Here is a 57029-nt window from a genome sequence, read left to right as displayed (position 1 = left end):
CGATATCACTCCTGGGCTCTGGGAGCTCCTCATCAAGGGACTGTGGGTCACGGTCCAGCTGACGGTCTACAGCGCGGCGCTCGGCGGCGTGGTGGCCCTCGTCATCGGTCTGGCCCGCACCCACCGGCTGTGGATCGTGCGCTTCCTCTCGGGCGCGTACTTCGAGATCTTCCGCGGCACGTCCGCGCTCGTCTTCATGTTCCTGGTGTTCTTCGCGCTGCCGATCGGCTTCGGCTGGCAGCTCGTCCCCATGTGGGCCGCGGTGCTCGCGATGGGCCTCACCTACGGGGCGTACGGCTCCGAGATCGTCCGCGGTGCCGTGGCCGCGGTGTCGCCCGCTCAGCGCGAGGCGGGGATCGCACTGAGCTTCACGCCCGCGCAGTCGCTGCGGAAGATCATCCTTCCGCAGGCCTGGCCCGAGATGATCCCGCCGCTGAACAACCTGCTGATCGAGCTGCTCAAGGGCACCGCCCTGGTCTCGATCCTGGGTGTCGGCGACATCAGCTTCGGCGCGCAGCTCGTACGTAACGCCACCGGCCAGAGCGCTCCGGTCTACACCGTCGTCCTGGTGATGTACTTCGTGCTCGCCTTCGTCCTGACCCGCGGCATGCGGGTCCTCGAACGGCAGGCGAAGGCGGGGATCGGGCAGGCCCCGCCCAAGCGGCGCAAGTTCTCCCTCCGACAGACGAACGACGTGGCGGCCAGCGGGGCCAGTGCCGGATCGGGTGGTGCCTGATGCAGTGGGATTGGTCCGCAGTAAGTGAGTTCATGCCGTTCTTCTGGGACGGCGTCATCGTCACGCTCCAGGCGTTGGCGCTCAGTGTGATCGTCGCGTTCGCCCTGGGTCTGGTCTGGGCGATGGCCCAGCGCTCGCCGCTCAAGGTGGTGAGCTGGCCGGTGACCGCGATCACCGAGTTCATCCGCAACACCCCGCTGCTCGTGCAGCTGTTCTTCCTGTACTACGTGCTGCCCGAGTGGGGCATCACCTTCTCGGCGCTCACCACCGGTGTCATCGGCCTCGGCCTGCACTACTCGACGTACACCGCCGAGGTGTACCGCGCCGGCATAGACGGTGTTCCGGTGGGCCAGTGGGAGGCCGCCACCGCGCTCAGCCTGCCGCGCTCGCGCACCTGGATCGCGGTGATCCTGCCGCAGGCCATCCGCCGCGTCGTCCCGGCACTCGGCAACTACGTCGTCGCGATGCTGAAGGACTCGCCGCTGATCGCCACGATCGGCGTACTGGAAATGCTCGGCGAGGCACGGCAGTTCGGCTCGATCACCTTCCAGATGGTCGAACCGCTGGTCGTCGTCGGTATCGCCTTCATCGTCATCGCCTACCCGGCCTCCCTTCTTCTCCGAGCCCTGGAGCGTCGCCTTGTCCGCTGACAGCACCCCCACCAACCCGACCGAGAGCACGAGCAAGGAGACCGCCAACCCGGCGGTCGACGGCAGCGAGCTGATCCGCTTCGACAAGGTCACCAAGCGGTTCGGCAGCAACACCGTGCTCGACGAGCTGGACTTCAAGGTCGACTCCGGCAAGCACGTCACCCTGATCGGCCCGTCCGGCTCCGGCAAGACCACGATCCTGCGGCTCCTGATGACCCTGATGAAGCCCGACGAGGGCACCATCAAGGTCGGCGGCGACTACCTCACGCACGAGGAGCGGGGCGGCAAGCTCGTCCCGGCCGGCGAGCGGCACATCCGGGAGGTCCGCAAGAACATCGGCATGGTGTTCCAGCAGTTCAACCTCTTCCCGAACATGAAGGTGCTGCGCAACATCACCGAGGCCCCGGTGCACGTCCTCGGCATGTCCAAGGACGAGGCGGAGCAGCGGGCCCGCGAACTCCTCGACCTGGTCGGCCTGGGCGACCGCGGCGACGCCTACCCGACGCAGCTCTCCGGCGGTCAGCAGCAGCGCGTCGCGATCGCCCGCGCCCTCGCCATGCGCCCGCAGGTCCTCCTTCTCGACGAGGTCACCTCGGCGCTCGACCCGGAGCTGGTCGCGGGTGTCCTGGACGTGCTGCGGGATCTCGCGCACACCACGGACATCACCATGCTCTGCGTCACGCACGAGATGAACTTCGCCCGGGACATCTCGGACCAGGTCCTGATGTTCGACTCGGGCCGCATCATCGAGTCCGGCTCCCCGGAGAAGATGTTCGGCGACCCGGACCACGAGCGCACCCGGGAATTCCTGAGCGCGGTGCTCTAGTACCCGCGTATCCCCTGCCGAAGGGCCCCGCCGACCGTGCGTCCGGCGGGGCCCTTCGGCGCTTTTGGATCACGGCATTGACCTTGGCATATGCCATTGTGGCGCGTTCCTGCTTGTGGCGCCGTACAGGGGCTGGATCACGCCATGAAAGTTGCCAACAGCCCCTCCGCAGACGGCCCTTGGCGGCTATCGTGGTACGGAGCCCAGCTGTCCGGAACCGGTCCATGCAGGGGGATACCGTGGCGCTGAAGCCAGAGTCGACCGCGCCGTACCACTCGGTGCAGCACGCCCTGCGTGTGCTCGAAACCGTGTCCCGGCACCCCGCCGGCGTCACCGACGTGGAGATCGCACGCCTGACGGGCCTCCCGCCCAGGGCGCTCTCCGCACTGCTCCTGATGCTGCGCCGCGAGGGGTACGTCCGCCAGGTCAGCGACGGCGCGTACACCACGGGCGACGCGTTCACGAAGCTCGGCTCCACGGTCGCGCACGACGACGCGATCAAGAACCAGCTCCAGACCACCCTGGACCGCCTGCGCGACACGGTCGGCGCCGCCGTCTACATCAGCCGGTACATCGACGGCGAAGTGAAGATCACGCAGTACGCCGCGGGCCCCGACGCCCCCGCGGTCAACGAGTGGGTGGACTTCCGCTCCGCCGCGCACGCCAGCGCCGTCGGCAAGAGCCTGCTCACCCAGCTGGACATCAACGGCCGCCGGGACCACCTCTCCCGCCACAAGCCGGCCCGCCTCACCTCGAAGACGATCACCAACGAGCGGCTGCTCTTCAGCAGACTGGACTCCCAGCCGCCCACGGTCCCGATCGTCGACCTCCAGGAGTACGCGGTGGGCACGGTCTGCGCGGCCGTCCCGATCACCGCGGGCGCCTCGGTCGGCTGTCTGGCCCTGTCCATGCCGATCGAGAGCGCCCACCGCCTGCGCGCCGCGGCCGAGTCCCTGAACCGCAGCGCGGCGCCGGTGCTGCTCTCGCTCGCCATCTGACCGCCCCGGCGGGTGGTCCGAAGCACCCTTCGGCGCCGGGTATTATTTACGAGTCAGCAGGCGCCGCTAGCTCAGTTGGTTAGAGCAGCTGACTCTTAATCAGCGGGTCCGGGGTTCGAGTCCCTGGCGGCGCACCGACAGACGAGGCCCTTCGCTCCGGCGGAGGGCCTTCGTCATACCCCGGGATCTCGCGGCACCCGGCGGACGGCTGGGGGTCCGGGGGTTACCCCCCGGATGAACGCAGCATCAGCGGGTCCGGGGTTCGAGTCCCTGGCGGCGCACGTTGTCGTTGGCGGGGGCATCGCCACCCACACCCCCTCAAGCGCCAGGTGTGACCGCCCTCACGAAAGGTCGAGGAGCCCCTCCCGCCCCTGCTCCCGGTAGCGCTCCAGGAGGGCGGACTCGGCCGCCGGCGTCAGCGGCTCGTACGACACCTCCGTGTCCGGGCGCCACCACACCGGGTCCGGGCAGCGGAAGCCCGCGCGGCGCAGCGCCACCCGGTGCACCTTGTTCGTCGCCGTCACCGGCATGCGCCGCACCGTGCGGACGAAGCGGGGCAGCATCTTCGGGCCCAGGTCGGCCTGGGCCGCAAGGAACCCGGCGAAGTCGTCCGGGTCGAAGGGGCCGCCGTCGAGGGCGAGCGTCGCCATCACCTGGTCGCCGGCCACCGGATCGGGCACCGCGTAGACCGCGACCGCCGCAGCCCGTTCGTACCGGGCGAGGATGTTCTCGATCATGGCGGCGGCGAGGTTCTCGCTGTCGACGCGCAGCCGGTCGTCCTGCCGCCCCGCGAAGTACAGGAAGCCCTCGACGTCCCGGAAGAACAGGTCCCCGGTCCAGTACCAGCCCCCGCGCACCCGGTCCGCGTAGGCCGCCGGATTGCGCCAGTACCCCTCGAACGGGCTGCGGCCCCGGTTGACCAACTCCCCTATCGCAGCGGCCCCGTTGAGCAGCCGTCCCGCCCCGTCGAAGCGCGCCGCCGGGCACTCCTCGCCGGACCGCGGGTCGACCACCGCCAGGTCGTCGCCCTCAGCCGCGCGGCCGATCGCGCCCGGCGGGGTGCCCGGGGCGCGCTGGATCGCGGCCCCGCCCTCGGAGGAGCCGTAGCCCTCCACCAGGCGCACCCCGAACCGCTCGGCGAACCGGGCCGCGTCCACCGCGCCCGCCTCCGTGCCGAACCCGAGGCGCAGCGGATTGTCCCGGTCGTCCGGCCGCTCGGGGGTGGCCAGGAGGTACTGCACGGCCCGGCCGACATACGTGAAGTACGTGGCCCCGTATGCCCGTACGTCGTCCAGGAAGGCGGAGGCCGAGAACCTGCGGCGCAGGGCGACCGAGGCGCCCGCCGCGAGGGCCGGGGACCAGTCGGCGATCACCGCGTTGCCGTGGAACATCGGCATGCAGATGTAGTGCACGTCGTCCCGGCCCACGTCGAACTGCCCGGCCAGGGAACGCCCGGCGGCGGCGAGCCGGCCCTGGGTGCAGATCGCGGCCTTGGGTGCGCCGGTGGAGCCGGACGTGAAGTAGAGCAGCATGCGGCGCGCGGGGTCCGGCGGGGCGAGCACGGCGTCGCCGGGGGCGGCGTCGGCATAGGGCGCGAGCAGCTGCTCGTACTCCTCGGAATCCGTCACGAGGACGCGTACGCCGGGCAGTTCGAGGCCGTCGAGGAGGGGCAGATGGGTCCGCTCGGTGAGCAGGACGCGGCACTCGGTGTGCAGGATGTCGCGGGCGAGTTCGGCGCCGCGCCGCGTCGGGTTGATCCCGGCGACGGCCGCGCCCGATAGCGCGGCGGCGCTCAACCACAGCGGGTACTCGGGGGTGTTGTCGAGCAGTACACCCACATGCGGCTCGGCCTCGGGCGGCAGCAGGTCCACGAGCAGCGCGGCCCGCGCGGCCGCCCCGGCGGCGAGCTGGTGGTGTGTGAGTACGCGGTCCTCGCAGCGGAGCCCGGGACGGTGGTCGTCCCACTGCGCCCGCACGAGCTCGGAAACGGTCCTGGCACCGGTCATCCCCATGGCGCCGCACCATAATTGACTGACCGTCAGAAGAGGAGAGGCATTACGGTCCCGCCTGCGCGCGCCGCGTCATGGGGGTGCGGCGCGCGCAGGGTACGGACATCCGGGCCGAGGGGGAGACACCCCAGGGGAAGGGCCCGGCGCGGTAAGGCGTCAGAACGTGACGTCCGAGCAGGCGTAGAAGGCGTTGCCCGTGTCGGCGATCGTCCAGACGGACAGGATGATGTGGTGCCCCGACTTACCGCCGGGGAGCTGCCCGGTGTGTTCGAGCGTGGCGGGCGGCTGCTGGTTGTTGTACGGGACCGTGAAGAACGGCGCCGATTCCAGAGCGGCCCTGGTCAGCGGCTTGCTGTCGTCCCAGCCGTTCTTGGTGATGTAGTACTTGAAGTCGGTCGTGGAGTGCCGGGCGGTGAACTGCCAGCGGAAGCTCTGGCTGCCCCCGCTCGTCACCTTGGTGGTCGGCCAGGCGCCACCGCCGGGCTTGGTCGGCGAGTTGAGCGAGTCGAACTGCCCGAGCCCCGCCGAGCAGATCTTGCCGTCGGCGGGCCCCGCGGCCGGGAATCCCTTGGGACCCTCGACGCTCTGCGGCTCGTACTGGATGGGACCGCAGCCGGTGACGGTCCCGTTGGCGCAGACCTTCTGCCGGCTGATCGGGGAGTCGGTGTAGCCGTGGCCGCTGGCGCCACCTGTGGAGAAGGTGAAGGCGCCCACGGTGGCGATGCCCACCGCTGCCGCGTACATCCGTTTTCGCATGCTGCTGCTCCTGTGCTCCTGGAGAACGAGGGGAAGTTCTACGAGCCGTGCGCAGTGCTGCGGTCTAGACCAAGTCACAGATTATGGTCGGCAGTTGAACATGTCCATACCAATGAGGGGCGGATTCCGGACAACGGAACGGAGGCACCTGCCCCGGAGGGCTCACCCCCCGGTCTGGCCCGCACCCGCCCCTGCACCAGCCCCTACCCCTGCCTGGGTGCAGAACGCCATCGTCAGATCCTTCACGAGCGCCTTGCGTTCGCCGTCGTCCAGCTCGACCAGGCCGCGCACGGTGAGCCGGGTGACCGTGTCCTCCACCGAGTCGACGAGCTGCGTCAGCGCCGTGTCCCGGTCCCGGGCCTCCAGGGCGGCGAGCCGGCGGCGGCGTACCGACTCGGCCACCTCGGGCGCGTAGTCGATCCGCGTCGGCCGGACCGCGAACACCTCGATGCCGGCCGCCTCCGCGTCCGCGGCCACCCGCCGGGTGAGCGCGTCGCCGACGGCCTCCGCGTTGCGCAGCGTCGCCCCGCCCATACCGCTCGCGGGCGCGTCCACCGGCAGCTGCGAGAGGACCCCGGCGAGCGCGGCCTCCACGCACTCGCGCAGATGGGTCACGTGATCGTCGACGCCGAGCGCCGCCCGCGCCGTGTCCTTGATCCGCCAGCCGACGAGCAGTTCCACGCGCAGCGCCACCCCGTGCGCGTCCACGCCGGGCAGCGGCTCGCTGCGCCAGTGCCGCAGCCGTACGTCGACCCGGCGCCGCTTCAACAGCGGGTTGATCCACACCAGGCCGGTACGCCGCACACTCCCCCGGTAGCGCCCGAACAGCGACAGCACCCACGCCCGGCCGACCCGCCCCCGCCCAAGCCCGCCGAACGCGAACAGCGACAGCGCGCCCGACCCGGCGAGCACCGCCCACTGCGCGGGCCCGAGCCCCGCGCCGAGCTGCTCCGGCAGCCGGGCGAGCCGCACCGCGAACGCCGGCAGCACCCCCGCCCACCAGCCGCGCGCCACACATCCGGCGAGACCGGTGAACCCGGCGGCAACCGCGGCGGCGCCCGCCCACGACCGCCCGCGCCACTCGGTGACCTCGACCGGCACCACCACCCGCGTCGGCACCGCAGCCCGCGCGGGCGAGGGCCCGAACACCGGCCGCCCCGCACCCGCGCCCGCACCCGCGCCCGCCCGCGGCTGCTCGCCGGTACCCCGCCTGCGGCCGACGACGGTGGGCGGCAGGGGCACGGAGGGCGAGGGCGAGTCGTCGCGGAAGAGGAGGTGGAGGGGGATCTCGGTGGTCGCCTCGGTCTGGATCAGGCGGGGAGTGCGGGTGGGCCCCGCGGTGGGCCCGGGGCTCCCGCCCGCCCGGTGCGGCCGCGGGGGCTGGTCGCGAACAGGCTGGTCGCGGACAGGCTCGGCGGGGGTGGGCCTCGCGGGGGTGGGCCTGGCGGGGGTGGGCCTGGCGGGGGTGGGCCTGGCTGGGATCGGCTCGGCAGCGGTCGGCTCGGCGGGGGTGGGCCTCGCGTGGGCAGGCTTGGCAGGGGTCGGCTCGGCAAGGGCCAGCTTGGCAGCCGTCGGCTCGGCGGGGGTGGGGCTGGCAGGGATCGGCTCGGCGGGGGTGGGCCTGGCGTGGGCAGGCTTGGCAGGGGTCGGCTCGGCAGCAGTCGGCTCGGCAAGGGCCAGCTTGGCAGGGGTCGGCTCGGCAAGGGCCAGCTTGGCAGCCGTCGGCTCGGCAAGGGCCAGCTCGGCAGCGGTCGGCTCGGCAGCAGTCGGCTCGGCAGGGGCGGTCGCTGCGGGGGCCGCCCCTGCGGGGACCGCCCCTGCGGGGGGCTCGGAGGGGCCCGTCCCGTCCGTGGGGCCGGTCGTATCGGCGTTGTCGCTCATGCCGGTCGTGGATCCCATCGGTACCTCCGCACCTCCGCCGTGCCGCCTACCGCTGTCCTGCCGTACTGCTGTCCTACGCCGTGCTGCCGTCCCACCTGCACCGTGCTGCGTACTGCCGACCTGCTGCCCTGCCGACCCGCGTCATCCGTCCGTCGTCCGTGCCGCCCTGCCCTCCCCGTCCGCCACCCGCCGCCCGGCGCCCGCCACCCGCTTCCCCAGGTCAGGGAAGGAACAGACGCCGCCACGTCTCCGGCCCCGGGTAGCCGTCCGCCGCGCCGCCGCGCCAGCCCTGGGCGCGCTGGAAGTCCTCGACGCCGCGGCGGTCGCTCTCGCCCCAGTCGGGTCCCGGGCCCCGGCGGTAGTGCCTGCCGAACCCTTTCTGTACGAGCTGTCGGCCGAGCCGCTCCACATGCGCGTTCGACCGGCCGGGCCGGAACGCGCCCCTGCCGGGATAGGCGGGTACGTTCCCGGCCGCCGCCCCCGCCTCCGTACCCCCGCCCCCCGAGCCGCCACCCGGCCCCGGGATGTCCCGGCCCTTCCCCAGGACCAGGTACTCCCAGGTCAGCGGCCCCGGCAGCCCGTCCGCCCCGCCCTCGTCCGACGTCCAGCCCTGGGCCCGCTGAAAGGCCTGGGTCGCCCTGCGGTCCGCCTCACCCCAGACCGGCGAGGGCCCGGAGCGGTAGAAGGGGCCGCCGCCGCGCTGGACGAGGAGCCGGCCGAGCTGGGCGACGTACGGGCTGCGGGCGCCAGGGCCGAATGCCGCAGCGCCGGGATAGCGCAGAGCCGTGCCGGGGGCCGGGGTCTGCGCCGCCGCCCTGAGGTTCTTGTACCGATAGGCCGCATCAGGCGTGCGGGGCGCACGGGACGCACGGATCGCGATGCGATTCGCCTCACATCCCGGCTGCGTTCCCGGCTCATACCCCGGCCCTGAATGTCCGCATTGCTGCACGACGGTCAGTTTCTCAACTGTCCATCCGAATCGCATGCTGACGGTCCGAATGCTGTACGCCGCCCAGGGCGGGCCACCCACGGCCCCGTCGGCCGGTCGACCCGATGATCACCGGATGGTCACCGGGTGGTCAGGGGCACCCTCCGGAATCCGGTACAGTTCTCCAGGTCAGCAGGCGCCGCTAGCTCAGTTGGTTAGAGCAGCTGACTCTTAATCAGCGGGTCCGGGGTTCGAGTCCCTGGCGGCGCACAGACAGACAAGGCCCTTCGCTCCAGCGGAGGGCCTTCGTCATACACCGGGATCTTGCGGCACCCCACTGGCGGCTGGGGGTCCGGGGGTTACCCCCCGGATGAACGCAGCATCAGCGGGTCCGGGGTTCGAGTCCCTGGCGGCGCACCGACAGCCGAAGGCCCCTCGCGAAAGCGAGGGGCCTTCGTCGTGCACGCGCACCCCCACGCCCCCCACGCACCCCCCACGCCCCCCTCCGAAACCCCCTGAGCACCCCCCAGACACCTCACCGCCCCCGCCCCGCCACGCGCCGGATACCTTTGGCCCATGGCGCGCGACATACAGGAGCGGATCAAGAAGCTCATCATCGACCAGCGGCTGCCCTCCGGCGCCCCGCTGCCCACCGAGCCCGAACTGATGGAGCTGCTCGGCGTCAGTCGCAACTCCGTGCGGGAGGCGCTCAAGGCGCTGGTGGCGATGGGCATCGTCGAGATCCGGCACGGCTTCGGCACGTACGTGGGAGCGATGTCGATGGCGCCGATGATCGAGGGCCTCGCGTTCCGTACCGTCGCGGGGCACTACCGGGGCGAGGACAGCCTGCTCCAACTGCTCGAACTGCGCGAGGCCGTGGAGACCGGGCTGCTCGCGCGGCTCGCCGGCCAGGTCCCGGCGAGCGACCTCGCCGAACTCGACGCGCTCGTGGACCGGATGGAGAGCGAGGCCGCCGTCGGCACGGTGGCCGCCGAGACCGACCGCGCCTTCCACGCGACCCTCTACCGCTGCCTGCGCAACCCGCTGCTCGGCGAGGTCCTGGAGGCGTTCTGGGACGCGTTCCACCGCGTACGCACCGACCTCGTGGACATTCCGCACGACCCGAAGGTGACCTTCCGCCAGCACCGGGAGATCCTCGACGCGGTCCGCTCCGGCGACACGTTCCGGGCCGAGCAGGCCGTACGCGAGCACTTCGGAAACCTCCGCACGCGGCTCGCCTCGGCGGGGGCGCGCGGGCAAGCGGAAGCTTCAACTCCTCACGCAAAGCGCGCAAATGATCGCTAACCGGCAGGTTCCCATCTTGCGATCATGATGCGGACGTAGAACGCTTGCGTAATTCGTGAACACCATGTGATGGACGGTGTGCGGGAGTTGAGTTCGGGCGGGCATCATGCTGACCGGGCGAACCGCGGGCGGGCTTTCGACGTCTCAACGACCGGTGGCCCGCCACTGATGCGACCGCGGGGTTCAGGGGGGACCGAGCGGTGACCAGGACCGACGACCACGCGGGGACCGACCCGCGTGCGGGGGGATGACTCATGACGTCGACGCCTACGGGCGCCGGACCCGACTCCGACGCGTCCCGGACGACCCAGTTGCGGGTGCTCTCGCACCGGACGGGCGGCTTCCGGCGCCTCAAGAAATCGCTGCCGCGCTACGACTACGAGCACTACAGCCGGCTCGCCGGTCCCCTCACGCAGCCCGACCCCGGCAAGCCGTACAAGGTGCGCTACCGCTCGCTGCTCTCCCAGGAGCCGCACCGCATACGCGCGGCCCTCATGCTGGGCGCCGCACCACTGCTCTCCCTCGTCCTGCTCGCCTGGCTCCTTCAGCCCGAGCACTGGACGAAGCGGGACTACGTACCGAACGCGTATCTGGAGCACCTCGACGTCGTCATGCTCGTCTCGATCGGTCTGATCGAGTTCTTCCGCTGCATGAACGTGCTGTCCAACGCGCACGCCACGCTCGTCGCCCGCGACCCGGTCCCCGTGGTGCCCGAGACCGGCACGCGCGTCGCGTTCCTCACCTCGTTCGTGCCCGGCAAGGAGCCGATCGAGATGGTGACCAAGACCCTGGAGGCCGCGGTCAAGATCCGGCACCGCGGGCTCCTGCACGTCTGGCTGCTCGACGAGGGCGACGACCCGGAGGTGAAGGCGGTCTGCGCGCGCCTGGGCGTGCACCACTTCTCCCGCAAGGGCGTCGAGAAGTGGAACCAGAAGAAGGGCCCGCACCGCGCCAAGACCAAGCACGGCAACTACAACGCCTGGCTGGACGCGCACGGCGACGCCTACGACTACTTCGCCTCCGTCGACACCGACCACGTCCCGATGGCCAACTACCTGGAGCGGATGCTCGGCTTCTTCCGCGACCCGGACGTCGGCTTCGTCATCGGCCCGCAGGTCTACGGCAACTACGACACGTTCGTCACCAAGGCCGCCGAGTCCCAGCAGTTCCTCTTCCACGCCCTGATCCAGCGCGCGGGCAACCGCTACGGCGGGCCGATGTTCGTCGGCACCTCCAACGCCGTACGCATCCGGGCGCTCAAGCAGATCGGCGGCCTGTACGACTCGATCACCGAGGACATGGCGACCGGCTTCGAGATCCACCGGCACCGGAACCCGGCCACCGGCAAGAAGTGGAAGTCGGTCTACACCCCCGACGTCCTCGCGGTCGGCGAGGGCCCGAACGCCTGGACGGACTTCTTCACGCAGCAGCTGCGCTGGTCGCGCGGGACGTACGAGACGATCCTCAAGCAGTACTGGAAGGGCTGGTACTCCCTGCCTCCGGGAAAGCTCTTCAACTACACGATGATGATCATCTTCTACCCGATGTCGGCCCTCAACTGGATCCTCGCGGCGCTGAGTTGCGCCCTGTTCCTGGGCCTCGGCGCCTCGGGTGTGAACATCGACCCGACGATCTGGCTGATGCTGTACGGCAACGCCTCGGCGCTGCAGATCGGCCTGTACGTCTGGAACCGGCGGCACAACGTCTCCCCGCACGAACCCGAGGGCTCCGGCGGTGTGGCGGGCATGGTGATGTCCGCGCTGTCCGCGCCGATCTACGCCCGCTCCCTGATGGACGCGGTGCTGCGCCGCAAGTCCAAGTTCGTGGTGACCCCGAAGGGCGAGTCGGCCAGCCCGGACACGCTGTTCGGGACCTTCCGGATCCACTTGTTCTTCATCCTGGTCTTCGCCGGTTCGATCGCGGCCGCATTCGTGTACGACCACGCCCACCCGGCGATGATCACCTGGGCCTCGTTCGCGCTGCTGATCACAGCGGCGCCGATCTTCGCGTGGCGGTACATGTGGCGGCAGGAGAAGAAGCGCCGCAAGTCGGCGGCGGCAGGCCGCAGTTCGGCCGCTCCCGAGCCGCAGCCCGGGGACACGCTCCGGCAACCCGTCGTCGTACCGCAGGAACCTGCGCAGCCCGTACCGCCCGACCCGCGGCTTCCGGGTGTGCATGCGCCGCACCACAAGCCGAGTTGGGCCGCTGCCGACGAGACCATACAGATCGCTCTTGGGGGACGTAAGAAATGAACGACCGCTCCACCGGCCGCCGCCGCGCCCGCCGCTTCGCGATAGGCACGGCGGTGGTCGTGGCCCTCGCCGGCATGAACGGCCCGTGGCTCTGGCGGTTCGGCTCCGAGCAGTACCACCAGTACAAGATCAACAGGCCCGAGTACAAAGCCGAGAACGGGCACTGGGACCTCGTCGACATCCCCGAGAAGTACCGGCTCAACACCATCCACGCGGCCGTCCTGCACACCGGCAAGATCCTGCTCGTCGCGGGCTCGGGGAACAACGAGAAGAACTTCGACGCGAAGAAGTTCGACACGATCCTGTGGGACCCGGTCAAGCAGACCTTCAAGAAGATCCCCACGCCCAACGACCTGTTCTGCACCGGCCACACCCAGCTCCCGGACGGCAAGCTCCTGGTGGCGGGCGGCACGAAGCGGTACGAGAAGCTCGAAGGCGACGTCACCAAGGCCGGCGGCCTGATGATCGTGCACAACGAGAACCCGGACGAGCCGATCACGCTGCCCGCCGGCACCCGCTTCACCGGCAAGGAAAACGGCAAGACCTTCGTCTCCAAGGACCCGGTGGTCGTGGAGCGCGCGAAGAAGGTCTTCGACAAGGCCACGGGCGCGTTCGTGCGCAACGACCCGGGCCTTGGCCGGGTGTACGTCGAGGCGCAGAAGAGCGGCAGGAAGTACGAGACCGGCACCGAGGACAACTACCGGGTGCAGGGCCTCAAGGGCGCCGACGCCCGCAACACGTACGGCATCGCCCAGAAGCTCGCCCTGGACAAGAAGGACTTCCAGGGGATCAAGGACGCCTACGAGTTCGACCCGGTCGCCGAGAAGTACATCAAGGTCGACCCGATGAACGAGGCGCGCTGGTACCCGACGCTCACCACGCTCTCCGACGGAAGGATCCTCGCCCTGTCCGGCCTGGACGACATCGGCCAGATCGTGCCGGGCGACCGCAACGAGGTGTACGACCCGGACACCAAGGAGTGGGAGTACGTCCCGCAGGAGCGGCAGTTCCCGACGTACCCGGCGGTGTTCATCCTGCCGAACGGCAAGCTCTTCTACTCGGGCGCCAACGCCGGGTACGGGCCGGACGACGTGGGCCGCGACCCCGGCATCTGGGACTTCGACACCAACGAGTTCACCAAGGTCAAGGGGCTCAGCGACCCGAAGCTGATGGAGACAGCGGGCACCGTGATGCTGCCGCCCGCGCAGGACGAGCGGTTCATGGTGATCGGCGGCGGTGGCGTCGGCGAGTCCGAGAAGTCCAGCGAGAAGACCCGGATCATCGACCTCAAGGCCGACACCCCGGTCTTCAAGGACGGCCCGTCGCTCGACAAGGGCACCCGCTACCCGCAGTCCTCGATCCTCCCCGACGACAGCGTCCTGATCACCGGCGGCTCCGAGGACTACCGGGGCCGCGGCGGCTCCAACATCCTTCAGGCCCGGATGCTTGCACCGGGCGGCGAGGAACTCCGGCGCGTGGCCGACCCGTTGGTGGGCCGCAACTACCACTCGGGCTCGCTGCTGCTGCCCGACGGCCGGGTCGTGGTGTTCGGCTCGGACTCGCTGTTCTCGGACGATGCCGACACCAAGCCGGGCAAGTTCGAGCAGCGCATCGAGATCTACACGCCGCCGTACCTCTACAACGGCACCAGGCCGGTCCTCACGGGCGGCGAGGAGACCATCGAGCGCGGCTCCTCCGCGACGTTCGAGTCCCGGCAGGCGAAGAGCCTGAAGAAGGCCCGCCTGATCAAGCCGAGCGCGTCCACGCACGTCACCGACATCGACCAGCGCTCCATCGAGCTGGGCCTGAAGACCTCGGGCGACAAGGTGACGGTCACGGTCCCGAAGAACAAGAACCTGGTGCAGCCCGGCTGGTACATGCTGTTCGTGACGGACGAGAAGGGCCGCCCGAGCGAGGCGGTGTGGGTGGAGGTTCCCGAGTAGTACGCGTACGACGAGGGCGCCCCCGGGCCGTTCGGTCCAGGGGCGCCCTCAACTCACGTACGAACAGGACTACTTGGCACCCTTCGCGAGCCCCAGCGCGTACTCCGGCCACCACTGCCCGGCCGGCGGGCCGCCCTTGCACTCGCCGTCGGACTCACCCGGGCGCTTGATCCAGAGGTACGCGTCCACGGCCGCGTCGGCGGTCTTCGTGGTCGGGGCCTCGCCGAGGGCGCGGCCGGGCGGGTTGCACCAGCGCTCGTCCGGATCGCCCTCGGTGTAGGGGCCGTTGCCGTTGCGGCTGGTGTCGATGACGAACGGCTTGTTGCCGAACTTCATCGAGAGTTCCTTGCCGAAGGCCGTGGACTCGGCGGTGCCGTAGTAGTTGGACACGTTCACCGCGAAGCCGTCGGCCTGGTCGATGCCCGCCGACTTCAGTGGCTGGTAGAGGTCGTCCGGCTTCGGGCCGCCGGGGTTGCCGCCGTCCAGGTAGACCTTGGTGTTCTTCAGCGACTTCAGCTTCTCGATGGCGCCCTTGAGCAGGTCGAACCGCTCGCCGTGGAACTCGCCCGGCGTGCAGCCGTCGACGACGTGCAGGAGCGCGTCCGGCTCCAGGATGACCGTGGCGTTCCGGTCCCCGATGCCCTTGGCCACGCTGTCGATCCACGTCCGGTACGCGTTGCCGTCGGCGGCGCCGCCCTTGGAGTACTGGCCGCAGTCGCGGTGCGGGATGTTGTAGAGGGCGATCAGTGCGTCCCGGTCGGCCTTGGTCGCGGCCTCGGTGTGCTCGCGGGCCTGGGTCTCGGCCGCCGCGTTGTCGGGGTCCGTGATCCACTCGGCGACGGGCTGGCTCGCGATCTTCTCGATCTGCCGCGCGTCGACGTCGTTGCCGTCCTGGCGGTACTCGGCGACCTGCTGGGCCGCGTTCCCCTGCGGGTCGACCCAGTACGGGTCGCTGGCCTTGGGTTGCTGCTGCACCTGCGAGCCGCTGGGATCCGGTTCTGCCTCGCCGCCGTCCGACGAACATCCCACGATCAGCAGCGCCGCCCCCACGGCCGCCGCCGATGCCTTCCACCCCCGCCCGGCAGACCTGCTGGTGCGGTGGTCCTCGCTGCCGTACATCCACTCCCCCTCGGGCTGTTCGGGCTCCCAATCCTGGCATACGGCACGGGTCAGGGCCCGGTCCCCGTCAGGTAGGCGGAGACCACCACATTGGACGAATAGCTGGCGGTGACCCGGTCGAAAGTGCCGCCGCAGGTGATCAGGCGCAGCTCGGCGCGGCCCTCGCGACGCTCCCCGTACGCCTGCACGGCGTCGAAGTCGTCGCGCTGGAGGACCTGGACGTCCTCGACGGTGAACTCGGCGAGCGAGCCGTCGGCGCGGGACACCCGCACCTTCTGGCCGGGCTTCAGCGTGCTCAGGTCGTAGAAGACAGCGGCGTCCGAGGTGGTGTCGACATGGCCGACGAACAGGGCGGTGCCCGCGGCGCCGGGCCGGGTGCCGCCCGCGTACCAGCCGACGACGCCCGGCCGGTCGTACGGCGGTGGGGCGATGGCCAGGTCCTGGTCGAGGCCGCGTTCGACGACGGGGGCGCGCACGCCTATCGCCGGTATGTCGACGCGGTGCGGGCGGACGGCGGGCAACGGGTCGTGCGCGGGCGGGAGTCGGACTCCGGCGGCGGACACGTCACCGGTGCCGGGCAGACCCGGCAGGATGCTCAGCTCGCGCCCCCACAGCCACAGGCCGACGAGGAGCAGCAGCCAGGCCGCGGCGGTGACCAGCCGGGCGGAACGTGGGCGCGCCTCGGACACGGCGTCCAGGCCCTAATGGTGGCGGCGTCGTCGGCGCAGGATCCGCCCGGTCACGGCGAGCAGGGCCGCGGTGGCGAGGACTCCGCCGATCACGGCGTGCCTCAGGCCGGGCCCGTCGTCGGAGTCGGCGGCCATGGCAGCGGTGCCGCCGCCCCCGGCGCGGCTCGGCGCGGTCGGTGAGGCGTGGGGGGACGTGGCGGGCTTGGACTTGGGCTTGGGCTGGGACTTGGGCTGGGACTTGGGCTTGGGCTGTTCCCGTACGACGGTGAAGCTGCCCTTGGCCTTGCCTTCCTGGCCGTCGCAGGTCACGGAGATCTGGTACGTGCCGACGGTGACCGTCGACCGGATCATCACCTCGCCGGCCAGGACGTTGCCCTCCCTGTCGCGGGCGCTGCCGCCGACGGTGAGGGAGCCGTCGGCGACGAACGCCTCGGACTTGGCCGCGGCCGTCTTGCCGTCACAGCCGGTGGCGGTGAGCCGCAGCTCGCCGCCCGGGACGGCACTCGACGGGTCGGTCGTCACGCCCGGGTCCGCGGCGGCGGGGCCCGCGGGGGTGAGGGTGAGGAGGGCCGTGAGGCAGAGGGTGGGGGCGAGTCGGCGCATAGTTCGAGGCTCTGCCGGGGCTCGGGGGGCGGCCTGCTGGGGTGGGCCAGTCGGGTGTTACTTCCCCAGCCCGCCCCTTCCCGAAATCCTGCGGAGCTTCGGGGGCTCCGCCCCCGGACCCCCGCTCCTCAATCGCCGGAGGGGCTCAATTTTGAGCCCCTCCGGCGATTGAGGAGGCTCAGACCCGCTCGACCAGGTCAGCGATCGAGTCGACGATCTTCGACGGGCGGAACGGGTAGCGGTCGACCTCGGACTGCTTGGTCAGGCCCGTCAGGACCAGGAAGGTCTGCATACCCGCCTCCAGTCCGGCCAGGACATCCGTGTCCATCCGGTCCCCGATCATCGCGCTGGTCTCGGAGTGCGCTCCGATCGCGTTCAGGCCCGTGCGCATCATCAGCGGGTTCGGCTTGCCCGCGAAGTACGGGTCCTTGCCCGTCGCCTTGGTGATCAGCGCGGCCACCGCGCCGGTCGCGGGCAGCGGGCCCTGAAGGCTGGGGCCGGTCTCGTCGGGGTTGGTGCAGATGAAGCGGGCGCCGTTGTTGATCAGCCGGACGGCCTTGGTCATCGCCTCGAAGCTGTACGTCCGGGTCTCGCCGAGGACGACGTAATCGGGGTCGGAGTCGGTGAGGACGTAGCCGATGTCGTGCAGGGCCGTGGTCAGACCGGCCTCGCCGATGACGTAGGCGGTGCCGCCGGGACGCTGGTCGTCGAGGAACTTCGCGGTGGCGAGCGCGGAGGTCCAGATGTTCTCGACCGGCACTTCGAGGCCCATGCGCCGCAGCCGGGCGTGCAGGTCGCGGGCGGTGTAGATGGAGTTGTTGGTGAGCACCAGGAAGGGCTTGCCGGACTCCTGCAAGCGCTTGATGAAGGCGTCCGCACCGGGGATCGGCACGCCCTCGTGGATGAGGACTCCGTCCATGTCGGTGAGCCAGGATTCGATCGGCTTGCGCTCTGCCACGGGACTGTTCTCCGCTCTGCACCGGGTGGGCCGTACGTGCCGTACATGGCCGGAAGGGACTGTCCGGACCCCGTCAGCGTAACGGGGCGGGCCCGGCGCGGGCCCGCCCCGTTCGACCTGCGGACACTCCCCCGTACGCACGGTCAGCTGCCCGTCGCCGCCTTCCAGTCGTCCACGTACGACGGCAGGTTCTTCTCGATGTCCGCCCAGTCCGGCCGGAAGACCTCGACGCCGTCCATCAGCTTGGTCAGGGCGATCGCGTTGGCGTCGGTGGCCTTCACGTCCTTGCGGGCGGAGAAGCCGCCGCCGACCGAGCTGACCTGCTTCTGGGCCTCCTCGCTCAGCATGAAGTCGAGGAGCTTCTTGGCGTTCTCGGTGTGCGGGGCGCCCTTCACCAGGCCCGCAGCGTAGGGCAGGGCGAAGGTGGTGGGCTTGCTGCCGGGCTTCGCGGACTTCGGGAACCAGATGCCGAGGTTGGGCATGGACTTGGACTGCGCGAAGTTCATCTGCACGTCGCCGTTGGCCACGAGCAGCTCGCCCTTGTCGGTCTTGGGCGCGAGCTTGGACGTGGAGGAGGACGGGCCGACGTTGTTGGCCTGCAGCTTCTTCAGGTAGGCCATGGCCTTGTCCTTGGAGCCGAAGTCGTGCATGGCCTTGATGAGGACGGCGGTGCCGTCGCCCGCGACGCCCGGGGTGGAGTACTGGAGCTTGTTCTTGTACTTGGCGTCGAGCAGGTCCTCCCAGGTGGCCGGGGGCTGCTTCAGCTCCTTCTTGTTGTGGATGAAGGAGAAGTAGTTGTTGACGACGGCGGTCCAGCTGCCGTCGGCCGCCTTGTCGGCGCCGCTGACCTGCTCCGCGCCCGCGGGCTTGTACGGCGCCAACAGGCCCTTGCTGTCGGCCTGTTGGATGAACGGCGGCAGGGTGACCATGACATCGGCCTGGGTGTTGGACTTCTCGCGCAGCGCCCGCTGCACCATCTCGCCCGAGCCGCCCTCGACGTACTCGACCTTGATGCCGGTCTTCTTCTCGAAGTCCTTGAAGACCTTGTCGTACCAGCCGTCGCCCTTCTCGCCCTTGAGGCCGTCGGCGCTGTAGACGGTGACGACCTTCTCGTCGGCGGAGGCGGCGCCGCCGCAGGCGGTGAGGGAACCGGCGAGTACGAGACTGCCGGTGACGGCGGCTATGGCTTTGATGCGCATGACGTTTCGACTCTCTCTACGGGGTTCAGCAGTACGGGCTACGGGGATTCAGCACGGGGATTCAGCGGTACGAGGCACGGGTGCGGACGCGGGAGACCGCGAGCAGGACGAGCAGCGTCGCGCCCATGAGGACCACGGCGACGGCGGAGCCGGTGAAGAGGGAGCCGCGGTCGGTGGCGGTGAAGATGCGGACGGGCAGCGGCATCCAGTCCGGCGGGTAGAGCATCATCGTGGCGCTCAACTCGCCCATGGACAGGGCGAAGCAGAGCCCGGCGGCCGCGTTCAGGGACGGCAGGAGCAGCGGCAGCTTCACCCGCCACAGGACGTACGAGGGCCGGGCGCCGAGGGACGCGGCGGCCTGCTCGTAGGCCGGGTCGAGGCGGACGATCGCGGCCGAGACCGACTGGTACGCGAAGGCCGTGACGAGGATGGCGTGGGCGAGGATCACGATCCAGCGGGTGCCGTTGAGCAGGAACGGCGGCTGCGAGAACGCGACGAGCACGGCGAGGCCGACGACCACCGAGGGCACGGCGACGGGCAGCATGAACAGGGTGTCAAGGAGCCGTTTGCCCTTCTTCGACAAGGCGTGCGCGGCGAGCGCGGCCCAGCTGCCGACGAGGAGCGCGAGCAGGCTGGCGACCAGGGCCGTGACGAGGCTGGTGGTGAGCGCCCGCAGGGACTCGCCGCGGGTGGCCGAGGCGTAGTTCTCGAAGGTCGGGCCCGAGGGGAAGGCGCCGGACCAGTTGGTGGCGAACGAGGCGGCGACGATCACGAGCAGCGGCAGCGCGAACAGCGGCACGAAGAGCACCAGGAACAGCGTCCAGAGCGTCCACTTGCCCTTGCGGCTATGCACCAACACGACGGCTCACCACCCGGTACAGGCCGTAGAGACTCACGGAGATCACCACGTTGACGACGGCGACGACACAGGCGGCGGTCCAGTCCGACTCCAGGATCGCCTTGCTGTAGACGAGCATCGGCAGCGTGGTGACGCCCTTCGCCCCGGTGAACAGGACGATCCCGAACTCGTTGAGACACATGATCAGTACGAGGCTGCCGCCCGCGGCGAGCGCGGGCAGCGCCTCGGGCAGGATGATCTGCCGCACGATCCGCGGGGCTTTGGCGCCGAGCGAGGAGGCGGCCTCGATCTGCGCGGTGTCGATCTGCGAGAACGCGGCGAGCAGCGGCCGCATCACGAACGGCGTGAAGTACGTGATCTCAGCGAGGAGTACGCCCCAGGGGGTGGTCAGGAACTGGAAGGGCCCGCTCGCCGCGCCCGTGACGTCCGTCCACATCCCGTTGGCCATGCCGACGGTGCCGTACACGAAGAGCAGCGCGAGCGTGATCAGGAACGACGGGAAGGACAGGAAGACGTCCACGAACCGGGCGACGGCCTTCGCCCCGGGGAACGGCACGAACGCGATGACGAGCGCGAGCACGAAGCCGAGCACCAGACACCCGACCGTCGCCCCGACGGCCAGCCACACGGTGGTCCCGAGCGCCTCCCGGAACGCGGGATCGGCGAACACGTCCACGTAGGGCTGGACGGAGGTCCCGCCTTCGAGCGGCGTGAACGACTGCTGGACGAGCAGCACGAGCGGATAGAGAAAGACGAGCGCGAGCCCGAGCACGGGCGGCAACGCCCACCATCCTGTGCCTTTCCTGCCTTTCCACCTCTGTGGGCGGTTGTTCCGCGGGGCGGAACGGGCGGGCACAGCCCCACGTGCCGGGCGCGATTCGGTCAGGGGTCCAGCCGGACTACTCATCGCTCACCCCCGCGGACAGCAACACCGCATCCTCGGGCGCAAAGTGCAGCACCACCTGCTCCCCCAGGGCAGGCGGGACCCGCAACTCCCGCACATCCGCCTTCACCCGCTGCCCGGCGACATCCACGTACAGCCGATGCGTGGCCCCCCGCCACTGCACCTCGGCAACGGTCCCGCGCAACGCGTTGGCCCCCTCGCCGAGCCCCACAAGGTGCGGCCGTACACAGAGAGTGGCCGTCGCCCCGGCCACGACACCCGCCGTGTCGACCGTCAACTCGGCCTCACCCAGGCGCACTTGGCCGGACCCGACCCGCACCGGCAGCAGGTTCGCGTTGCCGACGAACGAAGCCGTGAACTCCGTACGCGGAGACCGGTACAGCTCCTGTGGCGTACCGCAGTCCCGCAACCGCGCCTTGTCCATGACGGCGATCCGGTCGGCCAGGGTGAGCGCCTCGACCTGGTCGTGGGTGACGTACAGGATGGAGACGTCGGGCAACTCGCGGTGCAGGCTGGCGAGTTCGGCGAGCATGCCGGACCTGAGCTGAGCGTCGAGCGCGGACAGCGGCTCGTCGAGGAGCAGCACGCCGGGCCGGATGGCGAGCGCGCGGGCGATGGCGACGCGCTGCTGCTGGCCGCCGGAGAGCTCGCGCGGGTACCGCTTGGCGTACGCGGCCATGCCGGTCATCTCCAGGGCTTCCGCCACCCGCCCGGGTATCGCCGTTTTCTCGGCCTTCTGGGCCTTGAGGCCGAAGGCGACGTTGTCCTCGACGCGCATGTGCGGGAAGAGCGCGTAGCTCTGCACGACCATGCCGACGCCGCGGCGGTGCGGCGGCAGGTCGGTGACGTCCCGGTCGCCGATGAGGACGCGCCCCCGGACCGGCGTCACGAACCCGGCGACGGCCCGCAGCGCGGTGGTCTTGCCGGAGCCGGACGGGCCGAGCAGCGCCATGACCTCGCCGCGCTCGACGGTCAGGTCGAGGGAGTCGAGGACGGTGTGCGAGCCGTACGCGACACTCACCCCGTCGAAGCGGATGCCGACCCCGCCGCCGACGTCGCCGCCGCTCATCGCCCGGACTCCCGCAGGAGCAGCGGCAGTTCGGCGACCGAGCCGAGCACGTGGGTGGCACCGGCGGCCCGCAGCGCGTCCTTGTCGTGGGCGCCGGTGAGCACGCCCGCGACGACCCCGGCACCGGAGCGCGCGCCACTGCGCATGTCGTACGCGGTGTCTCCGGCGACGGCGATCTCGCGGACGTCGTCGGCGGCGCCGGTGCGCAGCAGCGCGGCCAGGACCATGTCGGGGTAGGGGCGTCCGCGGCCGCCCGCGTCGGCCGGGCAGAGGGTAAGCCCGACCAGGTCGCGCCAGCCGAGGGCGCCGAGGATGGCGTCCTGGGTGACGCGGGCGAAGCCGGTGGTGAGGACGACGGTGCGGCCGTCGGCGCGCAGCTCCTCGATCGCCTCGCGGGCGCCGGTGATCGGGGCGATGCGGCCGCCTTCTACGAGTTCGCCGTACGCGGTCTCGAAGGCGGTGTTGGCGCGCTGGGCGAGGTCCTCGGCGCCGAACAGCGCCCGGAAGACCGTGATCTTCGACTCGCCCATGGTGTCGCGTACGTACTGGAGCTTCCGCTCGTGGTCCGCGGAGCCGGGCTCGACGCCGAGCTGTCCGGCGGCGCGGGAGAAGGCCTGCTCGACCAGGCCGCCGTCGGCGACGGTGGTGCCGGCCATGTCCAGGACGACGAGGCGGGATTCAAACGTGCTCATGGTCAACTTCCTCACCAGCCAATCTCGTTCGCGGTGTTCTCGGCGATCGCCGGGGAGCAGGTCATGCCGCGCCCGCCGGGCCCGGTGACCAGCCACACCCCGTCGCGCACCTGCTGGCGGTGGACGACGCGGGAGGTGTCTGTGCACTGCGCGTACACCCCGGCCCAGCGATGCCGCACGCGGGGCAGCGGGCGGCCGAGGAAGCCCTCGACGACCTGCTTGAGGTGCTCGTACGGCTCCTCCACGACGTCGAAGGCGAAGGGGTGCTCGTACTCGTGGGTGTCGCCGATGGTCAGCCCGCCGTCCTTGCGCTGCACCATGAGCAGCTGCATCTTGTGCGCGGCCGCGGTGGGCGTCTGGGCCTGTCCGGCGTTGAGGGCGTCGAGGGCCTCGGACTGGTACGCCGGGTAGTAGCGGAAGCTGTCGGCGTCGGCGATCGAGGTGGTGAGCTGCTCGCCGAGCGGGTCGGTCTGCATCATCTGCAGGCGTACGCGGCGCACCGGCAGGTCGGGGGCCAGCTCGCGGACGAGGCCGCCGAGCCAGGCGCCGGTGCAGAGGATCACGGCGTCGCCGCTGTGCACGTCGCCGTGGTCGTCGCGGACAGCGCGCTCGCCGATGACCTCGCGCACCTCGCGGCCGCCGAGGAAGGTGTAGCGGCCGGAGGCCGACAGGGCTTCCCTCAGGGCGAGTTGGGCGGTGCGCGGCTCGACGGCGGCGTCCCGCTCGCAGTACAGGGCGGCCTCGAACTCGCCGCGCAGGGCCGGGTTGAGCGCGCGGGCCTCGGTCGGGGTGAGCAGCTTGTAGCCGCGGTCGGCCGCGTCGGTGCGGGCCAGGGCCGCCTCGGCGACGGCGATCTCGGCCGCGGTGCGTACGGGGGTGAGGGAGCCGTTGGCGCGGAAGCCGAGCTTCGGCACGCGGGCGCCGATGCCCTCCCACAGCTCGCGGGCGCGCAGCGCGGTCTCCAGCTCCTCGCCGCCCGCGCGGCCGCTGACCCAGATCTGTCCGAAGTTGCGCAGCGAGGCTCCGCGGGCCTCGGTCTCGCGCTCGATCTGCACGACCTCATGGCCGCGCTCCACTGCCTGCCAGGCGTGCATGGTGCCCACCACGCCGGCTCCTACGACTACGACTCTCATGCCGTCGACGGTCCTGGTGAGCGGTGTCGCGTTCCGGACGGTCGAGCGACGGGAAGGTGAACGAGCACCCAAACTTGGCCTAGACCCGTTATCTTCTCGTTATCAAAACTGCGGGTCGGGAAGCCCGGAATGCCCGAACAACCCGTTGCGCCACGGCAGTTCGGACGGTGGCGGTCGCGTGTCAGTTACGGGCGGCCAGCTGCGTGGTGAAGCTGAAGCGATCCCCGCGGAACAACGTCCGTACGCGTTCCAGACGCCGCCCCTCGATGTCCCGCGAGACCCGGTGGATGAGCAGCATGGGCAGCGCGGGCGGCGTGCCGATGAGCAGCGCCTCGCGCGGGGTGGCGAGCACGGTCTCGATCCGCTCGTCGGCGGCGCCGAAGCCGATGCCCAACGCCTCGTGCAGATACGCGTAGAAGGACGAGTCGGGGTCGAAGTCCACGTCGAGCCGCGGCACCCGCGCCACCGACACGTACGTGCTCTCCAGGCCCACCCGCTCGTCATCGGCGAGCAGTACGCGCTCCAGGTGCCAGACGGGCTCGCCGCGCTCGGCCTCGATCTCGTCGGCGAGGGCGTCCGGGCACGGGAAGCGGTCGAGCGAGATCAGCGTCCGCCCCGGTGTGCGGCCCTGCCGCCGTACGCCTTCGGTGTAGCTGGCGAGGGCGAGCGGCTGCTCCAGCTTGGGCCCGGCGACCACGGTGCCGCGGCCGGCCCGCCGCAGCCGCCCTTCGAGCAGCAGCTCCCGCAGCGCCTGCCGCACGGTCTCGCGCGCGACGCCGTACAGCGCGGTCAGCTCCCGCTCGGTGGGCAGGAGGCCGCCCTCCCCCAACTCGTCGAGCAGGGACGCTATCTGCGTCTTCACCGCGTAGTACTTGGGAATCCGTCCGTGCTCCGGAACGCCCGCCTTGACGGGGGCACCGGGCCGCTGCTCGCTGGGGTAGTCCACGGAGGAACTCTAGGCAAGGGGTGCGGGTCAGCCGCGCGCCGCACGCCCCCGGAGTCTCCGCGCGCCCAGAACCAGGGCGGCACCCCCGACCACCAGCACTCCCGCGGCGACCCCGTACACCACAGTCCCCCACCCCTGCCGCGCCCCCGTCTCGGCCAGCTCGGAGGGCCACCGCGCCCCACCGTCCGACGCGCGCTCGGCCCCGACCGTGAACAGGTACGCGCCGGACTGCCCGACCCAGTCCCCGTCGGCGTCGCGGCGCTGGACCACGGCGACCTGCGCGGTGACCTCGTTCTCCCCCGCGTCGGCGGTGAACGCGAGGCGCACCGGGACGGTGAGGGAGGCGCCGGGGGCGAGCGAGAAGCCGGCGAAGCGGTGGTCGCCGCGCTGCTCGCCGCCGCCGTCGAAGACGCCCACGTTCTCGTCCTGCTCGGTCCGCTCGAAGCGGACGTCGTGCCAGTGACCGTCCGGGTCGCGGAACTCCAGGCGCAGCTGCGCGGGCCGCAGGGTGCGTTCGCGGTCGAGCAGGACGACGACCGGGTGGATCGCGCCGCAAGTCCGCTCCGATTCGTTGACGAGGTCGAGCTCGAAGCCCCGCGGCCCGTCGCCTGGGTGGAACCGGTCGGGCCCGCCGTGCAGGCGGCTCGTCACCGGGAACTCCGCGCTGTCCTCGTCGTCGCAGGTCATCCCGCGGGCCACGGCCACGGTGGACCTGGCCGTCTCGGCCCGCTCGTACGCGGCAGCGGGTGCGGGGGCGGGTGCGGCCACCGAGACGACCGCGAGGGCGGCGGCCGTGGCGCCGGGAGCGAGAGCGCTGCGCAGGCAGGTGAGTCGCGTGAACCGGGTGAACCCTGTGAACCCTGTGAACCGTGTGAACCCTGTGAACGGTGTGAACCCTGTGAACGGCGTGCGTCGCGTCAGTCGCACGAGTCGCATGCGGAGACCCCTTGCTGATCGCGGAGGCGGACCCCCAGACGCTGCCACGCGCGCGCGAGGGGGCCGCACCGCCACGACGCGGTACGGCTGATCGGCGTCCCGATCCCCCTCCGTCGGCGCACGCCGCCTTGCCGGACCCGGTCAACTCCCCGCGCGGCCGAACAGCGGGGCAAGGAGCAGTTGCGCGGCGCCCTCGGCCACCGTGCGGTCGCCGCCGGCCGCCCGGACCGGGACCGGCGGCCCGCCCGCACGCCGGGCGCGCTGCCCGAGCACGGCGGCGACTCCGCGTACGTACCGCTCGGGGTCCTTGTCGATCGTGCGGCCGCCGAGGAGGACGAGGTCGACGTCGAGGAGGCCCACCAGGTTCGCCGCGCCCTCGCCGAGGACACGGGCGGCCTCGTCCGGGGCGTGTGCGGCGACGGCGGCGAGGCAGAGCGCCTCGACGCAGCCCCGGTTGCCGCAGCCGCAGCGCGGGCCGTCCAACTGCACGACCTGGTGGCCGAATTCACCCGCGCCGGTCCGCGCCCCGCGATGCAGCGCACCTCCGAGTACGAGCCCGGCGCCGAGCCCCGTACCGAGGTGCAGATACGCGAACGAGCCGTGCGCGGAACCGGTGGCCCCGGCGAGGGCGAGGCCGAGGGCGGCGGCGTTGGTGTCCTTGTCGACGACGACGGGCAGCCCGAGCCGGCGGGCGAGCGTGTCGCGCAGCGGGAAGCCGTCCCACTCGGGGAAGCCGGTGAGGCGGTGCAGGACGCCGGTGGCATGGTCGAGCGGCCCCGGCAGGGCGACCCCGACCCCGATCGGCGCGGCCCCGCACGCTTCGAGCAGCGCCGAGACCTCCCGTACGGCGGTGTCCACCACCGCTTCGGCGCCGGACGCGAAGGCCAGGGGGGCGCGGCGCTCGGCGAGCGGGGTGCCTGCGAGGTCGACGGCGACGGCGGTCAGCGCGTCCCGGTCGAGGTGCAGCCCGACGGCGCTGCCGGCGCCGGGCACGAGCCGCAGAACGGTCCGCGGCTTGCCGCCGGTCGACGCCCGCCGCCCGGCCTCGGCCGCGAGCCCCTCCCCGCGAAGCCGCGCGGTGATCTTGCTGACGGCCTGCGGCGTGAGCCCGGTCCGCTCGGCCAGCTCAAGCCGGCTGATCCCCCCGCCCCCGGCCGTCCGCAGCAGGTCGAGGACACGTGCGGCGTTGCGCGTACGGAGGGCGGGGAGGTCTGCCGCGGGGCGCGGCGGGACGGGGGCGTCGGGCGGCGAGGAGGTTGGGTCGGTACGGCTCACAGGGCCATTCTCCGCCCCGCTTGCACTTTGGCAACACCGTTGCTTAAGTGGTCGTATGACCTCCCAGGACTCCTCCCAGGGCTCCCCGACGCCCTCGGCCGCGGCTCCTCTGTGTGTCGGCCTCGTGGGATACGGACTTGCGGGTTCCGTCTTCCACGCCCCGCTGATCGCCGCCACCGAGGGCCTCGCGCTCGACACCGTCGTCACGTCGAACCCCGAGCGCCAGGAGCAGGCCCGCGCCGAGTTCGGGCCCGGACTGCGCTGCGCGGCCTCGGCGGACGAGCTGTGGGAGCGGGCCGACGAGCTCGACCTGATCGTCGTCGCGTCGCCGAACAAGACCCACGTACCGATCGCGACCGCCGCCCTCAAGGCGGGCCTGCCGGTCGTCGTCGACAAGCCGCTCGCGGGCACCGCGGCCGAGGCCCGAGCACTCGCCGACCTCGCGGACGAGCGCGGCCTGCTGCTCTCCGTCTTCCAGAACCGCCGCTGGGACAACGACTTCCGCACCCTGCGCAAGCTGCTCACCGAGGGCGAACTCGGCGACGTCCAGCGGTTCGAGTCCCGCTTCGAGCGCTGGCGCCCGCAGCCCAAGGGCGGCTGGCGCGAGTCCGGCGCCCCCGAGGAGATCGGCGGGCTCCTCTACGACCTGGGCAGCCACGTCGTCGACCAGGCCCTGATGCTGTTCGGCCCGGCGGCCTCGGTGTACGCGGAGTCGGATGTACGCCGCCCCGGGGCCGAGGCCGACGACGACACGTTCCTCGCGATCACGCACACGAACGGCGTCCGCTCGCACCTCTACGTCTCCGCCACGACCGCCCAACTCGGCCCGCGCTTCAGGGTGTTGGGCTCCCGCGCCGGGTACGTGAAGTACGGCCTCGACCCCCAGGAGGCGGCGCTGCGCGAGGGGCTGCGGCCCGGCGGCGAGGAGCCGTGGGGCGTGGAGGGCGAGTCGATGTGGGGCCGCGTGGGCTCCGGGGAGTCCCCGCTGACCGGCGGCGGCCGCCCCGAGCCGACCCTGCCGGGCGACTACCCCGCGTACTACGCCGCGATCGCCGCCGCCCTGACCGAGGGCGCCCCGAACCCGGTCACGGCCCACGAGGCGGCGGACGCGCTGGACGTTCTGGAGGCGGCGCGGAGGTCGGCCCGGGAGGGTGTGACGGTCCAGCTGAGCTGAGCGTCAGGCCAGCTCGGTGGTGTCGAGGTCGAAGTCGAAGGGCTCGGGCAGGGCGAGCTTCGCGCCGAAGACAGCCTCTGACCTGAGCCGGTACCGGCCGCCCTCGGGGTCCCAGTGCACGACGACCTCGCCGCGGTGGCGGTCGACCAGGAGGTAGACCGGCAGCCCGGCCTGGGCGTAGGCGTCGCGCTTGTCGGTGCGGTCGACCTCGGCGTCCTGCTCGCGTCCGGACGTCACCTCGACGACGAGGAGCACCCCCGAGGGGTCGGACCAGGACGGCTGCCCCCGGAAGTAGCCCAGGGGGGCAACCGCACCGTCCACGCGGGCCCGGCCTGTCCGGCGAGCGGGCACGGCCAGACCTCGCGCCTGGTACGTGTGCAGTCCGGGGTGGCGCGCCCGCACTTGGTCCGCGACAGACCTGACGTTCTCGTCATGGTCACCGTCCGGAGCCGGAGTAATGAGCAGCCGCCCGTCGATCAGCTCGACGTGCAGACCCTCCGGCACAGCAGCGTCCATCACGTCGAACTCATCGAGCGTCACTTCGGCCTGCGGAACGGTCATGGCACCCCCTTCGGGGCACCCAGCCTACGCGTCAGCCAACTCCTGCCGCTGCCGCCCGAGCCCCTCGATCTCCAGCTCGACCACATCCCCCGACCGCAGATACGGCTTAGGCTCCGCCGCCCCCATCGCGACGCCCGCAGGCGTACCCGTGTTGATCACGTCACCCGGGTACAGGGTCATGAACTGGCTGACGTACCGCACCACTTCGCCCACCGGGAAGATCTGGTCGGCCGTCGTGCCGTCCTGCTTCAGTTCGCCGTTGACCCAGAGCCTGAGGGAGAGCGCCTGCGGCTCTGCCACCTCGTCGGCGGTGACGAGCCACGGGCCGAGCGGGTTGAACGTCTCGCAGTTCTTGCCCTTGTCCCACGTGCCGCCGCGCTCGATCTGGAACTCGCGCTCGGACACGTCGTTCGCCACCGCGTACCCCGCGACGTGCGTCAGGGCCTCCTCCGCGGTGTCGACGTACCGCGCGGTCCTGCCGATGACGACGGCCAGCTCGACCTCCCAGTCGGTCTTCTCCGACTTGCGCGGTACGAGCACGGTGTCGTTCGGGCCGACCACCGTGTCCGCCGCCTTGAAGAAGACGATCGGCTCCTCGGGGATCGCGGCGCCGGTCTCGCGCGCGTGATCGTGGTAGTTCAGCCCGATGCACACGACCTTGCCGATCCGTCCTAGCGGCGCCCCGACGCGCAGCCCCTCGGCGTCGAGCGCGGGCAGCGTGCCGGCGGCGGCCGCGTCCCGGACCCGGGCCAGCGCCGCCTCGTCGGCGAGCAGGGCTCCGTCCACGTCGGTGACGAGGCCGGACAGGTCACGCAGGACGCCGCCCTCATCGAGCAGCGCCGGGCGCTCCGCGCCGACCGTTCCGACTCGCAGCAGCTTCATCTTCACACTCCCCTGGTCCACTTGGTGGTCCACTTGGTGGGCGCCGATGGGGTGCGGCCATCGGAAGCTTGGCCGATCCTCCAAGGTCTGCGTCCAGTCCGCAATACCGCGTTCACATGACGGACCGGTAACCACGCTCACAGGACAGTCCGGCACCCCAAACCCCTACATCGCGGGCGCGACCGCCCCCGCCCCGCCCGGCACGTCCCGGTACAGCCAGGCCCGCTCCACCGCACTCCACGTCGTGGACGTGACCACGTACAGCGCGGCGGCGAGCGGCACGACCGCCACGGTCACCAGCGTCATGAACGACATCAGCGGCATGAACTTCACCATCACCCCCATACCGGGCACGCTCTGCCCCTCGCCGCCCGGCGCGGGCAGCGGGTTGGCCGCCATCTGCTGCTTCGTACGCCGGTAGTTGAAGGTCGCCACGGCCGCGACGAGGGCGAACAGCGCGACGTACACGAGACCGGCCGGTCCGAACGCGCCGCCGTCCGCGAGCGCGTCGTGCCAGCGGCCGTCGAGCGGCGCGGCCAGCAGGCTGTGGCCGAGCAGGGCGTTGGGCTCGCCGCCGAGCTCGGCGGTGGAGAACAGGTGGTACATCAGGAAGAACGCGGGCAGCTGCAGCAGGCTCGGCAGGCAGCCGGAGAGCGGCGACACCTGCTCCTTGGCGTGCAGCTCCATGATCGCCTTCTGCATGCGCTCCGGGTTCTTGGCGTGCTTCTTGCGCAGCTCGGCCACCTGCGGAGCGAGCTTGGCCCGCGCCTTCTGCCCGCGCGCCGCCGCCCGCGACAGCGGATGGACGGCGAGGCGTACGGCCATGGTGAACAAGACGATCGCCGCCGCCGTCGCGGAGGCGTGGAACAGGGGCTGGAGCAGGTCGGCGAGGCGCGCGACCAGGTCGGCGAAGCCGCTGAAGAGGTCGGACATGGGTGGGGAGCCCTCCGGGGGTCTCGTCGTGCCGGAAAGTCGTGCCGGAAACCGGAAAACCGGTCAGGAAAGGTCGGCATGACGGCCCACGAGAGGGACCTTGAACTAGAGGGGGGACCTTGAACTACGGGTGTTCCCCTTGTTCCCCTACGCGGCCGTCGGGACGAGGCGTCCCGGGGCTCGGGGGCGGGTGCGCCCGGAGGCGTCGGGGTCACGCTGCGGCAGGAACGCGGTTCTCTGCTCCCGGTCACGGATCGCCGTACGCACCCGGGCGGGCGCCACGGCGGGCGCGACCCGCGCCGACAGGACCGTGCACACGGCGAGCGCGGAGCCGGCCGCGGCGGAGGCGGCGAGCGCGACGGCGGCGGAGAGGCTGCCGGTGTCGACGAGCAGCACCTGCACGACGAGGACGAGCAGCGCGAGGAGCGTGCCTACGGGCCGCGAGGCCTTGAAGCCGTCGGTCACGGGGCGCGCTCCTCTCCGGTCGGATCCTCCGTCGATGCTACTGGTACTCACGCGCAACCGGCCCGGGAAGTTCCCGAGGTCACAACCGCCGTACCCGGATCCGAGGCCAGCACCTCCGCGTCCGCCCGCCCGTCCACGTCCGCCGGCCGCGCCCACGTCACCGCCAGGGCCACGCCGAGGTTCACGGCCAGGGCGACGAGCCCCGCGTTCACGCCGAACACCGGGTCGTTCCCGGTGAACACCAGCGCGCAGACGGCGCCCACGCCGACGGCGAGCCCGCTGACCGCACCGGCCAGGCTGAGCCGCCGCCACACCAGGCCGAGCAGCAGCATCGGAAGGAGCTGCGCCATCCCCTCGTAGGAGATGAGCGACAGCCGTACGAGGGTGTTGGGGGCCGCGTACGTGAGGATCAGCGCGAGGGTGCCCGCGATCACGACGACCGTCTGCGAGGCCGCCTTCTGCCGCGGCTGGCTGTGCAGACGCGGTACGAGCGACAGCACGCTGCGCCCCCACATCGTCCCGATGACCAGCATGAACACCGCCATCGGCACGATCGACGAGAGCGCCGCGGCGACCCCGATGACCCCGACCGCCCACGCGGGCAGCGCATCGGTGACCAGCTTGAAGAGGGCCAGGTTGGAGTCCGCCCCGGTCAGCCCCGGCACCACGAAGAGCGCCGCCATGCCGAGCAGCATCGGCACGAAGAGCAGGACGTTGTACGCGGGCAGCCAGATGGCGTTGCGGCGCAGCGCGTCGGCGTTCCGGGCGCCGAGGTAGCCCGCCACGGTCGTCGGGAAGATCACCACGGTGAGGGCGTTGAGCAGCGAGGTGCTCGCGAACCAGGCCGTGCCGTACCCGCTGTCCCCAGCGCCCGGCAGGGTCAGCCAGTCCGGCTTCTCGGCGACGACGCGGTCGAGGAACTCCCCGTATCCGCCGAAGTAGTGCAGCGGGACGTAGATCGCGAGGAAGCCGAGGGTCGCGATCACGAGCACGTCCTTGAGCACCGACACCCAGGCGCTGCCGCGCAGGCCGCTGACCACGACGAAGCCGGTGGTGACGGCGAAGGCCAGGAAGTAGGCCCAGTTCAGGCTGATCGAGCCGTACGAGATCGTGGAGACCACGACGCCCATGCCGGTGATCTGCAGCTGGATGTACGGCAGCAGGAACACCGTCGCGAGCACGGCGACGACCGCGCCGAGCCAGGGCCTGCCGTACCGGTGGGCGATCATGTCGGTGATCCCGACGAGCCCGTGCTCACGCGCGTACGCCCACAGCATCGGGCCGACGACATAGCCGACGGCGTATCCGCAGGACATGTACGCGACGACGTAGAGCACCGGCGCCCCGAAGTTGTAGCCCCAGCCCGCCGCGCCGAGATAGCTGAAGCTGGTGTAGCTCTCGCCGGCCATCAGCACCCAGATGAAGACGGCCCCGAGGCTGCGCCCGCCCACGGACCACTCGGCGAGCCCGCCCTGCCCGCCGCGCCCGCGCACGGCGAGCAGCCCGAGCGCCACGGTCAGCACCATGAAGACGGCGAAGATGGAGGTGGCGACGGCCCCGGCGCTCACCGCCCCGCCCTTGCCTTGAGGTCGCCACGCCAGGTGAGGTAGGCGGCGACGGGGGTGAGCACGGTCGCGGCCAGCATCCACGCGAAGAAGAACGGCAGCCCGAGCACGACCGGCTCGACGCGGTTCACGAACGGCAGCGCGCCGATGTAGAGCACGAACGGCACGAGGAGCCAGAGCAGATGGGGGCGGCGCGGACGTCTGATCACGGCCATCGAGCCTAGCTCGTGGGCTTCACCGGGCTCGTACGGAGGTGAGGCTTTACCCGGCGGCTCGTACGGAGGTGAGCTTCACCAGGCTCGTACGGACGTGGGCTTCACCCGGCTCGCACGGACGTGAGCCTCACCCGTCTTCCCACGGACGTGAGCCTCACCCGGCTTGCACGGACTTCAGCTTCCCCCACACCACGAGCCGGTACTTGGAGCTGAACTCGGGCGTACAGGTGGTCAGGGTGATGTAGTACCCGCGCTCCTCGTACCCGGCCCCCGCCCGCACCGCGCTGCGCGGCACCGGGTCGATGACGCCGCCGTCGCCCGGCAGGGTCTGCGGAAGGGTGCGGTCCACTTCGTAGGTGTAGGCCGCTCGGGCCGTCTTCACCTCGATCCGGTCGCCGGGCCGCAGCCGGTTCACGTACCGGAACGGCTCGCCATGCGTGTTCCGGTGCCCGGCCACGGCGAAGTTCCCGGGCCGCCCCGGCTGAGCGGTCCGCGGGTAGTGCCCCACGTACCCCTTGTCGAGCACGCCCGCCTTGCCGACCCCCTCCGCGACGGGCACGCGCACGCCGAGCCGCGGGATGGAGAGGACGGCGTACGCCTGGTCCCAGCGGGGCGGGGAGGGCTTGCGGGGGGCGGGGCGGTCGTCGGCGGGGGCGTTCCCGGGTCCGGTGGGCGTGGGCTCGACGGTCCCGGTCTCCTCCTGCGGGCGGGCAGGCCGCCCCCACTCCTCCTCCAGGGCCTCGACCTTCTCCTCGGCGGCGTCGCGGGCCTGCCGATTGGTCCACCACAGCTGATGTACGACGAGCAGCAGGAGCACAAGACCCACGGTCACGGCGATCTCGCCCCCGCACCAGGCGGCCCGCGCGAGCCCCGACCGCCGGGCCCCCTGCACGACCACCGGAACCCGCTCCCGCACGGCGCCTCCTCCCCGGCCTCGTCCCCGGAGGGCCGGAGGATAAGCCGTACGCCCGCAACTCACCAGAGCCACACCGGCACAGCGCCTCTCCCGACGGAACCGAAACGGCCCTCCACCGATCCCGGACACGGCAGTACGGTGTCCCCCATGCGCCCCGAAACGGATCACACCGCCGAAGCCGAACGCCTGCTGCGTACTGCGGCGCAGTACCCGGAGGACGCCGAACAGCTGCTCCTGCACGCCGCCGCGCACCTGGAGCTGTCCGGCGAACGCGAGCGGGCCACGACCCTCTACGACGACCTGCTCGCCGGCACGCCCAGGCACCCGTCCCTGATCCGCGCCCTGAAGGCGTCGAACCTCTGGGAGTACGGGCACGAGGCGGAGGCCCGCGCGATCATCGACGGCATCCGCACGACGGCCCCGCGCGAGGCGTCCCCCTGGGTGATCGCCGCGGAGGCCCTCGAATCCCACGACGAACTCCAGCAGGCGCACGAGGTGTTCACCAAGGCGGTCACCCTCCTCATCTCCCCCACGGGCCCGACCCCGCCGGACGCGCTGCCGCTCCTCCTGGGCCGCCACCGCGTCCGCCGCCTCCTGGCCCTGGAACACGACACGTGGGACATCAGGGCCGACGAGTCCAGCACGGCCACGGTCCCCCTCGACGAGCTGCACGACCCGAAGCGCCTCTGGTCCCTCGGCTCCGAGGACCCCACGGAACTCCGCGCCGAGATCGCCCGCCTCCGCGCCGAGCTGGGCACGTACCGCGCGGCCCTCTCCCGCCCGTTCCCGGTGGCGGTCCTGCACTGGCCGAACACGGAACTGACCGAACTCCTCACGGCGTACCCCTCGCTGACCTCGGAGTACCCCTCCCACGAGGACCACCTGACGACCATAGAGTCCTCCCTCCGCGAACTCGCCGCCTCCGGCACCCCCAACCTCGGCATCGTCACAGCCACGGTCCCCTCCTACGAGGCCTTCGCCGCCTCGGAGGCATCCTCACCGGAGGACACCTCCCTGCTCCCGCAGTACGCGACGACGCTGGCCGCACGGGGACGGGCTGTGGAGTGGCCGCCTGAGGGGGGGTGTTGGTGTGGGTCGGGGGTTTCGTACTCGATGTGTCATGGAGCTTGAGGGTGGCCCCCTCACCCGTACCATCGCCCGAACTCCTGGGGCGCGCAGCGAAGTTCAGCGCTGCAGAGCACTGAACCTCGTACACCCGGGCACTCCCCTCAAGCGATCACCGGGCACGGACCGATCCCCGTACCCTGTCGATGACGAGCTGCATAGAGAGGGGCAAGTCCGTGTCTTCAGACGCCACCCCCGACCCGTTCCTGGAGCCGGTCGCATTCGGTCAGCGCATGCAGATTCTGCGAACCCGTCGCGGGATGAGCCGGTCCGTTTTGGCCGGTCTAGTAGGGAAATCTCCGAGCTGGGTCAAGCAAGTTGAGGGCGGACGGCTCCAGATGCCGAAGCTCCCCGCGGTGTTGCGTATCGCGGAAGCCCTGCGCGTACGTGAGCTCGCGGAGCTGACCGGCGACCAGTCCCTGGCCGTTGACTTGTTCGTCGGCCCTGGACACGCCCGCCTCCCCCAAGTCCGCGACGCCATCAACACCTACCCCATGGCTTCTCGGCGTGAGGCGCCACCCCGTGCTCACCTTCGCGAGCGGCTCTCCCGCGCGTGGGGTGCTCGGCATTCCTCTCCACACCATCGTGACGTCATCGGAGCTCTGCTGCCGGACCTGATCCATGACGCGCAACAAGCTGCGTGGCAGGCCGATTCGGCGGGCAACCGCCGAGCAGCCCAGAGCCTGCTGGCAGAGGTCTACAGCCTGAGCCAGTTCTTCCTCGCCTACCAGCCCGACTCATCGCTGCTGTGGCGCGTCGTCGAGCGCAGCCTGATCGCCGCGCAGGAATCCGAAGACCCGCACGCTCTGGGAGTTGCGGCCTGGTTGGCAACCCAGGCTCACCGCGATAGCGGGCACGCGCATTTCGACGCTGCAGACGCAGTGAACCTTGAGACTCTGCGCTACCTCGAGCCGCTGCTCCCGGAAGCCACCCCTGACGTACTCGCGATTGCGGGCGCCCTGCAATTCGAGGCCGGATACACCGCCGCGCGTCGAGGCGATACGGGTACGGCTTGGCGCTACTGGGACACGGCACGGGCGGTGGCCGACCGGCTGCCTGCCGACTACTTCCACCCCGTCACGTCGTTCTCGAGGGCCGTCATGGGGGCGCATGCCGTAACGGTCGCAGTTGAGTTGCACGCGGGTGGGGAAAGTGTCCGGCAGGCTGCGGCAGCGGACACGACAACGATCCCTTCCCGCCCACGGCGGGCCCGGCACCGTATCGAGGAAGCGCGCGGCTACCAACTAGACGGTCAGGCCGAGGCAGCGCTCGCGGCCCTCGATAAGGCCTTTGAAGCAGCACCCGAGACGATTCGTTACAACGGCTATGCCCGCCGCATCGTCCTGGAAGAGGCTGACTCGAAGAGTCCGGCACAGCGGCGGAGGGCCAGCGAACTGGCCGTAAAAATCGGCCTCTTGGCGGCCTGAACGCGAGGGGCACAAACTGTGCCCCTTCTCCTTTCTCAGCGCCTCTACGGTCAGTCCGTACGCGACTACCGAAGACCCCCGCGACCGTGCGACCGGTCCGGGGGCATGGCCAACCTGAGAAAGCAGGTCGACATGGCGCACTGTATCGCTCGGATCTTCGAAGTAGTGCTGTGCTGGTTACTTCCGGCATCTGGCAGTCATCGAGCTACGCATGACGGACTCCCCTACGGCCCAACGCCCATCGGGCCTAGCTGCCCTCCGCTTCCCGTACCGGCCCTGTCAGGCGAGGCGATGGGGCTGGTCCGGCCTTACTACGTGGCCCACGAGGTAAGGCGGGAGGCGCAACTTCAACGTGGTCGGCGACGAGTTCTTTGGTTCGCGGTGCACGGCATTGACCTTGGGCCTCGCGTGATCCACGGGGTTGCGGTGGGCGCATCATGACCGCATCAGGAACCCTCAGGCTGCTTCCGTGGGTCAACGAGGACGGGAGGCCGTGTTACCTCGTTGGGGACGGAACCGGCTACCTGTCACGAGTCGCGGACAACATCGAGGCTATGCAACTTGGAATGGGATCGGATCTGCTCGCGCACGCGACTCACATGCTCGACGACCCGAAGCTACCGAACGGTGAACTCCGTTTCCTTGCATGCCGGTTGACTGAGGCCCTGAGTGACGTGCTTCGAGTCGCCGAGAGCCGAGGCGCACGCCTCCCTGCAGTCGAAGACCCCGAGGACCTGGATCCCATCGCACCTGGTGACGGACCTGACCAGGTAGGCCACTCGGAACCGCCCTCCCCAACCGCCTGAGCAGCCGCCCACACCAGGCGAACTTCTGCCGCGCCACGCCCATTTCCAGCCTGGTGATGGGCGTGGCTGGAACACAACTGCCTCCGACGCTGTCAGCGACGCCTGTTAGAACTTGGCGTAACCATTCCTGGCACGAGGGAGCACACGTGGTGGATACGGGGGACGCGACCCAGCCGGCCGCAGGTGTCTACGAGAAGCTGGTCACCCACAGCTTGCAGAACCAGATAGAGCAGCTACAGGCCGCTGGCTGGAAGGCCATCGACGCGGAGGTGAGTACGGAGTCATCACCTCACGTGCTTGCCCGACATATCGCGGAAGCAGCGCAGCGCAGACTTCTTCAACTCCCCCACGACAAACGGCTGGCGGCGGCCAACCAGATCATGGAGTCGCTGGCCGTCGCTGCCCCTGACCCCGATGTTGACGCAGCAGTCGGTCTCATCGCGGATGGTCCCCGGCAACTCCTCGCCCTGGCTGAGCAGGAAGCGCCCGGGGTGTACGCGATACGCCCGGCAACGCCGCTCTCAGAAACCGCTCTGATCACCAATTCCCCTGACGACCCAAGTCTGGGCACCGAGCTGCGCGCGGAGCTGGCCACTGCGGACCGCATCGACCTGCTCTGCGCCTTCGTGAAGTGGTACGGCATCCGCGTGCTCGAAGATGCTCTGCGTGACGCAAAGCGACGCAACGTACCGATTCGCGTCATCACCACGACCTACATCGGCGCCACGGACCGCATCGCACTCGACCGCCTGGTCCGGGAGTTCGGCGCAGAAGTAAAGGTCAATTACGAGATCAGGTCGACCCGGCTGCACGCGAAGGCCTGGCTGTTCCGGCGAAACAGCAGATTCGACACCGCGTACGTCGGAAGCTCGAACCTCTCCAAGGCAGCGTTGCTCGACGGCCTTGAGTGGAACGTACGTCTGTCGTCTGTGGCCACCCCCGCAGTGCTCGGCAAGTTCGAGGCAACCTTCGACGCGTACTGGAACGACACCAGCTTCGAGGACTACAACCCAGACATCGACGAGGAGCGACTCGATCAGGCTCTGTGGCAGGCCGGTGGAGGCGGGTCTTCGGAGGACGCCCAGATCAGCCTGTCCGGCATGGAAGTGCGCCCCTTCCCTCACCAGAAGGACATGCTGGAGCGGCTCCGCATCGAGCGTGAGATCCACGGGCATACCGAAAACCTGCTGGTCGCGGCCACGGGAACGGGCAAGACCGTGATGGCGGCGTTGGACTATCGCGACCTGCGTAGCAAGTTCGATGGGAACAATCCGCGCCTCCTCTTCGTGGCCCACCGTAAGGAGATCCTCCGGCAGTCCCTGAGGACATACCGAGAGGTCTTGGTGGACGCATCGTTCGGCGAGCTACTTCATGGAGGCGCCGATCCCCGCGACTGGCAGCACGTGTTCGCCAGCGTGCAGTCGCTGAACGCTGATCGCCTCGAGCAATTGGAACCCGGTCACTTCGACATCATCGTGATCGACGAGTTTCATCATGCCAAGGCGCAGACGTACGAGCGGATCATCAAGCACTTCAAGCCAAAGCAGCTCCTCGGTCTCACGGCAACGCCCGAGCGGGCTGATGGATTCAACGTTCAGGACCTGTATTTCGAAGGTCGCATCGCGGCTGAAATGCGCTTGTGGGAGGCCCTGGAGAACGACCTCCTCTGCCCGTTCCACTATTTCGGAATCCCGGATGGCACGGACCTAACCCAGGTGGGCTGGCAGCAAGGGTCCTACAGCGATAGCGAGTTGGGGAATCTCTACACTGGAAACCACGCTCGTGCGCGGATCGTGGTCAAGCAGATTCTGGACAAGGTCTCACGACCGGGAGCTATGCGCGCGCTTGGGTTCTGCGTGAACAAGAAGCATGCGCACTTCATGGCGGAGTTCTTCAGTCAAGCCGGGTTCAAGGCTGTCGCCCTGGACAGCGAGTCGAAGGAAACCGTTCGCGACAAGGCACTCGCCGACCTTCGCGACGGAAGGCTCCAGGTGATCTTCTCCGTAGACCTGTTCAACGAAGGTCTCGACATCCCTGACGTAGACACGCTCCTGCTCCTGCGTCCCACCAACAGTGCGACGATTTTCCTGCAGCAGCTCGGCCGCGGGCTTCGGCGCACCGCCAATAAGCCAGTTCTCACAGTCCTCGACTTCATCGGTCAGCACCGGGCGGAGTTCCGATTCGAGGAGCAGTTCAGGGCGATGACCAACTCGTCCCGCAACCGCCTCATTAACCAGATCGAGCGCGATTTCCCTCAACTACCTTCCGGATGTCAGATCCTACTTGAAGGGAAGTCGAAGGAACTCGTCCTCGATAACATTCGAACCCAGATAAAGGCGAATGTTAATACCCTGGCGAAGGAAGTCCGGGCCTACAGCACTCCCGACCTCAAGAGCTACCTGCGAGAGAGCCGCCGAGAGATCAAGGAGCTCTACAAGAGCAGCAACTCGTGGACCACGATTCTGCGCAAGGCCCGCATTCTCGACGAACAGGGTCCTGCTGGCGAAGCCGATCTCCTCAAACGCATCCACGCCTTCTTGCACGTAGACGACCCCGAGCGCGCCCACGCGTACCTCCACCTCCTAGACGACGATGCGCCCAACTACGAATCGCTGTCACCGCGGGACCAGACGTACGCCCGGATGCTGTTCTTCAATCTGTGGGACAAGGCTGGCGGATTCAGCAGCTACCAGCAGGGTTTGGAATCGCTGCGGGAGCAGGCTGATTTTCGTGACGAGTTGCGGCAGGTTCTGAAGTACGTGCTCGATCGCTTCGATCACTTCCCCATCCCACTGGAAGGACCGCACGCTCACGTACCTCTGAAGGTACACAGCTCCTACAACCGGTCCGAGATTCTGGCTTCTCTCGGCGTCGCCCGCTTCGGCGGTCAGATGCCAGGCTCGTTCGCCCAAGGGGTTCAGTGGGTTGATGACTTCAAGACCGACGCACTTCTCATCACTCTAGAGAAGAGCGATAAGGACTTCTCACCCACGGTCCGATACAAGGACTACGCGCTGAGCCCCACACTGTTCCACTGGGAGTCTCAGAATCAAACGTCTGAGAGCTCGCCAACCGGCCTCCGATACCAGTGGCATGAACAACAGGGAAGCCACGTCCTGTTGTTCATGCGCCGCTACAAGAACACCGACATCGGAAAGTCTCAGCCCTGGATGTTGCTGGGTCCGGCCAGCTACGACAAGCACGCTGGGAGCAAGCCGATGGCCATCACCTGGCGGTTGAAGTACGAACTCCCCGCCGATGCCTGGATGTATTCGTCCATCACACCCAGCTAGCCCCGATAAGCCCCCACAGCGCCTGGAGCTCTTATGCCTTTCCCCACCTCCACCATCGCATCCGCAACCGGACTCCTGGGCGGATACGCCATCGCCCGATGGACCAAGAAGCGCCCCCTCGGCGGAGTCGCCCTCGCCGCGGCCGGGGCCGTCGCCGCGCGGGGGTGGCAGCAACAGGCCGGAGGGAAGGTGGCCGCTGCGCTCAGCGCGGCGTACGTGGCCGGATTCGGGGCCGCGCATCCGCTGGCCAAGAAGGTCGGGGCGTGGCCCGCCGTCGGGATCGTGGCCGGTGGGGTCGCGATGGCCTCGTGGGTGGTCGTGGACCGGAAGGCTCGATAGGCCCCGCCCACGTGAGCGAGAGCTACGCCACAGCCGGATGCCCCGGAGACAGCAACACCACCACCCCGTTCCCCGCCCCCGGAAGAGGCGGAACCTCCCTCCACCCCAGGCGCTGATAGCTCGCCACCGCGTTCTTCGCAGCGCGGGACATCGGGACCCAAGCCCGGCCCGACGGTGCATCCGCGGTGAGTTCGGAGAGGAGGGTGCGGCCGAGGCCCTGGGGGCGGGCGTGGCGGCGGACGGCGAGTTCGTCCAACTCCAGGGCTCCGGCCAGGAGTTCCTCGACGCGGGCCTCGCCGAGTTGGGAGAGGATCTTCGCGTACGTCGGGGTGTCCGGGAGCGCGCGCGGGGTCAGCCAGGCGATCGCGAAGCCGTCGATGCCGGTGCGGGACTGGGAGAGGACGGCGCGGAAGCCGGGGCGTTCCGTGTCGCCGCGGAGGCGGTAGTGGAACCGCTGAATGGTTTCCTCATCCTCGTTCCACGGGGGTGCGGAGAACACCTCGGCGTAGGCGTCCACCAGGTCTTCGGCGAGGTCGAGGACGGTCGTTCCGTAACAGATCACCTGTGTGTCTCCCTCTCCCGCTGCTCTCCGGGGCCGGTTCCGCTGTGTCCCAATCTAGGTCGTATCCGCTGTGTGTGATGGTGCGGGGTGGCTTGGGTGGTTACGGGAACGCCGCTACGTGATCTTCAACTCGCCCTGGATCCAAGGGAGATGGGGAGAGAGCAGCACTTCACGCCGGGCGGCCGTACACAGTCTCGAGCCTCCCGCGACGGGAAACGACTGCCTTCACTTCCCGGGCGTGTCGCCCCCGGAGGCCGCCGTAGGATCTACGGCCTTCGACCCTCCCCCGGCGCGCCCGGCCCCCGAAACGTCACCCGGTAAGCCCGGGGCGACACCCCCAGCGCAGCCTGGAAGTGCTGGCGCAGGGAAGCCGCCGTGCCGAAGCCCGACTCCGCCGCCACGCGGTCCACCGTGTGGTCGGTCTCCTCAAGCAACTGCCGGGCCCGTGCGAGGCGTTGTCTGCCCAGCCACTGCATCGGGGTCAGGCCCGTCTCCTCGCGGAAGCGGCGGCTGAAGGTACGTACGCTCATCGCCTCGCGGTCCGCCAACTCCCGCAATGTGAGGGGCTGTTCAAGTCGGCTCAACGCCCAGGCGCGGGCTGCGGACGTGGAGGACCCGCCCGGCTCCGCCACCGGCCGCGGGATGTACTGGGCCTGGCCGCCCTCGCGGTGCGGCGGTACGACCGTGCGGCGGGCGACGTCGGCGGCGACTGCCGCGCCGAAGTCGCAGCGGATCATGTGCAGGCACAGGTCGACGCCCGCGGCCTCGCCCGCCGAGGTGAGGACGCGGCCGCCGTCCACGTAGAGCACCTCGGGCTCGACCCGGACCGCGGGGAACGTACGGGCGAAGTGGTCCGTGGACAGCCAGTGGGTGGTGGCGCTGCGGCCGTCGAGGAGGCCGTGCGCGGCGAGGACGAAGGCGCCGGTGCAGATCGAGGCGATACGGGTGCCGGAAGGGATCCGGTCGAGGGCGGCGGCGAGCGCGGGCGGCAGGCCGTCGGCGTACGACTCGTCCTCCTCGTGGGAGGCGGGCACCAGGACCGTGTCGGCCTCGGCGAGCGCCCGCGGGCCGTGGTCCGCGCGGATCGGGAAGTCGGCGTCGGTACGGATCATGCCGGGGGTGAGCGCGCAGGTCACCACGGAGTACAGCGGCTCGCCGCGCGCGGAGCGGGCCGAGCCGAAGAGCTGGTGGACCAGGCCGAGCTCCATCGGCAGTACGCCGTGCCGGACGAGGACGGCGACCCGGTGCGGGGCGGAGGAGGGCACGGTCATGCCCCGAACGCCCGCGAGACCGTGTAGATCGCCAGGCCCGCGAGCGAGCCGACGACCGTGCCGTTGATGCGGATGAACTGCAGGTCACGGCCGATGTGGGCCTCGATCTTCTTCGAGGTGTGCTCGGCGTCCCAGCCCGCGACGGTCTCGGTGATCAGGGAGGTGATCTCGGAGCGGTACGTGGTGACCACGTACACCGCCGCGTCCTCCACCCAGCCGTCCACCTTGCGCTGCAGCTCGGGGTCGGTGGCCAGGCGCTGCCCGAGGGAGAGCAGGGCGGCGCGCACCCGCAGGCGCAGCTCGCTGCGCTCGTCCTCGGCGGCGGAGACGATCATCGCGCGTACGGAGGACCAGGCGGAGGCGATCACGTCCTGGACCTCGCGGCGGCCGAGGACCTCGCTCTTGAGGCGTTCGACGCGGGCCCGGGTGTCGCTGTCGGACTGCAGGTCGGCGGCGAAGTCGGTGAGGAAGCGGTCGATGGCGCCGCGGGCCGGGTGCTCGGGCATGTCCCGCATCTCGGTGACGAAGCGGAGCAGTTCCTTGTAGACCCGCTCGCCCACCTTGCGGTCGACGAAGCGCGGCGTCCAGCCGGGGGCGCCGCCCTCGACCGCGTCCATCACGGACTCGCCGTGGGCGACCAGCCAGTCGTGGGCGCGGACGCAGACCAGGTCGACGGCGCGGTGGTGGCCGCCGTCCGCGACGACCTGGTCGAGGGTCTTGCCGAGCCCGGGCGCGATCTCGACGGCGTCCGCGCGGCGGGTGATGGCCTCGCCGACGACGGCCTGGACGTCGGAGTCGCGCAGCACGGTGAGGGCGCCGCGCAGCGCGGTGGAGAGCTCGGCGGTGACGCGGTCGGCGTGCTCGGGTTCGGCGAGCCAGGCGCCGAGCCGGGAGCCGAGGCCGACGCCGCGCAGCCGGCGCCGTACGACGTCCTCGGAGAGGAAGTTCTCGCCGACGAACTCTCCGAGGGAGACGCCGAGCTGGTCCTTCTTGCTCGGGATGATCGCGGTGTGCGGGATGGGCAGGCCGAGCGGGCGTTTGAACAGGGCGGTGACGGCGAACCAGTCGGCGAGCGCGCCGACCATGCCGGCCTCGGCGGCCGCCGCGACGTACCCGGTCCAGCCGCCCGCGCCGGAGCTCTGCGCCCACTTGGCGAGGACGTAGACGAGGGCGACGAGCAGCAGAAGCCCGGTCGCCGTGGCCTTCATGTGCCGCACGCCGCGCCGCTTCTCCTCGTCGGCGGCGCTGTACGTGAACCCGCCGCCACGGGAAGCAGGGGCCCCGGAACCATCGGCCCCGAAGCCAGACGTGGCGGAACCAGACGTGCCGGAACCGGACCTGCCGGAACCAGACGTGCCGGATGAGTGACCGTTCACCGGGGAATGCTCCCTCATGACTCGTTCACCCGATTCTTCCGCCTCTTCGGCTTTCTTGCGTTCCATCCGCTCCACCGTCCGACCGTCCCCACGTCATCCCCGGTCTCATTGTCCCGACGTTGCCTCTACGTGACCTACTCCTGGAACGAACCGCGAGTTCCCGGCGTCTTGTTGAGACGGAGGGGGTGCCGTGCGCGCCCTCCCGGCCCATGTCGCAAAATGGGATAGTCGAACTGGAGCCCCGGGCTCCCCTGCCCGAGGAGAAAAAGGCCGCGTGACCAGGCGTAACGGCTATGCCCTAATGGCTGCCCTGGCGGCCGTCGTGGTGCTGATCTCCGCGGCCATATACGTGGGTGTGTCCGGCGACGCCCGGGATGACGACCTGCGCGCCGGGCCCCGGCACCCGCAGGGCTCCGCCGCCCCCGCCTCGTCCGGCACCTGGGTAGGCACCTGGTCCAGCTCGCCCGCCGCCGCCGAGCCGCGCACCGAGGCCGGCTTCGCGGGCCGCTCTATCCGCAACGTCGTGCACACCAGCGTCGGCGGCAGCAGCGCCCGCATCACGCTCTCCAACCTGTACGGGCGTACGCCGCTGTCCATCACGCACGCCTCCATAGCCCTGGCGGCCGCCCCCAACACCCCGGGCGCGGCCGCCGGAACCCTGCGCCGCCTGTCCTTCGGCGGCAACCACTCGGTGGTCGTCGAGCCGGGCGGCCGGGTCGTCAGCGACCCGGTCAGGCTGCGCGTGCCGCACGACGCCGACCTGCTCGTGACGACCTTCTCCCCCACCCCGTCGGGCCCGGTGACGTACCACCCGCACGCCCGGCAGATCAGCTACGTGGCCGACGGCGACCGGGTCTCCGACCTGCGCGGCGACGCGTACACCCAGCAGAGCCCGTACTGGCGCTACCTCGCCGCCGTCGACGTGCTCAGCCGCGAGGCCGAGGGCGCCGTGGTCGTGCTCGGCGACTCGCTGACCGACGGCGTGAGCTCCACCATGGGCGCCAACGCCCGCTGGACGGACGTCCTTTCGGACCGGCTGCGCGACGAGCAGGGCGCGCCCCGCTACAGCGTCCTCAACCAGGGCATCAGCGGCAACCGCATCCTCTCCGACGGCCTCGGCCGCCCCGCCGACAACCCGAGCGGCCTCTCCCGCTTCGAGCGCGACGCACTATCCCGTACGGGCGTCAAGGCCGTCGTCATCGCCCTCGGCATCAACGACATCCTGCGCAACCCGCAGCAGACCTCCTCCGAGGAAATCCTCGACGGCATGAGGGAGTTGACCCGCCAGGCGCACGCGCGCGGCCTGCGGGTGATCGGTGCGACGCTGATGCCGTTCGGCGGACACCGGGGCTACACACCGGAGTTGGACGAGGTCCGCCGCCAGGTCAACGAGCAGATCCGGTCCGGGAAGGTGTTCGACGCGGTCGTGGACTTCGACCGCGCGCTCCGCGACCCGTACGCCCCGGAGAAGCTGCGCGAGCCGTACGACTCGGGTGATCACCTGCACCCGAGCGACGAGGGCTTCAAGAAGATGGCGTACGCGTTCAACCTGGCGTCGCTGCGGGGGTCGGTCCCGGCGGAGCTGTGAGCCCCGGCGGGGGTCGGCTCACGTCGTCGTCAAGGGCACCCTCGACCACCGCACCGAATCGCCCTGCGGGCTCGTCCTCAAGCGCCGGACGGGCTACTTCTCCAGCCCCTTGCGCCGGTCCTTCTCCTCCTTGAGCCGCCGCTTCTCCGACCGGGAAATCTTCCGCTTCACGCACACCCCGCCCCAGAACGCGAACCCCGTGACGATCACGCGCGGGGCGCCCGGCTCGGGCGGTTCGTCGCCGAGGCGCTCGTCGAAGCCGCCCATGACGCCGATGCCGCGCACCACGACCTCGACGCCCGGCGGCACGATCACATCGACGCCGCCCATGATCGCGACACAGTTGACGACGACCTCCGGCGCCTCGAACTTCGCCTCGCGCAGGTCGACTTCACCGCCGCCGCAGAGCGCGAAGCAGTTGAAACGGCGCGGGACGGTCCACATCCCCTTGCGCGAGAAGCCCGACATGATCGCGACCCCGCCCGCCGAGGTCCCCGCACCGCCGATCCGCTCCGCCCACGCGCCCGAACCCGAGGCCCGCGCGGGCGCCGGGCCCGGTCCGGCGGGGTCGGGCAGATCGCGCGTCACGGGTTCGAGCTCGCCGTACGTACGCGCCTTGTACGTGGCGTCCAGGCGTTCCTGGAACTCCTCCATGTCGAGCCGGCCCTCCGCCACGGCCTCCCTCAGCCGCTCGGCCACCCGCTCCCGGTCCGTGTCCGAAGCCCGCAGCTCCGGCAACTCGTCGGTCATACGAATCAGCCTAGCGCGGAGCGGTCCGCGTACATCTGGGCGATGACGGCCTCGATGTCGGGCTCCCTGACAGACAGGTCCACCACCGGGTACGCCGACGCCAGCTCCGTGACCAGCGGGGCCGCCGAGGCCGCGGCCGGGAACGCCAGCCACTGCCGGGGCCCCTCCACCCGCACCACGCGGGCACCGGCGACGCTCACCTCGGGCAGCTCGTGCTCGAAGTCGACGACGAGGGTGCGCTCGCTCTCGCCGATCTCGTGCAGCCCGGCCAGCGCCCCGTCGTACATCAGACGGCCGTGGTCGATGACCATGACGCGTTTGCAGAGCTGCTCGATGTCCTGGAGGTCGTGCGTGGTGAGCAGCACCGTCGTGCCCGACTCGGCGTTCAGGTCGCGCAGGAAGCCGCGCACCTTCGCCTTGGAGATCACGTCGAGGCCGATGGTCGGCTTGTCCAGGTAGAGCACGTCCGGGTCGTGCAGCAGCGCCGCCGCGATGTCGCCGCGCATCCGCTGCCCGAGGGAGAGCTGCCGTACAGGAACGTCCAACAAGGCGCCCAGATCGAGGAGTTCGACACAGCGGTCGAGGTTGGCGCGGAACCGGGCGTCGGGGATCCGGTACATGCGGTGCATCAGGCGGTACGAGTCGATCAGCGGCAGGTCCCACCAGAGCGTGGTGCGCTGCCCGAAGACCACGCCGATGCGCCGGGCAAGCCGGGTGCGCTCGCGCGCCGGTTCGATGCCCGCGACCCGCAGCCGACCGCCGCTGGGCGTGAGGATGCCGGTGAGCATCTTGATGGTGGTGGACTTGCCCGCGCCGTTGGGCCCGATATAGCCGACCATCTCGCCGCGCGGCACGCTGAACGAGATCCCGTCCACCGCCCGCACCTCGCGCCGCTCACGGCGCAGAAACCCGGTCTTGCGGCGTACGTCGAAGACCTTCTCGACGCCGTCGAGCACGATGAAGTCGTCCGTGGAGTCCGTGGGGTCAGTGGGGTCCGTGGGGTCCGTGGGGTCCGTGGGGTCCGTGGGGTCCGTGCGTTCCATCGGTTCAGCTCCCTGTACTGCGGTACGAACGAAGTCCCGCGCGCCACGCGAGCCCCGCGAGAGCGCAGCACGCGGCGGCCACGAACGGCGGCAGGAACGCGAGCCACGAGGGCAGCCCGATCGGGTTCTCCCGGTCGAGGATGTAGAGCGCGGGCAGCCAGTTCACGAAGGCCAGCGGCAGCACGAAGGTCACCCCGCGCACCAGCTCCTTCGCGAACACGGTCGGCGGGTACTGCAGCAGCGTATTGCCGCCGTACGTAAAGGAGTTGGACACCTCGGACGCGTCCTGCGCCAGGAACTGGAAGGCCCCGCCCGCGACCAGGACCGCCCCGAAAATCGCCGCCCCGCACACCAGCATCATCGGCACCATCAGCAGCTTCACCGGATCCCAGTCGACGTCCATGACGGCGAGGCCGTAACCGAGGACGAGCAGCCCCTGCGTGACCCGGCCGAGGCGGCGCAGCGCGAAACGGTCTGCGGCGACCTGCGCGAGGACCGGCGCGGGCCGCACCAGAAGCGTGTCGAGCGTGCCGTCGCGGACCCGGGAACCCAGCCGCTGCACGGGCCCGAGCAGCAGCTCCGCCAGACCGAAGGCGGTGCCCGACGTGCCGTACAGGAAAGCGATCTCCCCGAGCGTGAACCCGCCAAGCGCGTCGACGTGCGAGAACATCAGCAGGATCGCCACGAAGTCGAACGCCGTCACGGCGAAGTTCGCGCACAGCGTCAGCGCGAACGAGGCGCGGTAGGCCATCGTGGACCGCACCCACGCCCCCGCGATCAGCCGGTACGCCGCCACCCCGTGCCGCAACCGGCCCCGCTCCCGGACGAGTTCAGCCACCCTGGACCACCACCCTGCGCGTCGCGACGTACTGAAGCAGCCGCCCGGCACCGAGCAGCACCACGGCCCACGCGGCCTGGAACGCGTACGCGCCGAGAAGCCCGAACCCGGTGTGCTTGCCGAGCAGAACATCCGCGGGCACCTGCAGCAGCGCCGACCAGGGCAGGGCGCGGGCCAGCTCACCGAGGGCGCCGGGAAAGACGTTGAGCGGCAGCAGCATGCCCGAGAAGAACATCCCGGCGAGCGCGGCGATCTGCGTCACCCCCGCCCCATCGAGCAGCCAGAACGCCGAGAGCGCCACCAGGTAGCGCAGCGCGAAGCTCACCACGAGCGCGAGCAGCACACTGCAGACGAAGGCGAGCCACGTACCGGGCGCTGCGGGCAGCGCGAGCTCGAAGACCAGGGCGCCGACCGCCATCGGCACGACCCCCCGCCCCAGAAGCTGGAACGCCGCCCGCCCCAAGTCCCCCGCCAGCCACCACAGTTGGAGATCAGCGGGGCGGTACAGGTCCACCGCGATGTCACCACTGCGAATCCGCTCGACCAACTCGTCCTCGAACCCGCCCCCGAGCAGCGAACAGGCCGCGAGCATCGCCTGCCCCAGCCACACATACGTGACCGCCTCCGCCTGGTCGTACCCACCGAGGCCGGGCCGCTCGTCCCACAGGGCCACATAGGTGTAGGCCACGATCAGACCGAAGACGGTATTGGTGAAGACACCCGCCGCCGTCGCCGTCCGGTACGTCGCATAGCGCCGGAACCCGCCGGCCGCGACCGCCACGTACAACCGCACAGAACCCCCTCACCCACGCCCCCGGCCAAAGCGCACGACCCTAGCCCCCGCCCGCACAACCCCGCCACGGATTTTCACCCGCGCGGCGGATCACAGTGCCGTCACAGGCGCGCGCCCCCGCCGAGGCGACCCGATCGCGGTGGAACAGTGTCCAATAGGTCGTACGGGGGATGTATCCAGCCGAAACGGGAGTTCCGGAAGACATGAGCGACGAGCCCGACGAGCCTCAGCAGCCGGCCGAGGACGGCAGGCAGGAGCTCACCCGCAGACAGTTCAGGCAGCAGCACAAGGCAGCCCGCAAGGCAGCCCGCAAGGCCAGACGCAAAGCCTCCGGCTGGCGGCGAATCCTCCCCACCTGGCGCATGATCCTCGGCGCCTTCCTGCTGCTCTGCCTCCTCGTCGGCGGCGGCCTCGTCGCCGGCTACCTCCTCGTCGACATCCCGCCCGCCAACGCCTCCGCCACCAAGCAGAGCAACGTCTACCTCTACGCCGACGGCTCACCCCTGGCCCGCGACGGCGAGGTCAACCGCGAGAACATCCCGCTCAGCCAGGTCCCGAAACACACCCAGCACGCCGTGCTCGCCGCCGAGGACCGCGACTTCTACTCCGAGTCCGCCGTCGACCCCCAGGCCATGCTCCGCGCCGCCTGGAACACCGTCACTGGCAAGGGCAAGCAGTCCGGCTCCACCATCACCCAGCAGTTCGTCAAGAACTACTACCTCGGCCAGGAACAGACCCTCACCCGCAAAGCCAAAGAATTCTTCATCGCCATCAAACTCGACCGTCAGGTCAGCAAGAACGACATCCTCCTCGGCTACCTCAACACCAGCTACTTCGGCCGCAACGCCTACGGCATCCAAGCCGCCGCCCACGCCTACTACGGCAAGGACGCCGAGCAACTCACCGTCGCCGAAGGCGCGTACCTCGCCACGCTCCTCAACTCCCCCAACGCGTACGACGTCTCCGCCCACCCCGAGAACAAGTTCCGCGCCGTCGGCCGCTGGAACTACGTCCTCGACGGCATGGTCAAGGAGGACTGGCTCACCCGCCCCGCCCGCAAGGCGCTGAACTTCCCCGCCCCCGACACCGCCAAGGCCCCCTCCGGCATGTCCGGCCAGCGCGGCTACGTCGTCAAAGCCGTCGAGGACTACCTCACCGCACACGACGTCGTCGACACCGACACCCTCGCCAAGGGCGGCTACCGCATCACCACCACCCTGCAGAAACCCCGCCAGGACGACTTCGTCCGGGCCGTCGAGGACCAGCTCATGTCCCAGGTCGACCCGAAGGCCCGCAAGGTCGACGCCCACGTCCGGGCCGGCGGCGCCGCCATCGACCCGACTACCGGCAAGGTCGTCGCCATGTACGGCGGCATCGACTACACCAAGCAGTACGTCAACAACGCCACCCGCCGCGACTACCAGGTCGGCTCCACCTTCAAGCCGTTCGTCCTCACCGCCGCCATCCAACACGGCTCCACCACCCAGGACGGCCGCCCCATCGACCCCAACACCGTCTACGACGGCACCAACCAACGGCCCGTGGAAGGCTGGTCCGGCGGCAGCTACGCCCCGGAGAACGAGGACCAGCGCTCCTACGGCGACATCACCGTCAGCGCCGCCACCGACCTCTCCGTCAACGCCGTCTACGCGCAGATGGCCGTCGACGTCGGCGCCGCCAAGGTCCAGCAGACCGCGATCGACCTCGGCATCCCCGCCACCACCCCCGACCTCACCGCCTCCCCCTCCATCGCCCTCGGCCCCGCCACGGCCAGCGTCCTCGACATGGCCCAGGCCTACGCCACCCTCGCGAACCACGGGGAGCACGGCGCGTACACCCTCGTCGAAGGCATCACCAAGGACGGCGCGCGCATCGCACTCCCCGAGGAGCAGAAGCGGCAGGTCGTCAGCCGCGAGGCCGCCGACACCACCACGTCGGTTCTGCGGGGCGTCGTCGAGGGCGGCACCGGCACCGCCGCCCAGGCCGCGGGCCGCCCCGCCGCGGGCAAGACCGGCACCGCCGAGGAGGACAAGGCCGCCTGGTTCGCCGGCTACACCCCCGAGCTCGCCACCGTCGTCGCCGTACTCGGCCAGGACCCGAAGCCGCCCTACGGCCAGACCCCGCTGTACGGCGCACTCGGCGAGCCACGCATCAACGGCGGCGCCCACCCGGCCCGCATCTGGGCCCAGTTCACCCGCGACGCGCTTCAGGGCCGACCCGTACAGGACTTCGACCTCACCTTGGCACCCGGCGCCGAGTACCCCCCGCTGCTTCCCCCGGAAACCGACCCCGGCCCCACGGACGGCGGCGAGGACCCCGGCACTATCGAGGGCGAGACGCAGGGACAGACCCAGGGACAGACCCAGGGCCGGACCGACGGGCCCACGCAAGGCTGGACGGACAACGGCACCGGCACGGACGGCGGCACCACCGGCACCACCGGAGCTACAGGCGCTACAGGCGCTACAGGCGCTACAGGCGCTACAGGCGCTACAGGCGCTACAGGCGCTACAAGACGGACCTACAGATAAAGCCCCGTCGAATCCTCCGACCCCTCGAACCGGTCCGCCGCCACCGCATGCAGATCCCGCTCACGCATCAGCACGTACGCCACACCCCGCACCTCGACCTCGGCACGGTCCTCCGGGTCGTACAGCACACGGTCACCGGGCTCCACCGTGCGGACGTTCTGCCCCACGGCCACCACCTCGGCCCACGCGAGCCGCCGGCCCACGGCCGCGGTCGCCGGGATGACGATGCCACCCGTGGAGCGCCGCTCGCCCTCCGCGATATCGGTCCTGACGAGGACGCGGTCATGCAGCATCCGGATGGGCAGCTTGTCGTGGTGTTCCTGGCTGTTGGCGCTCACACCCCGAACCTACCCGCACCCGGGCCCGCCGTGTCCCTCCGGGTCAGCGCCGCCTGCGCCGGGCCACGGCCAGCAGACCGACCACACCCACCACCGCGAGCGCCACCGGGACGACCCGCTCCAGACGCGGCGCACCCTCGGCGTCCACGAACTGCGACTTCACATCACTCACCGCGCGATTGGCGGAGACGTACGCACGGCCCAGCGTCTGGTCCACCGTGCTCGCGACACGGGCCTTGGCGTCCCCGACGACCGTCTTCGGGTGCACCCGCACACCGATCTCGTCGAGCGTCTCGGCCAGCTGCGCGCGCCGCCGCTTGATGTCCGCCTCGATCTCAGCGGGGGTCCTGGCCTGAGCATCCGACACCGCGCTGCCTCCGTGTATTCGTGATCGTCGTGATCGCCATTGTGATCGTTTTCCGTTCCTGATGGACAGTCTGTCAGCTCCACGCGGAACGCACCGCACAGCACCCCCCATTACGCTCTCCCGTACGCCCGGACGTACCGACACCTCCTGAGGAGACCGAAGATGAGCGAGCGCCTGCAGCCCGGCGACCCCGCCCCCGCTTTCACCCTGCCCGACGCGGACGGCAACGAGATCTCGCTCGCGGACCACAAGGGCCGCAAGGTCATCGTCTACTTCTACCCGGCCGCGCTCACCCCGGGCTGCACCAAGCAGGCCTGCGACTTCACCGACAACCTCGACGCCCTCACGGCCGCCGGCTACGACGTCATCGGCGTCTCCCCCGACAAGCCGGAGAAGCTCGCGAAGTTCCGCGAGAAGGAGAACCTCAAGGTCACGCTGGTCGGCGACCCGGACAAGCAGGTCCTGGAGGCGTACGGCGCCTTCGGCGAGAAGAAGCTGTACGGCAAGGTCGTCACCGGAGTCATCCGCTCCACGGTCGTCGTGGACGAGGAGGGCAAGGTCGAGCACGCCTTCTACAACGTGAAGGCGACGGGCCACGTAGCGAAGATCATCCGCGACCTGGGCATCTGAGGCTTCCCCCTCCCTCTTACGGAACGGCCCGCACCGAACAAGTGGTGCGGGCCGTTCCGCATTTCGGCCGTAACTGTCCGATAACCGGTTCGTTACTCCGTGCGAGACCGCGAACACGCGGTCGATACGGGAGGGGAACCGATGGGGACGAACAACAGCCCGTACACGAAGGAACGCCTAGAGGAGGCGGCGAAGGGGGCGCGGAACTGGACGGAGGCGTTGGAGCGGTTGGGGGTGGACCCACGGAGCTCTACGCGGAGCTACATAGCGGAACGCATGAAGAAGCTGGGCGTAGACACGTCCCATTTCGAACGAGAGGGAGTCAAGTGGACGCGGGAGCTCCTTGAGGCGGCGGTCGCTTCGTCAACGAGCGTGTGCGGCGTGCTACGCCATCTCGGACTCGAACTCGTCGGCGGCCACCAGACCCACATCGGCCGCCGGATCAAGGCGTACGGAATCGACACCTCGCACTTCACGCCCGTGGCGCGCACGGAGAACCAGCGGCACAACGCCCGCCGCCGAAGCGCCGAAGAGGTCCTGGTCGAGCAGACGTCACCGCACGCCAGGCGGATATCCGGCCGCCGCCTCAAGGAGGCGATGCACGAACTCGGCTTGGAGGAGCGGTGCGCCTTGTGCGGCATGGGACCGGAATGGCTCGGCGAACCGCTGCCTCTAGAGGTCGACCACATCGACGGCAACTGGCGGAACAACCGCATCGAGAACCTGCGCATACTCTGCCCCAACTGCCATTCCACAACGGACAGTTACCGGGGTCGAGGCAAGGCGCTGCGCAACGGGGGCGCGCGGTGAGCGACCGAATCCAGTACACCCGCGAGCTTCTCGCCCAGGCCGCTGCACAGTGCTCCAACATCGACGAGGTCATCGCCTTCTTCGGCACGAGGCCTTATAAGACGCTACGTCGCTACCTGCTGCGACGCTTCGAGTACTTCGGTATCGACGTCTCACACTTCGGCTACCACGGCCGCCTCACCCGACGCAGCACTCGGCCGACGAGCGGAGAGTTGCGCGCAGCGGTCTCGGAGTCGGTGTCACTGGCCCAGACGCTGAGCCACCTCGGCCGCCCCAGCAACGAGAGCCAACGCGCAATGGTGTGGCAGTGGATAGCCGAGGAGCGGCTCTCGACCTCGCACTTCCTGGGTCAGGCGCACCAGCGAGGCAAGAAGGCCCCCAACGCCAAACGGCCGGAGGAAGTTCTGGTGCGGCACGACGGCAGGGTGCGGACGAATGGAGTCCGACTGCGCCGCGCACTCCGCGAGGTCGGCGTCCCCGAGGAATGCGCGAGGTGCGGCACCGGCCCCGAGTGGCGGGGCAAACCCATGACCCTGGAGGTTGACCACATCAACGGCGACTGGAGTGACGACCGGCGCGAGAACCTGCGGTTGCTTTGCCCCAACTGTCATGCGATTACCAGTACATGGTGTCGAGGAGGCCGACGCCAGGCCTCGGGCACCAGAGACCCGCAGCGCCCAGTAAGGTAGATGGCGCTGCGGGCCCGTACCCCAGCTGGCCAAGAGGGCGCCGCTTTAGATGCGGTGTGTCGTGGGTTCGAGTCCCACCGGGCCCACCGCACGAAGGGCGCCACCAGCGGGTGGCGCCCTTCGTCGTACAGCCTCAGCCCAACAACTCCCGAACCACAGGAACCAGCGCCCGAAACGCCTCCCCCCGGTGACTGATCGCGTTCTTCTCCGCAGCCGAAAGCTCCGCACACGTCCGGCTCTCCCCCTCCGGCTGGAGGACCGGGTCGTAGCCGAAGCCCCCCGAACCGGCCGGTTCATGTCGCAGCGTGCCGCGCAACTGCCCCTCTACGACGCGCTCCGTGCCGTCCGGGAGGGCGAGTGCCGCCGCGCAGGCGAAGTGGGCCGCGCGGTGGGGCTCGTCGATGTCCGACAGCTGGGCGAGGAGGAGTTCGAGGTTCGCGGTGTCGTCGCCGTGGCGGCCGGCCCAGCGGGCGGAGAAGATGCCGGGGGCGCCGCCGAGTACGTCGACGCAGAGGCCTGAGTCGTCGGCGACGGCGGGGAGGCCGGTCGCGCGGGCGAGGGCGTGGGCCTTGAGGAGGGCGTTCTCGGCGAAGGTGACGCCGGTTTCCTTGACGTCGGGGATGTCGGGGTAGGCGTCGGCGCCGACGAGGTCGTGCGGGAGTCCGGCGTCGGCCAGGATGGCCTTGAGTTCGGTGATCTTTCCGGCGTTGCGGGTGGCGAGGATCAGGCGTGTCATGGCGTCGATTATCGGCCCGTACGAGGCGCGTGGGCGACGTACGAAGAACGGGCGGGCGGTGGCGGGCCCGCCAGGTGCCCGTCACCGCCCGCCCGTCACCGCCCGCCCGTACGCGAGGCCGGTCGGAAGTGTTACGGCTTGCAGGCCTTGGTGAGTTCGCCGGTGGCGTCGGTGACTCCCGAGATGTCGGGGTGGGGGTCGCCGTTCTCGATGGACTTGCGGACTTCGTCGACGGACTTGCTGAGGTCGTCGACGGCCTTGCCGACGTCGGCGTTGTCGGTCTTGTCGCCGATCTCGCCGAGGTTCTTGTCGATCTTGTCGAGGGCCTTCTCGGCTTCGAGGGGGTTGTCGGCGGCGCTCTCCACGGCTTGCTGGAGATCGGTTGCGCTGTTCGCGATGGCGTCGGCGGTCCGTACGCAGTCGAGTGCCGTGTCGACGGCGCTGCAACCGATGGCGAGCGGCGTCACGAGGGCCACTGCTGCGGTGGCGAGGGCGATGCGTGCGGTACGTCGGCGGCGCGGAGCCATGAACGGTTCCTCCCAGGCTGTGCTCGGGCGTGCGGCGGGTTGCCGCATGCCCGGGCTGGTGTCGTACCTCTAAGAACGCGTGTGGGGGGTCAGTTGGTTGCCGCGCCGGGTGTGATGGTCGCCTCCAGGGCCTTGCGCTGGTGGGCGGCGAGTTCGTCGCAGCCGGCGACGGCGAGGTCGAGGAGGGCGTTGAGTTCGTCGCGGGCGAAGGGCTCGGCTTCGGCGGTGCCCTGGACTTCGACGAAGCGGCCGTCGCCGGTGCAGACGACGTTCATGTCGGTGTCGGCCTTGACGTCTTCCTCGTACGCGAGGTCGAGGAGGGGGATGCCGTCGACGATGCCGACGCTGACGGCGGCGACGGTGCCGGTGAGGGGGGTGGCCTTGGGCTTGATGAGCTTTTTGCCCTGGGCCCAGGTGACGGCGTCGGCCAGCGCCACGTACGCGCCGGTGATGGCCGCGGTGCGCGTGCCGCCGTCGGCCTGGAGGACGTCGCAGTCGAGGACGATGGTGTTCTCGCCGAGGGCTTTGTAGTCGATGACGGCGCGGAGGCTGCGGCCGATGAGGCGGCTGATCTCGTGGGTGCGGCCGCCGATCTTGCCGCGTACGGATTCGCGGTCGCCGCGGGTGTTGGTGGCGCGGGGGAGCATGGAGTATTCGGCGGTGACCCAGCCTTCGCCGCTGCCCTTGCGCCAGCGGGGTACGCCTTCGGTGACGGAGGCGGTGCAGAAGACCTTGGTGTCGCCGAAGGAGACGAGGACGGAGCCTTCGGCGTGCTTGCTCCAGCCGCGTTCGATGGTGACGGGGCGGAGCTGTTGCGGCGTGCGGCCGTCGAAGCGAGACATGGGGCCGAGCCTATCCCGCGGTGTGCGGGGCCTGTGCCGGGCAGGGGGAAGGCCCCGTGCCGGGCAGGGGGAAGGCCCCGTGCCGGGCAGGGGGAAGGCCCCGTGCTCGCCTGGTCGGTGGCGGGTGCGGGGCCTTCGGGGGGTGTGCCGGGGTTGGCCGGGGGTTGGCCGGGGTGGGCTCACATCATGTCTTCGATGTCCGTGGCGATGGGGTCGGCGTCGGTGCCGATGACGACCTGGACGGCGGTGCCCATGCGGACGACGCCGTGGGCGCCGGCGGCCTTGAGGGCGGCCTCGTCGACCTTGTCGGGGTCGATGACTTCGGTGCGGAGGCGGGTGATGCAGCCCTCGACTTCTTCGATGTTGTCGATGCCGCCAAGGCCGGCGACGATCTTCTCAGCCTTTGTGGCCATGTCCTTCTCCCTGTTGTGACGGGCTTGTTCGGCCCACCGTGGTCCGGTGTGCACCGTAACCCACGTTTGGCGCACCTTCGCGAGCGATGACCCATTGGGTACCGAATGATGACGATCACCGGTGTCCGCTGGGGTGTTCGGCAGCGCGTCGCTGCTCCGCACTGGTCTACACCAGTATCCAACGACCGCCAAACGCGCCTTGTTCCGGGAGGGATTCCATGAGCTCGCAGAGCGCTGCGGCAAAGCCCAGGCCGGGCAAGAGCTGGAAGCAGGTGGTCCTGGGCGGCCTGCAGAAGCTGGGGCGCAGCCTGCAACTGCCGGTGGCGGCGCTGCCTGCGGCGGGTGTGCTGCTGCGGCTCGGGCAGGACGACGTGTTCGGCAAGGACGGTCTGGGCTGGGACAAGCTGGCGGCGATCTTCGCGGGTGCGGGCGGCGGCATCCTCGACAACATGGCGCTGCTGTTCTGCGTCGGTGTGGCTATCGGTTTCGCGAAGAAGGCGGACGGTTCGACGGCGTTCGCGGCGGTGGTCGCGTACATGGTCTTCAACAACGTGCTGA

At 70.2% G+C, this 57029-nt stretch carries 54 protein-coding genes, 3 tRNA genes and 1 pseudogene (2 of these 58 running past the window's edge); 21 read left to right on the top strand and 37 right to left on the bottom strand.

Features of this window, described 5'->3' with window-relative positions; genetic code table 11:
- The 5 genes from ehuC to QIT00_RS22800 form a co-directional block, all read left to right on the top strand.
- On the top strand, positions 1-736 hold the 3' portion of the coding sequence (gene ehuC, locus QIT00_RS22820) for an ectoine/hydroxyectoine ABC transporter permease subunit EhuC (RefSeq protein ID WP_282537211.1). The gene continues 5 nt to the left of window position 1, outside the view; the window shows 736 of its 741 coding nt (coding positions 6-741); its start codon lies off the left edge, out of view; its stop codon occupies positions 734-736.
- On the top strand, positions 736-1386 hold the full coding sequence (gene ehuD / locus QIT00_RS22815; protein WP_282537210.1) for an ectoine/hydroxyectoine ABC transporter permease subunit EhuD: 651 nt from the start codon (positions 736-738) through the stop codon (positions 1384-1386). Before ehuC ends, ehuD begins: the two co-directional genes overlap by 1 nt.
- Entirely contained in the window at positions 1376-2212 is an 837-nt protein-coding gene (gene ehuA / locus QIT00_RS22810) for an ectoine/hydroxyectoine ABC transporter ATP-binding protein EhuA (RefSeq protein WP_282537209.1), read from the top strand. The genes ehuD and ehuA overlap by 11 nt, the downstream gene beginning before the upstream one ends.
- A 239-nt stretch (positions 2213-2451) precedes the next feature.
- On the top strand, positions 2452-3210 hold the full coding sequence (locus tag QIT00_RS22805; protein ID WP_282537208.1) for an IclR family transcriptional regulator: 759 nt from the start codon (positions 2452-2454) through the stop codon (positions 3208-3210).
- 60 nt (positions 3211-3270) lie between these two features.
- A tRNA-Lys gene (locus tag QIT00_RS22800) sits at positions 3271-3344 on the top strand.
- Between the two features lie 207 nt (positions 3345-3551).
- Here the strand turns inward: QIT00_RS22800 and QIT00_RS22795 are convergent.
- From QIT00_RS22795 to QIT00_RS22780, 4 genes and pseudogenes are all read right to left on the bottom strand, one after another.
- Positions 3552-5216: an AMP-binding protein gene (locus QIT00_RS22795; RefSeq protein ID WP_282537231.1), complete on the bottom strand. Its 1665-nt coding sequence runs from the start codon at positions 5214-5216 to the stop codon at positions 3552-3554.
- Between the two features lie 159 nt (positions 5217-5375).
- Positions 5376-5975, bottom strand: a complete 600-nt coding sequence (locus QIT00_RS22790) for a lytic polysaccharide monooxygenase auxiliary activity family 9 protein (RefSeq protein WP_282537207.1) — start codon at positions 5973-5975, stop codon at positions 5376-5378.
- 162 nt (positions 5976-6137) lie between these two features.
- Positions 6138-7289, bottom strand: coding sequence for an SPFH domain-containing protein (locus QIT00_RS22785; RefSeq protein ID WP_282537230.1), 1152 nt, complete (start codon positions 7287-7289; stop codon positions 6138-6140).
- A gap of 787 nt (positions 7290-8076) precedes the next feature.
- A pseudogene (locus QIT00_RS22780) lies at positions 8077-8694 on the bottom strand (peptidoglycan-binding protein); the annotation flags it as partial.
- 286 nt (positions 8695-8980) lie between these two features.
- Between QIT00_RS22780 and QIT00_RS22775 the strand changes: the two are divergent.
- The 4 genes from QIT00_RS22775 to glxA all read left to right on the top strand — a co-directional run bounded on the left by QIT00_RS22775 (position 8981) and on the right by glxA (position 14284).
- Positions 8981-9054 (top strand) — tRNA-Lys (locus QIT00_RS22775).
- Between the two features lie 306 nt (positions 9055-9360).
- Entirely contained in the window at positions 9361-10089 is a 729-nt protein-coding gene (locus QIT00_RS22770) for a FadR/GntR family transcriptional regulator (protein WP_282537206.1), read from the top strand.
- Between the two features lie 254 nt (positions 10090-10343).
- A complete protein-coding gene (locus tag QIT00_RS22765) occupies positions 10344-12341 on the top strand; it encodes a glycosyltransferase family 2 protein (protein ID WP_282537205.1) in 1998 nt (665 codons plus the stop codon).
- Entirely contained in the window at positions 12338-14284 is a 1947-nt protein-coding gene (gene glxA / locus QIT00_RS22760; RefSeq protein ID WP_282537204.1) for a radical copper oxidase GlxA, read from the top strand. Before QIT00_RS22765 ends, glxA begins: the two co-directional genes overlap by 4 nt.
- A gap of 69 nt (positions 14285-14353) precedes the next feature.
- On the opposite strand, the gene QIT00_RS22755 is transcribed toward glxA, so the two are convergent.
- From QIT00_RS22755 to QIT00_RS22695, 13 genes are all read right to left on the bottom strand, one after another.
- Positions 14354-15403, bottom strand: coding sequence for a glycoside hydrolase family 6 protein (locus tag QIT00_RS22755; RefSeq protein ID WP_282537203.1), 1050 nt, complete (start codon positions 15401-15403; stop codon positions 14354-14356).
- 50 nt (positions 15404-15453) lie between these two features.
- Positions 15454-16092 carry a class F sortase gene (locus QIT00_RS22750; RefSeq protein WP_282537202.1) on the bottom strand — a complete coding sequence of 213 codons (639 nt, stop codon included), beginning with the start codon at positions 16090-16092 and terminating at the stop codon, positions 15454-15456.
- A 12-nt stretch (positions 16093-16104) separates the two neighbouring features.
- The gene (locus tag QIT00_RS22745) at positions 16105-16695 is read right to left on the bottom strand and encodes a hypothetical protein (protein ID WP_282537201.1); all 591 of its coding nucleotides are present in this window, start codon (positions 16693-16695) and stop codon (positions 16105-16107) included.
- 178 nt (positions 16696-16873) lie between these two features.
- On the bottom strand, positions 16874-17653 hold the full coding sequence (locus QIT00_RS22740) for an HAD-IIA family hydrolase (RefSeq protein WP_282537200.1): 780 nt from the start codon (positions 17651-17653) through the stop codon (positions 16874-16876).
- A gap of 143 nt (positions 17654-17796) precedes the next feature.
- Positions 17797-18852 (bottom strand): 2-aminoethylphosphonate ABC transporter substrate-binding protein, encoded by a 1056-nt coding sequence (locus QIT00_RS22735; RefSeq protein ID WP_282537199.1) that lies wholly within the window; start codon positions 18850-18852, stop codon positions 17797-17799.
- Positions 18853-18913: 61 nt separating this feature from the next.
- Complete coding sequence (locus tag QIT00_RS22730; RefSeq protein WP_282537198.1) at positions 18914-19711, bottom strand: ABC transporter permease; 798 nt, start codon at positions 19709-19711, stop codon at positions 18914-18916.
- Complete coding sequence (locus QIT00_RS22725) at positions 19698-20618, bottom strand: 2-aminoethylphosphonate ABC transporter permease subunit (RefSeq protein ID WP_282537197.1); 921 nt, start codon at positions 20616-20618, stop codon at positions 19698-19700. The genes QIT00_RS22730 and QIT00_RS22725 overlap by 14 nt, the downstream gene beginning before the upstream one ends.
- Positions 20611-21684, bottom strand: coding sequence for an ABC transporter ATP-binding protein (locus tag QIT00_RS22720; protein ID WP_282537196.1), 1074 nt, complete (start codon positions 21682-21684; stop codon positions 20611-20613). Before QIT00_RS22720 ends, QIT00_RS22725 begins: the two co-directional genes overlap by 8 nt.
- Positions 21681-22376, bottom strand: coding sequence for a phosphonatase-like hydrolase (locus tag QIT00_RS22715; protein ID WP_282537195.1), 696 nt, complete (start codon positions 22374-22376; stop codon positions 21681-21683). Before QIT00_RS22715 ends, QIT00_RS22720 begins: the two co-directional genes overlap by 4 nt.
- An 11-nt stretch (positions 22377-22387) precedes the next feature.
- The gene (locus tag QIT00_RS22710; protein ID WP_282537194.1) at positions 22388-23509 is read right to left on the bottom strand and encodes a TIGR03364 family FAD-dependent oxidoreductase; all 1122 of its coding nucleotides are present in this window, start codon (positions 23507-23509) and stop codon (positions 22388-22390) included.
- A 181-nt stretch (positions 23510-23690) separates the two neighbouring features.
- Positions 23691-24455: a GntR family transcriptional regulator gene (locus QIT00_RS22705; protein WP_282537193.1), complete on the bottom strand. Its 765-nt coding sequence runs from the start codon at positions 24453-24455 to the stop codon at positions 23691-23693.
- A 27-nt stretch (positions 24456-24482) separates the two neighbouring features.
- Entirely contained in the window at positions 24483-25391 is a 909-nt protein-coding gene (locus tag QIT00_RS22700) for a hypothetical protein (RefSeq protein ID WP_282537192.1), read from the bottom strand.
- Between the two features lie 141 nt (positions 25392-25532).
- Positions 25533-26666 (bottom strand): ROK family transcriptional regulator, encoded by a 1134-nt coding sequence (locus tag QIT00_RS22695; RefSeq protein WP_282537191.1) that lies wholly within the window; start codon positions 26664-26666, stop codon positions 25533-25535.
- A 55-nt stretch (positions 26667-26721) separates the two neighbouring features.
- On the opposite strand from QIT00_RS22695, the gene QIT00_RS22690 reads away from it, so the two are divergent.
- Positions 26722-27840: a Gfo/Idh/MocA family oxidoreductase gene (locus QIT00_RS22690; protein WP_282537190.1), complete on the top strand. Its 1119-nt coding sequence runs from the start codon at positions 26722-26724 to the stop codon at positions 27838-27840.
- A 3-nt stretch (positions 27841-27843) separates the two neighbouring features.
- On the opposite strand, the gene QIT00_RS22685 is transcribed toward QIT00_RS22690, so the two are convergent.
- From QIT00_RS22685 to QIT00_RS22655, 7 genes are all read right to left on the bottom strand, one after another.
- Positions 27844-28401 (bottom strand): Uma2 family endonuclease, encoded by a 558-nt coding sequence (locus tag QIT00_RS22685; RefSeq protein WP_282537189.1) that lies wholly within the window; start codon positions 28399-28401, stop codon positions 27844-27846.
- Positions 28402-28425: 24 nt separating this feature from the next.
- Positions 28426-29283: a fumarylacetoacetate hydrolase family protein gene (locus QIT00_RS22680; RefSeq protein WP_282537188.1), complete on the bottom strand. Its 858-nt coding sequence runs from the start codon at positions 29281-29283 to the stop codon at positions 28426-28428.
- A 165-nt stretch (positions 29284-29448) separates the two neighbouring features.
- Positions 29449-30216, bottom strand: coding sequence for a YidC/Oxa1 family membrane protein insertase (locus tag QIT00_RS22675; protein WP_282537187.1), 768 nt, complete (start codon positions 30214-30216; stop codon positions 29449-29451).
- A gap of 147 nt (positions 30217-30363) precedes the next feature.
- Entirely contained in the window at positions 30364-30681 is a 318-nt protein-coding gene (locus QIT00_RS22670; RefSeq protein WP_282537186.1) for a DUF6412 domain-containing protein, read from the bottom strand.
- Between the two features lie 47 nt (positions 30682-30728).
- Positions 30729-32207, bottom strand: a complete 1479-nt coding sequence (locus tag QIT00_RS22665; RefSeq protein WP_282537229.1) for a sodium:solute symporter family protein — start codon at positions 32205-32207, stop codon at positions 30729-30731.
- 38 nt (positions 32208-32245) lie between these two features.
- A complete protein-coding gene (locus QIT00_RS22660) occupies positions 32246-32455 on the bottom strand; it encodes a DUF3311 domain-containing protein (RefSeq protein WP_408909829.1) in 210 nt (69 codons plus the stop codon).
- A gap of 160 nt (positions 32456-32615) precedes the next feature.
- A complete protein-coding gene (locus QIT00_RS22655) occupies positions 32616-33377 on the bottom strand; it encodes a class E sortase (protein WP_408909828.1) in 762 nt (253 codons plus the stop codon).
- 147 nt (positions 33378-33524) lie between these two features.
- Between QIT00_RS22655 and QIT00_RS22650 the strand changes: the two genes are divergently transcribed.
- The 4 genes from QIT00_RS22650 to QIT00_RS22630 all read left to right on the top strand — a co-directional run bounded on the left by QIT00_RS22650 (position 33525) and on the right by QIT00_RS22630 (position 40367).
- Positions 33525-34508 (top strand): tetratricopeptide repeat protein, encoded by a 984-nt coding sequence (locus QIT00_RS22650; protein WP_282537185.1) that lies wholly within the window; start codon positions 33525-33527, stop codon positions 34506-34508.
- A gap of 170 nt (positions 34509-34678) precedes the next feature.
- Complete coding sequence (locus QIT00_RS22645) at positions 34679-35929, top strand: helix-turn-helix domain-containing protein (RefSeq protein WP_282537184.1); 1251 nt, start codon at positions 34679-34681, stop codon at positions 35927-35929.
- Between the two features lie 952 nt (positions 35930-36881).
- Positions 36882-40028: a DUF3427 domain-containing protein gene (locus QIT00_RS22635; RefSeq protein ID WP_282537182.1), complete on the top strand. Its 3147-nt coding sequence runs from the start codon at positions 36882-36884 to the stop codon at positions 40026-40028.
- 33 nt (positions 40029-40061) lie between these two features.
- A complete protein-coding gene (locus QIT00_RS22630; RefSeq protein ID WP_282537181.1) occupies positions 40062-40367 on the top strand; it encodes a hypothetical protein in 306 nt (101 codons plus the stop codon).
- Between the two features lie 22 nt (positions 40368-40389).
- Here the strand turns inward: QIT00_RS22630 and QIT00_RS22625 are convergent, their stop codons facing one another.
- The 3 genes from QIT00_RS22625 to QIT00_RS22615 all read right to left on the bottom strand — a co-directional run bounded on the left by QIT00_RS22625 (position 40390) and on the right by QIT00_RS22615 (position 43642).
- Complete coding sequence (locus QIT00_RS22625; protein ID WP_282537180.1) at positions 40390-40929, bottom strand: GNAT family N-acetyltransferase; 540 nt, start codon at positions 40927-40929, stop codon at positions 40390-40392.
- 266 nt (positions 40930-41195) lie between these two features.
- The gene (locus tag QIT00_RS22620) at positions 41196-42200 is read right to left on the bottom strand and encodes a GlxA family transcriptional regulator (RefSeq protein ID WP_282537179.1); all 1005 of its coding nucleotides are present in this window, start codon (positions 42198-42200) and stop codon (positions 41196-41198) included.
- Positions 42197-43642: a DUF445 domain-containing protein gene (locus QIT00_RS22615; RefSeq protein ID WP_282537178.1), complete on the bottom strand. Its 1446-nt coding sequence runs from the start codon at positions 43640-43642 to the stop codon at positions 42197-42199. The genes QIT00_RS22620 and QIT00_RS22615 overlap by 4 nt, the downstream gene beginning before the upstream one ends.
- Positions 43643-43850: 208 nt before the next feature.
- On the opposite strand from QIT00_RS22615, the gene QIT00_RS22610 reads away from it, so the two are divergent.
- A complete protein-coding gene (locus tag QIT00_RS22610; protein ID WP_282537177.1) occupies positions 43851-45164 on the top strand; it encodes an SGNH/GDSL hydrolase family protein in 1314 nt (437 codons plus the stop codon).
- A 93-nt stretch (positions 45165-45257) separates the two neighbouring features.
- On the opposite strand, the gene QIT00_RS22605 is transcribed toward QIT00_RS22610, so the two are convergent.
- From QIT00_RS22605 to QIT00_RS22590, 4 genes are read right to left on the bottom strand one after another with little or no spacing between them, the layout of a single operon-like run.
- Positions 45258-45914 carry a DUF1707 SHOCT-like domain-containing protein gene (locus QIT00_RS22605; RefSeq protein WP_282537176.1) on the bottom strand — a complete coding sequence of 219 codons (657 nt, stop codon included), beginning with the start codon at positions 45912-45914 and terminating at the stop codon, positions 45258-45260.
- Positions 45915-45919: 5 nt separating this feature from the next.
- Complete coding sequence (locus QIT00_RS22600) at positions 45920-46957, bottom strand: ABC transporter ATP-binding protein (RefSeq protein ID WP_282537175.1); 1038 nt, start codon at positions 46955-46957, stop codon at positions 45920-45922.
- A 4-nt stretch (positions 46958-46961) separates the two neighbouring features.
- Positions 46962-47795 carry an ABC transporter permease gene (locus QIT00_RS22595; RefSeq protein ID WP_282537174.1) on the bottom strand — a complete coding sequence of 278 codons (834 nt, stop codon included), beginning with the start codon at positions 47793-47795 and terminating at the stop codon, positions 46962-46964.
- Positions 47788-48588 carry an ABC transporter permease gene (locus tag QIT00_RS22590; protein ID WP_282537173.1) on the bottom strand — a complete coding sequence of 267 codons (801 nt, stop codon included), beginning with the start codon at positions 48586-48588 and terminating at the stop codon, positions 47788-47790. Before QIT00_RS22590 ends, QIT00_RS22595 begins: the two co-directional genes overlap by 8 nt.
- Positions 48589-48791: 203 nt before the next feature.
- On the opposite strand from QIT00_RS22590, the gene QIT00_RS22585 reads away from it, so the two are divergent.
- Positions 48792-51119: a transglycosylase domain-containing protein gene (locus tag QIT00_RS22585; RefSeq protein ID WP_282537172.1), complete on the top strand. Its 2328-nt coding sequence runs from the start codon at positions 48792-48794 to the stop codon at positions 51117-51119.
- Here the strand turns inward: QIT00_RS22585 and QIT00_RS22580 are convergent.
- Positions 51110-51457 carry a GroES family chaperonin gene (locus tag QIT00_RS22580; RefSeq protein WP_282537171.1) on the bottom strand — a complete coding sequence of 116 codons (348 nt, stop codon included), beginning with the start codon at positions 51455-51457 and terminating at the stop codon, positions 51110-51112. The two genes, QIT00_RS22585 and QIT00_RS22580, sit on opposite strands and share 10 nt — an antisense overlap.
- Before the next feature lie 43 nt (positions 51458-51500).
- Positions 51501-51824: a DUF3618 domain-containing protein gene (locus QIT00_RS22575; protein ID WP_282537170.1), complete on the bottom strand. Its 324-nt coding sequence runs from the start codon at positions 51822-51824 to the stop codon at positions 51501-51503.
- Between the two features lie 162 nt (positions 51825-51986).
- Here QIT00_RS22575 and bcp point away from each other — a divergent pair, with 162 nt between their 5' ends.
- The 4 genes from bcp (at position 51987) to QIT00_RS22555 (ending at position 54039) form a co-directional block, all read left to right on the top strand.
- Entirely contained in the window at positions 51987-52454 is a 468-nt protein-coding gene (gene bcp, locus QIT00_RS22570; protein ID WP_282537169.1) for a thioredoxin-dependent thiol peroxidase, read from the top strand.
- A gap of 141 nt (positions 52455-52595) precedes the next feature.
- Complete coding sequence (locus QIT00_RS22565) at positions 52596-53264, top strand: HNH endonuclease signature motif containing protein (RefSeq protein WP_282537168.1); 669 nt, start codon at positions 52596-52598, stop codon at positions 53262-53264.
- The gene (locus QIT00_RS22560; RefSeq protein ID WP_282537167.1) at positions 53261-53953 is read left to right on the top strand and encodes an HNH endonuclease signature motif containing protein; all 693 of its coding nucleotides are present in this window, start codon (positions 53261-53263) and stop codon (positions 53951-53953) included. Before QIT00_RS22565 ends, QIT00_RS22560 begins: the two co-directional genes overlap by 4 nt.
- A gap of 10 nt (positions 53954-53963) precedes the next feature.
- Positions 53964-54039: transfer RNA gene (locus tag QIT00_RS22555), tRNA-Leu, on the top strand.
- A gap of 47 nt (positions 54040-54086) precedes the next feature.
- On the opposite strand, the gene rdgB is transcribed toward QIT00_RS22555, so the two are convergent.
- The 4 genes from rdgB to QIT00_RS22535 all read right to left on the bottom strand — a co-directional run bounded on the left by rdgB (position 54087) and on the right by QIT00_RS22535 (position 56525).
- The gene (gene rdgB, locus QIT00_RS22550) at positions 54087-54689 is read right to left on the bottom strand and encodes an RdgB/HAM1 family non-canonical purine NTP pyrophosphatase (RefSeq protein WP_282537166.1); all 603 of its coding nucleotides are present in this window, start codon (positions 54687-54689) and stop codon (positions 54087-54089) included.
- A 131-nt stretch (positions 54690-54820) separates the two neighbouring features.
- Positions 54821-55216 carry a hypothetical protein gene (locus QIT00_RS22545; RefSeq protein WP_282537165.1) on the bottom strand — a complete coding sequence of 132 codons (396 nt, stop codon included), beginning with the start codon at positions 55214-55216 and terminating at the stop codon, positions 54821-54823.
- A gap of 89 nt (positions 55217-55305) precedes the next feature.
- The gene (gene rph / locus QIT00_RS22540) at positions 55306-56058 is read right to left on the bottom strand and encodes a ribonuclease PH (protein ID WP_282537164.1); all 753 of its coding nucleotides are present in this window, start codon (positions 56056-56058) and stop codon (positions 55306-55308) included.
- A 179-nt stretch (positions 56059-56237) separates the two neighbouring features.
- Positions 56238-56525 carry a PTS glucose/sucrose transporter subunit IIB gene (locus tag QIT00_RS22535; protein ID WP_282537163.1) on the bottom strand — a complete coding sequence of 96 codons (288 nt, stop codon included), beginning with the start codon at positions 56523-56525 and terminating at the stop codon, positions 56238-56240.
- Positions 56526-56689: 164 nt separating this feature from the next.
- Here QIT00_RS22535 and QIT00_RS22530 point away from each other — a divergent pair, with 164 nt between their 5' ends.
- A protein-coding gene (locus QIT00_RS22530) for a PTS transporter subunit EIIC (RefSeq protein WP_282537162.1) crosses the window boundary here: on the top strand, positions 56690-57029 show its 5' portion. 902 nt of this gene lie beyond the right edge of the window; only the first 340 of its 1242 coding nucleotides appear in the window; the start codon lies at positions 56690-56692; its stop codon lies beyond the right edge, outside the window.

It is taken from the genome of Streptomyces luteolus, assembly GCF_029968015.1.
GTDB classification, from domain to species: Bacteria; Actinomycetota; Actinomycetes; order Streptomycetales; family Streptomycetaceae; genus Streptomyces; species Streptomyces luteolus.
This window is presented reverse-complemented; position numbering and strand designations above follow the sequence as displayed.

Excerpts from the sequence above, each read along its gene's own strand:
- QIT00_RS22690 (WP_282537190.1), top strand. The coding sequence starts at position 26,722 with ATGACCTCCCAGGACTCCTCCCAGGGCTCCCCGACGCCCTCGGCCGCG.
- QIT00_RS22630 (WP_282537181.1), top strand. The coding sequence starts at position 40,062 with ATGCCTTTCCCCACCTCCACCATCGCATCCGCAACCGGACTCCTGGGC.
- QIT00_RS22715 (WP_282537195.1), bottom strand. The coding sequence starts at position 22,376 with ATGAGCACGTTTGAATCCCGCCTCGTCGTCCTGGACATGGCCGGCACC.
- glxA (WP_282537204.1), top strand. The coding sequence starts at position 12,338 with ATGAACGACCGCTCCACCGGCCGCCGCCGCGCCCGCCGCTTCGCGATA.
- QIT00_RS22795 (WP_282537231.1), bottom strand. The coding sequence starts at position 5,216 with ATGACCGGTGCCAGGACCGTTTCCGAGCTCGTGCGGGCGCAGTGGGAC.
- QIT00_RS22765 (WP_282537205.1), top strand. The coding sequence starts at position 10,344 with ATGACGTCGACGCCTACGGGCGCCGGACCCGACTCCGACGCGTCCCGG.
- QIT00_RS22565 (WP_282537168.1), top strand. The coding sequence starts at position 52,596 with ATGGGGACGAACAACAGCCCGTACACGAAGGAACGCCTAGAGGAGGCG.
- QIT00_RS22665 (WP_282537229.1), bottom strand. The coding sequence starts at position 32,207 with ATGGTGCTGACCGTGGCGCTCGGGCTGCTCGCCGTGCGCGGGCGCGGC.
- ehuD (WP_282537210.1), top strand. The coding sequence starts at position 736 with ATGCAGTGGGATTGGTCCGCAGTAAGTGAGTTCATGCCGTTCTTCTGG.
- QIT00_RS22605 (WP_282537176.1), bottom strand. The coding sequence starts at position 45,914 with ATGACCGACGAGTTGCCGGAGCTGCGGGCTTCGGACACGGACCGGGAG.
- QIT00_RS22790 (WP_282537207.1), bottom strand. The coding sequence starts at position 5,975 with ATGCGAAAACGGATGTACGCGGCAGCGGTGGGCATCGCCACCGTGGGC.
- bcp (WP_282537169.1), top strand. The coding sequence starts at position 51,987 with ATGAGCGAGCGCCTGCAGCCCGGCGACCCCGCCCCCGCTTTCACCCTG.
- QIT00_RS22770 (WP_282537206.1), top strand. The coding sequence starts at position 9,361 with ATGGCGCGCGACATACAGGAGCGGATCAAGAAGCTCATCATCGACCAG.
- QIT00_RS22680 (WP_282537188.1), bottom strand. The coding sequence starts at position 29,283 with ATGAAGCTGCTGCGAGTCGGAACGGTCGGCGCGGAGCGCCCGGCGCTG.
- QIT00_RS22725 (WP_282537197.1), bottom strand. The coding sequence starts at position 20,618 with ATGAGTAGTCCGGCTGGACCCCTGACCGAATCGCGCCCGGCACGTGGG.
- QIT00_RS22650 (WP_282537185.1), top strand. The coding sequence starts at position 33,525 with ATGCGCCCCGAAACGGATCACACCGCCGAAGCCGAACGCCTGCTGCGT.
- QIT00_RS22675 (WP_282537187.1), bottom strand. The coding sequence starts at position 30,216 with ATGTCCGACCTCTTCAGCGGCTTCGCCGACCTGGTCGCGCGCCTCGCC.
- QIT00_RS22745 (WP_282537201.1), bottom strand. The coding sequence starts at position 16,695 with ATGCGCCGACTCGCCCCCACCCTCTGCCTCACGGCCCTCCTCACCCTC.
- QIT00_RS22755 (WP_282537203.1), bottom strand. The coding sequence starts at position 15,403 with ATGTACGGCAGCGAGGACCACCGCACCAGCAGGTCTGCCGGGCGGGGG.
- QIT00_RS22700 (WP_282537192.1), bottom strand. The coding sequence starts at position 25,391 with ATGCGACTCGTGCGACTGACGCGACGCACGCCGTTCACAGGGTTCACA.
- QIT00_RS22720 (WP_282537196.1), bottom strand. The coding sequence starts at position 21,684 with ATGAGCGGCGGCGACGTCGGCGGCGGGGTCGGCATCCGCTTCGACGGG.
- QIT00_RS22735 (WP_282537199.1), bottom strand. The coding sequence starts at position 18,852 with ATGCGCATCAAAGCCATAGCCGCCGTCACCGGCAGTCTCGTACTCGCC.
- QIT00_RS22685 (WP_282537189.1), bottom strand. The coding sequence starts at position 28,401 with ATGACCGTTCCGCAGGCCGAAGTGACGCTCGATGAGTTCGACGTGATG.
- rph (WP_282537164.1), bottom strand. The coding sequence starts at position 56,058 with ATGTCTCGCTTCGACGGCCGCACGCCGCAACAGCTCCGCCCCGTCACC.
- QIT00_RS22615 (WP_282537178.1), bottom strand. The coding sequence starts at position 43,642 with ATGGAACGCAAGAAAGCCGAAGAGGCGGAAGAATCGGGTGAACGAGTC.
- rdgB (WP_282537166.1), bottom strand. The coding sequence starts at position 54,689 with ATGACACGCCTGATCCTCGCCACCCGCAACGCCGGAAAGATCACCGAA.
- QIT00_RS22545 (WP_282537165.1), bottom strand. The coding sequence starts at position 55,216 with ATGGCTCCGCGCCGCCGACGTACCGCACGCATCGCCCTCGCCACCGCA.
- QIT00_RS22600 (WP_282537175.1), bottom strand. The coding sequence starts at position 46,957 with ATGGAACGCACGGACCCCACGGACCCCACGGACCCCACGGACCCCACG.
- QIT00_RS22710 (WP_282537194.1), bottom strand. The coding sequence starts at position 23,509 with ATGAGAGTCGTAGTCGTAGGAGCCGGCGTGGTGGGCACCATGCACGCC.
- QIT00_RS22585 (WP_282537172.1), top strand. The coding sequence starts at position 48,792 with ATGAGCGACGAGCCCGACGAGCCTCAGCAGCCGGCCGAGGACGGCAGG.
- QIT00_RS22620 (WP_282537179.1), bottom strand. The coding sequence starts at position 42,200 with ATGACCGTGCCCTCCTCCGCCCCGCACCGGGTCGCCGTCCTCGTCCGG.